At 64.8% G+C, this 56476-nt stretch carries 52 protein-coding genes (2 of these 52 running past the window's edge); 24 read left to right on the top strand and 28 right to left on the bottom strand.

Annotation, left to right across the window (positions count from 1 at the left end):
• The 4 genes from rho to AC25M7_RS17375 all read left to right on the top strand — a co-directional run.
• Positions 1-298, top strand: partial view of a transcription termination factor Rho gene (gene rho, locus AC25M7_RS17390; protein WP_011536308.1) — the final stretch only. 962 nt of this gene lie to the left of the window's left edge; only the last 298 of its 1260 coding nucleotides appear in the window; the start codon falls outside the window, past its left edge; its stop codon occupies positions 296-298.
• 204 nt (positions 299-502) lie between these two features.
• Positions 503-1969 carry a 4-hydroxy-3-polyprenylbenzoate decarboxylase gene (gene ubiD / locus AC25M7_RS17385; protein ID WP_028689232.1) on the top strand — a complete coding sequence of 489 codons (1467 nt, stop codon included), beginning with the start codon at positions 503-505 and terminating at the stop codon, positions 1967-1969.
• Positions 1969-2937, top strand: a complete 969-nt coding sequence (locus AC25M7_RS17380; RefSeq protein ID WP_028689231.1) for a CDP-6-deoxy-delta-3,4-glucoseen reductase — start codon at positions 1969-1971, stop codon at positions 2935-2937. The genes ubiD and AC25M7_RS17380 overlap by 1 nt, the downstream gene beginning before the upstream one ends.
• Before the next feature lie 320 nt (positions 2938-3257).
• Entirely contained in the window at positions 3258-3908 is a 651-nt protein-coding gene (locus AC25M7_RS17375) for a gamma-glutamylcyclotransferase (RefSeq protein ID WP_028689230.1), read from the top strand.
• Between the two features lie 16 nt (positions 3909-3924).
• Here the strand turns inward: AC25M7_RS17375 and tcyN are convergent, their stop codons facing one another.
• The 3 genes from tcyN to tcyJ are packed head-to-tail and all read right to left on the bottom strand — an operon-like array spanning position 3925 to position 6159.
• Complete coding sequence (gene tcyN / locus AC25M7_RS17370; protein WP_028689229.1) at positions 3925-4686, bottom strand: L-cystine ABC transporter ATP-binding protein TcyN; 762 nt, start codon at positions 4684-4686, stop codon at positions 3925-3927.
• A 1-nt stretch (position 4687) separates the two neighbouring features.
• Positions 4688-5356: a cystine ABC transporter permease gene (gene tcyL / locus AC25M7_RS17365; protein ID WP_028689228.1), complete on the bottom strand. Its 669-nt coding sequence runs from the start codon at positions 5354-5356 to the stop codon at positions 4688-4690.
• Positions 5353-6159, bottom strand: coding sequence for a cystine ABC transporter substrate-binding protein (tcyJ, locus tag AC25M7_RS17360; protein WP_028689227.1), 807 nt, complete (start codon positions 6157-6159; stop codon positions 5353-5355). The genes tcyL and tcyJ overlap by 4 nt, the downstream gene beginning before the upstream one ends.
• 283 nt (positions 6160-6442) lie before the next feature.
• Between tcyJ and epsC the strand changes: the two genes are divergently transcribed.
• Together epsC and betT are read left to right on the top strand one after the other, a co-directional pair.
• Positions 6443-7381: a serine O-acetyltransferase EpsC gene (gene epsC / locus AC25M7_RS17355; RefSeq protein ID WP_028689226.1), complete on the top strand. Its 939-nt coding sequence runs from the start codon at positions 6443-6445 to the stop codon at positions 7379-7381.
• Between the two features lie 255 nt (positions 7382-7636).
• The gene (betT, locus tag AC25M7_RS17350) at positions 7637-9598 is read left to right on the top strand and encodes a choline transporter BetT (protein WP_162175250.1); all 1962 of its coding nucleotides are present in this window, start codon (positions 7637-7639) and stop codon (positions 9596-9598) included.
• Positions 9599-9685: 87 nt separating this feature from the next.
• Here the strand turns inward: betT and tauD are convergent, their stop codons facing one another.
• Genes tauD through tauA form a run of 4 tightly spaced genes read right to left on the bottom strand, consistent with a single transcriptional unit; the run spans position 9686 to position 13168 of the window.
• Complete coding sequence (gene tauD / locus AC25M7_RS17345) at positions 9686-10519, bottom strand: taurine dioxygenase (RefSeq protein ID WP_028689224.1); 834 nt, start codon at positions 10517-10519, stop codon at positions 9686-9688.
• 45 nt (positions 10520-10564) lie between these two features.
• On the bottom strand, positions 10565-11407 hold the full coding sequence (tauC, locus tag AC25M7_RS17340) for a taurine ABC transporter permease TauC (RefSeq protein ID WP_069016497.1): 843 nt from the start codon (positions 11405-11407) through the stop codon (positions 10565-10567).
• On the bottom strand, positions 11404-12183 hold the full coding sequence (gene tauB, locus AC25M7_RS17335) for a taurine ABC transporter ATP-binding subunit (RefSeq protein ID WP_486971312.1): 780 nt from the start codon (positions 12181-12183) through the stop codon (positions 11404-11406). The genes tauC and tauB overlap by 4 nt, the downstream gene beginning before the upstream one ends.
• 13 nt (positions 12184-12196) lie before the next feature.
• Positions 12197-13168, bottom strand: a complete 972-nt coding sequence (gene tauA, locus AC25M7_RS17330) for a taurine ABC transporter substrate-binding protein (RefSeq protein WP_182322365.1) — start codon at positions 13166-13168, stop codon at positions 12197-12199.
• Positions 13169-13707: 539 nt separating this feature from the next.
• On the opposite strand from tauA, the gene AC25M7_RS17325 reads away from it, so the two are divergent.
• From AC25M7_RS17325 to AC25M7_RS17290, 8 genes are all read left to right on the top strand, one after another.
• Entirely contained in the window at positions 13708-15069 is a 1362-nt protein-coding gene (locus AC25M7_RS17325; RefSeq protein WP_486971311.1) for an OprD family porin, read from the top strand.
• Between the two features lie 164 nt (positions 15070-15233).
• Positions 15234-15872: a peroxiredoxin gene (locus tag AC25M7_RS17320; protein ID WP_028689219.1), complete on the top strand. Its 639-nt coding sequence runs from the start codon at positions 15234-15236 to the stop codon at positions 15870-15872.
• A 317-nt stretch (positions 15873-16189) separates the two neighbouring features.
• A complete protein-coding gene (gene ssuE / locus AC25M7_RS17315) occupies positions 16190-16783 on the top strand; it encodes an NADPH-dependent FMN reductase (protein ID WP_486971310.1) in 594 nt (197 codons plus the stop codon).
• Between the two features lie 95 nt (positions 16784-16878).
• Positions 16879-17844 (top strand): sulfonate ABC transporter substrate-binding protein, encoded by a 966-nt coding sequence (locus AC25M7_RS17310; RefSeq protein WP_028689217.1) that lies wholly within the window; start codon positions 16879-16881, stop codon positions 17842-17844.
• Positions 17845-17904: 60 nt separating this feature from the next.
• Positions 17905-19053, top strand: a complete 1149-nt coding sequence (ssuD, locus tag AC25M7_RS17305; protein ID WP_028689216.1) for an FMNH2-dependent alkanesulfonate monooxygenase — start codon at positions 17905-17907, stop codon at positions 19051-19053.
• Positions 19054-19064: 11 nt separating this feature from the next.
• Positions 19065-19862 carry an aliphatic sulfonate ABC transporter permease SsuC gene (gene ssuC, locus AC25M7_RS17300; protein ID WP_028689215.1) on the top strand — a complete coding sequence of 266 codons (798 nt, stop codon included), beginning with the start codon at positions 19065-19067 and terminating at the stop codon, positions 19860-19862.
• Positions 19862-20674 (top strand): aliphatic sulfonates ABC transporter ATP-binding protein, encoded by an 813-nt coding sequence (gene ssuB / locus AC25M7_RS17295; RefSeq protein WP_028689214.1) that lies wholly within the window; start codon positions 19862-19864, stop codon positions 20672-20674. Before ssuC ends, ssuB begins: the two co-directional genes overlap by 1 nt.
• A 29-nt stretch (positions 20675-20703) precedes the next feature.
• Entirely contained in the window at positions 20704-20919 is a 216-nt protein-coding gene (locus AC25M7_RS17290; protein ID WP_008095172.1) for a TOBE domain-containing protein, read from the top strand.
• A 51-nt stretch (positions 20920-20970) separates the two neighbouring features.
• Here the strand turns inward: AC25M7_RS17290 and AC25M7_RS17285 are convergent, their stop codons facing one another.
• From AC25M7_RS17285 to AC25M7_RS17265, 5 genes are all read right to left on the bottom strand, one after another.
• The gene (locus AC25M7_RS17285) at positions 20971-26097 is read right to left on the bottom strand and encodes a dermonecrotic toxin domain-containing protein (RefSeq protein WP_486971309.1); all 5127 of its coding nucleotides are present in this window, start codon (positions 26095-26097) and stop codon (positions 20971-20973) included.
• Between the two features lie 71 nt (positions 26098-26168).
• Positions 26169-26810: a TetR/AcrR family transcriptional regulator gene (locus AC25M7_RS17280; RefSeq protein ID WP_279153203.1), complete on the bottom strand. Its 642-nt coding sequence runs from the start codon at positions 26808-26810 to the stop codon at positions 26169-26171.
• Positions 26810-28387, bottom strand: a complete 1578-nt coding sequence (gene gshA, locus AC25M7_RS17275) for a glutamate--cysteine ligase (protein WP_162175249.1) — start codon at positions 28385-28387, stop codon at positions 26810-26812. Before gshA ends, AC25M7_RS17280 begins: the two co-directional genes overlap by 1 nt.
• 241 nt (positions 28388-28628) lie before the next feature.
• Positions 28629-29012, bottom strand: coding sequence for a PaaI family thioesterase (locus AC25M7_RS17270; RefSeq protein ID WP_051555625.1), 384 nt, complete (start codon positions 29010-29012; stop codon positions 28629-28631).
• Positions 29012-31336 (bottom strand): Tex family protein, encoded by a 2325-nt coding sequence (locus AC25M7_RS17265; protein ID WP_062362703.1) that lies wholly within the window; start codon positions 31334-31336, stop codon positions 29012-29014. The genes AC25M7_RS17270 and AC25M7_RS17265 overlap by 1 nt, the downstream gene beginning before the upstream one ends.
• Positions 31337-31565: 229 nt before the next feature.
• Between AC25M7_RS17265 and ompR the strand changes: the two genes are divergently transcribed.
• Positions 31566-32306: an osmolarity response regulator transcription factor OmpR gene (ompR, locus tag AC25M7_RS17260; protein ID WP_028689209.1), complete on the top strand. Its 741-nt coding sequence runs from the start codon at positions 31566-31568 to the stop codon at positions 32304-32306.
• A gap of 94 nt (positions 32307-32400) precedes the next feature.
• Positions 32401-33714: an ATP-binding protein gene (locus AC25M7_RS17255; protein ID WP_028689208.1), complete on the top strand. Its 1314-nt coding sequence runs from the start codon at positions 32401-32403 to the stop codon at positions 33712-33714.
• 44 nt (positions 33715-33758) lie between these two features.
• Here AC25M7_RS17255 and rimK read toward each other — a convergent pair whose 3' ends face one another.
• Both rimK and rimB read right to left on the bottom strand, forming a co-directional pair.
• Positions 33759-34664 (bottom strand): 30S ribosomal protein S6--L-glutamate ligase, encoded by a 906-nt coding sequence (gene rimK / locus AC25M7_RS17250; protein WP_486971308.1) that lies wholly within the window; start codon positions 34662-34664, stop codon positions 33759-33761.
• Positions 34661-35143 (bottom strand): retropepsin-like aspartic endopeptidase RimB, encoded by a 483-nt coding sequence (gene rimB / locus AC25M7_RS17245; protein WP_028689207.1) that lies wholly within the window; start codon positions 35141-35143, stop codon positions 34661-34663. Before rimB ends, rimK begins: the two co-directional genes overlap by 4 nt.
• 109 nt (positions 35144-35252) lie before the next feature.
• Between rimB and AC25M7_RS17240 the strand changes: the two genes are divergently transcribed.
• Positions 35253-35654 carry an RNA-binding S4 domain-containing protein gene (locus AC25M7_RS17240; protein WP_241412179.1) on the top strand — a complete coding sequence of 134 codons (402 nt, stop codon included), beginning with the start codon at positions 35253-35255 and terminating at the stop codon, positions 35652-35654.
• 30 nt (positions 35655-35684) lie between these two features.
• Here the strand turns inward: AC25M7_RS17240 and AC25M7_RS17235 are convergent, their stop codons facing one another.
• Complete coding sequence (locus AC25M7_RS17235; RefSeq protein WP_182322361.1) at positions 35685-36485, bottom strand: phosphatase PAP2 family protein; 801 nt, start codon at positions 36483-36485, stop codon at positions 35685-35687.
• A gap of 108 nt (positions 36486-36593) precedes the next feature.
• Between AC25M7_RS17235 and hslO the strand changes: the two genes are divergently transcribed.
• The 3 genes from hslO (at position 36594) to AC25M7_RS17220 (ending at position 39868) form a co-directional block, all read left to right on the top strand.
• Entirely contained in the window at positions 36594-37496 is a 903-nt protein-coding gene (gene hslO / locus AC25M7_RS17230; protein ID WP_028689204.1) for an Hsp33 family molecular chaperone HslO, read from the top strand.
• 179 nt (positions 37497-37675) lie between these two features.
• The gene (locus AC25M7_RS17225) at positions 37676-39217 is read left to right on the top strand and encodes a phosphoenolpyruvate carboxykinase (protein ID WP_050703331.1); all 1542 of its coding nucleotides are present in this window, start codon (positions 37676-37678) and stop codon (positions 39215-39217) included.
• Between the two features lie 216 nt (positions 39218-39433).
• Positions 39434-39868: an acyl-CoA thioesterase gene (locus AC25M7_RS17220; RefSeq protein ID WP_486971307.1), complete on the top strand. Its 435-nt coding sequence runs from the start codon at positions 39434-39436 to the stop codon at positions 39866-39868.
• Here AC25M7_RS17220 and AC25M7_RS17215 read toward each other — a convergent pair.
• The 5 genes from AC25M7_RS17215 to fdhD all read right to left on the bottom strand — a co-directional run bounded on the left by AC25M7_RS17215 (position 39858) and on the right by fdhD (position 45565).
• Entirely contained in the window at positions 39858-40514 is a 657-nt protein-coding gene (locus tag AC25M7_RS17215; protein WP_028689201.1) for a response regulator, read from the bottom strand. The two genes, AC25M7_RS17220 and AC25M7_RS17215, sit on opposite strands and share 11 nt — an antisense overlap.
• A gap of 118 nt (positions 40515-40632) precedes the next feature.
• Positions 40633-41442 carry a CheR family methyltransferase gene (locus AC25M7_RS17210; protein WP_236180576.1) on the bottom strand — a complete coding sequence of 270 codons (810 nt, stop codon included), beginning with the start codon at positions 41440-41442 and terminating at the stop codon, positions 40633-40635.
• Positions 41443-41651: 209 nt separating this feature from the next.
• Complete coding sequence (locus AC25M7_RS17205) at positions 41652-42131, bottom strand: glycine zipper domain-containing protein (RefSeq protein WP_028689199.1); 480 nt, start codon at positions 42129-42131, stop codon at positions 41652-41654.
• Between the two features lie 252 nt (positions 42132-42383).
• Entirely contained in the window at positions 42384-44729 is a 2346-nt protein-coding gene (locus AC25M7_RS17200) for an FdhF/YdeP family oxidoreductase (RefSeq protein ID WP_280092214.1), read from the bottom strand.
• Between the two features lie 8 nt (positions 44730-44737).
• Positions 44738-45565 (bottom strand): formate dehydrogenase accessory sulfurtransferase FdhD, encoded by an 828-nt coding sequence (gene fdhD, locus AC25M7_RS17195; RefSeq protein ID WP_486971306.1) that lies wholly within the window; start codon positions 45563-45565, stop codon positions 44738-44740.
• A gap of 175 nt (positions 45566-45740) precedes the next feature.
• On the opposite strand from fdhD, the gene lysM reads away from it, so the two are divergent.
• The gene (gene lysM / locus AC25M7_RS17190; RefSeq protein ID WP_028689196.1) at positions 45741-46181 is read left to right on the top strand and encodes a peptidoglycan-binding protein LysM; all 441 of its coding nucleotides are present in this window, start codon (positions 45741-45743) and stop codon (positions 46179-46181) included.
• 44 nt (positions 46182-46225) lie between these two features.
• On the opposite strand, the gene yrfG is transcribed toward lysM, so the two are convergent.
• Positions 46226-46888 carry a GMP/IMP nucleotidase gene (yrfG, locus tag AC25M7_RS17185; protein ID WP_036985805.1) on the bottom strand — a complete coding sequence of 221 codons (663 nt, stop codon included), beginning with the start codon at positions 46886-46888 and terminating at the stop codon, positions 46226-46228.
• A gap of 64 nt (positions 46889-46952) precedes the next feature.
• Between yrfG and nudE the strand changes: the two genes are divergently transcribed.
• The gene (nudE, locus tag AC25M7_RS17180; RefSeq protein WP_028689194.1) at positions 46953-47519 is read left to right on the top strand and encodes an ADP compounds hydrolase NudE; all 567 of its coding nucleotides are present in this window, start codon (positions 46953-46955) and stop codon (positions 47517-47519) included.
• Positions 47516-48349, top strand: a complete 834-nt coding sequence (cysQ, locus tag AC25M7_RS17175) for a 3'(2'),5'-bisphosphate nucleotidase CysQ (RefSeq protein WP_486971305.1) — start codon at positions 47516-47518, stop codon at positions 48347-48349. Before nudE ends, cysQ begins: the two co-directional genes overlap by 4 nt.
• Before the next feature lie 130 nt (positions 48350-48479).
• Here the strand turns inward: cysQ and AC25M7_RS17170 are convergent, their stop codons facing one another.
• From AC25M7_RS17170 to rfbB, 7 genes are read right to left on the bottom strand one after another with little or no spacing between them, the layout of a single operon-like run.
• Positions 48480-48935, bottom strand: a complete 456-nt coding sequence (locus AC25M7_RS17170; RefSeq protein WP_062362717.1) for a thioesterase domain-containing protein — start codon at positions 48933-48935, stop codon at positions 48480-48482.
• Positions 48932-50338: a sigma-54-dependent transcriptional regulator gene (locus tag AC25M7_RS17165; RefSeq protein ID WP_028689191.1), complete on the bottom strand. Its 1407-nt coding sequence runs from the start codon at positions 50336-50338 to the stop codon at positions 48932-48934. Before AC25M7_RS17165 ends, AC25M7_RS17170 begins: the two co-directional genes overlap by 4 nt.
• A complete protein-coding gene (locus AC25M7_RS17160) occupies positions 50335-52149 on the bottom strand; it encodes a sensor histidine kinase (protein WP_062362721.1) in 1815 nt (604 codons plus the stop codon). The genes AC25M7_RS17165 and AC25M7_RS17160 overlap by 4 nt, the downstream gene beginning before the upstream one ends.
• A gap of 39 nt (positions 52150-52188) precedes the next feature.
• Positions 52189-53049 carry a dTDP-4-dehydrorhamnose reductase gene (gene rfbD / locus AC25M7_RS17155; protein WP_486971304.1) on the bottom strand — a complete coding sequence of 287 codons (861 nt, stop codon included), beginning with the start codon at positions 53047-53049 and terminating at the stop codon, positions 52189-52191.
• Positions 53046-53594 carry a dTDP-4-dehydrorhamnose 3,5-epimerase gene (rfbC, locus tag AC25M7_RS17150; protein ID WP_069016504.1) on the bottom strand — a complete coding sequence of 183 codons (549 nt, stop codon included), beginning with the start codon at positions 53592-53594 and terminating at the stop codon, positions 53046-53048. Before rfbC ends, rfbD begins: the two co-directional genes overlap by 4 nt.
• Positions 53591-54466, bottom strand: coding sequence for a glucose-1-phosphate thymidylyltransferase RfbA (rfbA, locus tag AC25M7_RS17145; protein ID WP_247283775.1), 876 nt, complete (start codon positions 54464-54466; stop codon positions 53591-53593). The genes rfbC and rfbA overlap by 4 nt, the downstream gene beginning before the upstream one ends.
• Entirely contained in the window at positions 54463-55545 is a 1083-nt protein-coding gene (gene rfbB, locus AC25M7_RS17140) for a dTDP-glucose 4,6-dehydratase (protein ID WP_247283774.1), read from the bottom strand. Before rfbB ends, rfbA begins: the two co-directional genes overlap by 4 nt.
• A 167-nt stretch (positions 55546-55712) precedes the next feature.
• Here rfbB and AC25M7_RS17135 point away from each other — a divergent pair, with 167 nt between their 5' ends.
• Positions 55713-56476, top strand: partial view of an aminotransferase gene (locus tag AC25M7_RS17135; RefSeq protein WP_486971303.1) — the 5' portion only. The gene runs 2137 nt beyond the window's last position; only the first 764 of its 2901 coding nucleotides appear in the window; the start codon lies at positions 55713-55715; its stop codon lies off the right edge, out of view.

The following is a 56476-nucleotide window of genomic DNA, read 5'->3' as shown; positions in this document are numbered from 1 at the left end:
CGAGACCGGCTCGAAGATGGACGAAGTGATCTACGAAGAGTTCAAGGGTACCGGCAACATGGAGCTGCCCCTGGACCGTCGTATTGCCGAGAAGCGTGTGTTCCCGGCCATCAACATCAACAAGTCCGGTACCCGTCGCGAAGAGCTGCTGACCGCCGACGACGAACTGCAGCGCATGTGGATCCTGCGCAAGTTGCTGCACCCGATGGACGAGATCGCCGCCATCGAGTTCCTGGTCGACAAGCTCAAGCAGACCAAGACCAACGATGAGTTCTTCCTGTCGATGAAGCGCAAGTAAGCGTTTCAGGCTGGAACTGATTGGGGCTGCTCCGCAGCCCATCGCGACACAAGGCCGCTCCTACAGGATTACTCATTCGCCTGTAGGAGCGGCCTTGTGTCGCGATGGGGCGCGAAGCGGCCCCAGTTCATTTTTGCCCCCAAACAAGGCGTGAACGGCGCTACACTCTGCACCCCGACCGACATGCCCATACGAGGCCCTTGCATGCAGTATCGCGATCTGCGCGACTTCATCCGTGGTCTGGAACAGCGCGGTGAACTCAAGCGCATCCAGGTTCCCATCTCCCCTGTACTGGAAATGACCGAAGTCTGCGACCGCACCCTGCGCGCCAAGGGCCCGGCGTTGCTGTTCGAAAAGCCCACCGGCTTCGACATCCCGGTGCTGGGCAACCTGTTCGGCACCCCCGAGCGGGTGGCCATGGGCATGGGCGCCGAATCGACCGAGGAACTGCGCGAGATCGGCAAGCTGCTGGCGTTCCTCAAGGAACCCGAGCCACCAAAGGGCCTGAAGGACGCCTGGTCGAAACTGCCGATCTTCAAGAAGGTCGTGTCCATGGCGCCGAAGGTGGTCAAGGACGCGGTATGCCAGGAAATCGTGGTCGAAGGCGACGACGTCGACCTGGGCCGGTTGCCGATCCAGCACTGCTGGCCGGGCGACGTGGCGCCGTTGATCACCTGGGGCCTGACCGTCACCCGCGGGCCGAACAAGGACCGCCAGAACCTCGGGATCTACCGCCAGCAGGTGATCGGCCGCAACAAGGTGATCATGCGCTGGCTGAGCCACCGCGGCGGCGCGCTGGACTACCGCGAATGGTGCCAGAAGCATCCCGGCCAGCCGTTCCCGGTGGCCGTGGCCCTGGGCGCGGACCCGGCGACCATCCTCGGCGCCGTGACGCCGGTTCCGGATACCCTTTCCGAATACGCCTTCGCCGGCCTGTTACGCGGCAACCGTACCGAGCTGGTCAAGTGTCGTGGCAACGACCTGCAGGTGCCGGCCACCGCCGAGATCATCCTCGAAGGCGTGATCCACCCCGGTGAGATGGCCCCGGAGGGCCCGTACGGCGACCATACCGGCTACTACAACGAAGTGGACAGCTTCCCGGTGTTCACCGTCGAGCGCATCACCCACCGGCAGAAACCGATCTACCACAGCACCTACACAGGCCGGCCGCCGGATGAGCCGGCGATTCTAGGCGTGGCGCTGAATGAAGTGTTCGTGCCGATCCTGCAGAAGCAGTTCCCCGAGATCACCGACTTCTACCTGCCGCCGGAAGGCTGCTCGTACCGCATGGCGGTGGTGACCATGAAGAAGCAGTATCCAGGCCACGCCAAGCGCGTCATGCTGGGTGTGTGGTCGTTCCTGCGACAGTTCATGTACACCAAGTTCGTTATCGTCACCGACGACGATATCAACGCCCGCGACTGGAACGATGTGATCTGGGCCATCACCACGCGCATGGACCCCAAGCGTGATACGGTGATGATCGACAACACCCCGATCGACTACCTCGACTTCGCGTCGCCGGTGTCGGGCCTGGGGTCGAAGATGGGCCTGGACGCCACGCACAAATGGCCGGGCGAGACTACACGCGAATGGGGCCGGGTCATCGTCAAGGACGAGGCCGTCACCCGCCGTATCGATGAGCTGTGGGACCAGTTGGGAATAGATTGATGCAGGTAACCTTGCAGCCTTCCGGGGCGGTGCTGGCGGTCGAACCGGGTGAAAGGATTCTGGATGCCGCGCGGCGCCTGGGCTACGACTGCCCAAGCAGCTGCCGCAACGGCAATTGCCATGTGTGTGCCGCGCTGCTGGTGGAAGGCCGTGTTCGCCAGGAAGGCCAAGTCCGCGATCACGGTGAACTGTTCACTTGCATCGCCGAGCCGCTGGAGGACTGCGTGTTGCTGTGGGATGGTGTGCTGGCCCTGGGCGAGCTGCCAGTGCGCAAGCTGGCCTGTACCGTGAGCGAATGCGTCGAGGTCGGTGGCGACGTCTGGCGCGTGCGCCTGCGCGCGCCTGCCGGCAAGCCGCCGCGCTATCACGCGGGGCAGTACTTGATGATCGAGCGCGAGGGCATGGACAAGGCGGCATTCTCCCTCGCCTCGGCGCCCCACGGTGGCCGTGAGCTGGAGCTGCACGTGCTGGCCCGGGAAAGCAGTGCCGTGCAGTTGATCGAGCAGTTGCAGCGCACTGGCCTGGCGCGGATCGAGCTGCCGTTCGGCGACGCGCACCTGGCGGAGTTGCCCGATGGTCCGCTGGTGCTGATCGCCGCCGGTACCGGCATGGGCCAGATGCACAGCCTGGTCGAGCATTGCCGCGCCCAGGGCTTCAAGCATCCGGTGCACCTGTACTGGGGCGTGCGTCGGCCTGAAGACTTCTACGAGATCGAGCACTGGGACGAGTGGCAGCGCCTGCCCAACCTGTTCCTGCACAAGGTAGTCAGCGACCTGTGCGGCTGGGAAGGGCGCTGTGGCCTGCTGCACGAGGCGGTGTGCGAGGACATCGGCGACCTGAACCAGGTGCATGTCTATGCCAGCGGCTCGCCAAACATGGTCTATGCCACCCTCGATGCGTTGGTCGAGGCCGGCATGGATGCCCACCGCATGCGCGCCGACGTGTTCGCCTACGCGCCGCGTGGGTGAAACCAAACGGCACGCTGCAAGGGCGTGCCGGATTTAATAACCAAGTGTTTTCCATTTGATTATATGGCGGGGATTGTTACCGGCGCGGGTAATAAGTTTCGCTATACTCGGACTATTAGTTTCCGTTCAGCGGATGGTTAAATGAAATCCTGTTTTCGGGGTTGAGTGCAAAGTGCAATTTGCCTTACGTTAGGCGCATGGAAAATTGCAGGGCAAGCCCGCGCCCACGCGATCTTGGGGGCTTGTAGCCCGCGATAGCATTCCTCAGGTACCGCGGCACCCGCACTTTGGTGGTTCACCGGAATTAATGGCGGCATCTTATGTCGACACTTGAAAGTTCATCCTGGCAAGTAGCTTATCCGCCGTCGCTCGACTTCGGACAACAGTTAACCCGCGAACAACTGCAGCGCTCGATGCAGGAAACCATGTCTCAGCACGACGGCGGCCCGGTCTGGCTGTTCGCCTATGGTTCGCTGATCTGGCGCCCTGAATGCAATTCGGTCGAGCGCCAGCGGGCGCGGGTACATGGCTACCATCGTGGCTTGTACCTGTGGTCCCACGAGCACCGAGGCACCCCGGAGTGCCCGGGCCTGGTATTCGGTCTGGACCGTGGCGGTTCCTGCAGCGGTTTCGCCTACCGCCTGGATGAAAGCAACCTCGATGATTCGCTGATGGCCCTGTGGCAACGGGAAATGCCGTTCCCGGCCTATCGCCCGCACTGGCTCAGCTGCCGCCTGGGCGATGGCAGCAAGGTCCAGGCCCTGGGCTTCGTGCTGGAACGACACCTCCCGTGCTACGCGGGCAACCTGCCGGACACCCTGCTCAGCCAGATACTTGCCAGCGCCAAGGGACGTTACGGCACGACGCGCGATTACGTGGAGCAGACCCTCAACGCCCTGCGCAGCCACCAGATGCCCGATCGCAACCTGGAAGCCCGCTTCAGGCGTTGCCACAACCTGCGCGAGGTGTGAGCCCCGCGCATCGGGCTCATTCCTGGCCGGCGGCGGTGCCGAGGAACTTGCGCAGGAACTGGCGGGTGCGCTCTTCCTTGGGATTGGCGAACAGTGCCTTGGCCTCGCCCTGCTCGACGATCACGCCCTTGTCGAAGAAGATTACCCGGTTGGCGACATCGCGGGCAAAGCTCATTTCGTGGGTGACGATGATCATGGTGCGCTTTTCCTCGGCCAGGCCGCGGATGGTCTCCAGCACCTCGCCCACCAGCTCCGGGTCGAGTGCCGAGGTGGGCTCGTCGAACAGGATCACTTCGGGCTCCATGGCCAGGGCGCGGGCGATGGCAACCCGCTGTTGCTGGCCGCCGGACAGGCGGCGCGGGTAGGCGTCTTCCTTGCCCGCCAGGCCAACCTTGGCCAGCAGGCGCCTGGCCAGCTCGATGGCCTTGTCGCGGGGCGTCTTCTTGACGATCACCGGCCCTTCGATGACGTTCTCCAGGGCGGTGCGGTGGGGAAACAGGTTGAAGTTCTGGAACACGAATCCGGCCTGCTGGCGCAGGCGGCGGATCGCACCCTGCTGGCCGCCCAGCGGGCGATTGGCGTCGATGCTGATGTCGCCGATCTGGATACGCCCGGCATCGGGGGTTTCCAGCAGGTTCAGGCAACGCAGGAAAGTGGTCTTGCCCGAGCCGCTGGGACCGATAATGGCGACCACCTCGCCGGGTTGCACGGTCAGGTCGATGCCGTTGAGCACGGTCTGGCCCTTGAACTGCTTGCTCAGGCCTTCTACTACGATCATCTCAGTGCTCCTGGTCGTGCTGGTTGACCCGCGCTTCCATGCGGTTCTGGAAGTGCGCCAGGATGCTGCAGAGGATCCAGTAGACCACCGCGACAGCCAGGTACATGGTGAAGACCTCGAAGGTCCGGGCGGTGATCAGCTGCGCCTGGCGGAACAGCTCGGGCACCTGGATGGTCGCCGCCAGGGCAGTGTCCTTGACCAGCGAGATGAAGCTGTTGCCCAGTGGCGGCAGCGCGGTGCGCAAGGCTTGCGGCAGGATCGCCCGGCGCATGGCCTGGGTGCGGGTCATGCCGATGCTGGCCGCCGCTTCCCACTGGCCACGGTCGATCGAAGAGATCGCCGCCCGGAGGATTTCGCAGACGTACGCCGCCATGTTCAGCGACAGGCCGATCAGCGACGCCGGGATCGGGTCGAGCTCGATGCCGATCTGCGGCAGGCCGAAGTAGATCACGAACAACTGCACCAGCAGCGGCGTGCCGCGGAAGAACGACACATAGATACGGGCGAGCCAGTCCAGCGGCAGGATCTTCGACAGGCGCATCAGTGCCAGGGCGAAGCCCAGCACCAGGCCGAAGAACATGCCGCCGACACTGAGCAGCACGGTATAGCCCGCGCCCTTTAGCAGGAAGGGCGCGGAATCGACAACGAGTTGCAGGCTTTCAGCGATCATTTGGTGACATCGGCACCGAAGTATTTCTCGGACAGCTTGGCCAGCGTGCCGTCGGCCTTGAGCTTGTCGATGGCCTTGTTCAGCGCCTCGAGCAGTTCAGGCTCGCCCTTGCGCAGGGCCACGCCCGATTCCAGCTTGGAGAATTTCTCGCCGGCCAGTGCGGTGGGTTTCTTGTCCTTGGCGGTTTTCTGCACGTACTCCAGCGCGGCCAGGCGGTCGATCAGGATGGCGTCGATGCGGCCATTGCGCAGGTCGGCGAACTTGGTCGGGTCGTCTTCATAGGTACGGACATCGGCTGTCGGCACGTCCTGTTTCACCCACTGCTCGTAGTTGGTGCCCAGGCCGACACCGACCTTCTTGCCAGCGAGGTCGGCGGCGGTCTTGATGTTCTTCTCGTTATCGCTGCCCTTGAGCACCAGGGCCTGGATGCCGGAAACGGTGTAGGGCTCGGAGAAGTCGTACTTTTTCTTGCGCTCTTCGGAGATGGTCACCTGGTTGATCACCACGTCCAGGCGCTTGGACTCCAGGGCGGCGAGGATGCCGTCCCACTTGGTCGGCTGGACCTTGGCCTTGACCCCCAGCTCCTTGGCCAGCAGCTCGGACAGTTCGACTTCGAAGCCGGTTAGCTTGCCGTTCTCGTCCTGGAAACTGAACGGTGGGTAGGTGCCTTCCAGGCCGACGTTGATCACGCCCTTCTCCTGGATGGTCTTCAACTGCTCACCGGCAAAGGCTTGGCCGAGCAGGCCGGCGCCCAGCAGGAGCGCCAGGCTGGCGTTGAGAAGGGGTTTGGCGAATTTGGTCATGGCAGGCCCCGCGCTTGTTGTGGAAGTAGTGAGGTGGCGACTATAGAGGTGGGCTTCATAGGTCGGGAAATAATAAAAAATCAGGTTGTTATTCCCGTTTCTGCATTTTGCAGTCGCTTATGCCCGACTTAGCTCAGGATGGAATAAAGCGTTGTTTTTTCCAAGAGGCAGATTTGACGTATCGTGGCCTACACCCTCCCTGTAGGAGCGGCCTTGTGCCGCGAAAGGGCCGTTCCAGGGGACGTGGGCATATCGACAACGCCGCCTGGCAGGAGAAACACCCGTGAGCGAACAACCATCAACCGGGCACTGGCAACTGCAGACCATCGTCAGTGGCCTGCGCAGCGCCCGTGAGCAGTGGCGCAGCAACAATGGCCGCAGCAGCGGCGAGCAGGGCGGGCGCGAGCTGCCGTCGCGCGAGGCGCTACGCCAGATTCTCGAGCAGCTGTGTGGTGCGCTGTTCCCCATGCGCCTTGGCCCGGTGGACCTGCGTGAAGAAAGCGAAGACTTCTATGTCGGCCACACGCTGGACGCCGCGCTCACCGCGCTGCTGGCCCAGGCCCGCCTGGAGTTGCGCTACGCGGCGCGCCATGGCAAGACCGATGTGGTCGATGTCGATGGTCACGCCCTGCGCCTGATCCAGGACTTCGCCGCGGCCCTGCCGGCCCTGCGCGTGCTGCTGGACACCGACGTGCTCGCCGCCTACCACGGCGACCCGGCGGCGCGCAGCGTCGACGAGGTGCTGCTGTGCTACCCAGGCATCCTGGCGATCATCCACCACCGCTTGGCCCACCACCTGTACCGGGCCGGCCTGCCGCTGCTGGCGCGGATCAGCTCGGAGCTGGCGCACTCGGCCACGGGTATCGACATCCACCCCGGCGCGCAGATCGGCCCGAGCTTCTTCATCGACCACGGCACCGGCGTGGTGATCGGCGAGACCGCGATCATCGGTGAGCGGGTACGGATCTACCAGGCCGTGACCCTGGGCGCCAAGCGTTTCCCCAGCGACGAGTCGGGCACCCTGCACAAGGGCCTGGCACGCCACCCCATCGTCGAGGACGATGTGGTGATCTACGCGGGTGCGACCATTCTCGGAAGGATCACTATCGGCAAGGGCTCGACCATCGGCGGCAACGTGTGGCTGACCCGCAGCGTGCCGGCTGACAGCAACATTACCCAGGCTAACCTGCAGTTGGATTGCGAGGACAAGAAAGCCCTCTAGCTCAAGGGTTAAGTTGCGTGGGAGCGGGCAAGTCCGCTCCTGCTTCGACCGTTCCTGAAGCGGCATCGGGTCGCATTGAAATCCGATCCATGTTTAACTTGAACGCTTGTTCAACGAAAAACGCTGGTCCATTGCCGGTGTTCAAAAGGAGGAATCGCCTTTGCTGAACCCGTTCAATCCGAACCTCACGTCCTTCGACGAGGTGCCCGTTCAATGAGTGCACCGACCCCCGACCTTGCCCACGGCAAGATCCGCATGAACCCCCCCGTGTTCTACTTCGCGGCAAGCTTCATCCTTGTCTTCGGCCTGATCGTCATCGCCCAGCCCAAGGCGGCCGGCGACTGGCTGCTGGCGGCGCAGAACTGGGCGGCCAACACCGTCGGCTGGTACTACATGCTGGCCATGACCTTGTATCTGGTCTTCGTGGTGGTCACCGCCTTGTCCGGCTATGGCAAGATCAAGCTCGGTGCCGACCACGACGAACCCGAGTTCAGCTACCTGTCCTGGGCCGGGATGCTGTTCGCTGCCGGTATCAGCATCACCCTGTTCTTCTTCTGCGTTTCCGAGCCGCTGACCCACATGCTCCAGCCGCCGCAGGGCGAGGCCGGCACGGCCGAGGCCGGGCGTCAGGCGATGCAGATCCTGTTCCTGCACTGGGGCCTGCACGGCTGGGGCGTGTTCGCTTTCGTCGGCATGGCGCTGGCCTACTTCGCCTACCGGCACAACCTGCCGCTGGCCCTGCGTTCGGCGCTGTACCCGCTGATCGGCAAGCGCATCAACGGTCCGATCGGCTATGCGGTGGACGGCTTCGGCATCATCGCCACGGTGTTCGGCCTGGGCGCCGACATGGGCTTCGGCGTGTTGCACCTGAACGCCGGCCTCGACTACCTGTTCGGTATCAGCCACAGCCAGTGGGTGCAGGTGATCCTCATCACCCTGATGATGGGCGCGGCGGTGGCCGTGGCGGTCGCCGGGGTGGAGAAGGGCGTGCGGGTGATGAGTGACATCAATCTGTTCCTGGCCTGCGCGCTGCTGCTGTTCGTGCTGTTCGCAGGGCCCACCCAGCACTTGTTCAACACCTTGATCCAGAACCTGGGCGACTACCTGGGCGCCTTGCCGCGCAAGAGCTTCGATGTTTACGCCTACGGCGAGCAACGCGACTGGCTGGGCGGCTGGACGGTGTTCTACTGGGCCTGGTGGATTGCCTGGGCGCCGTTCGTGGGCCTGTTCATCGCGCGCATTTCGCGCGGACGCACCATCCGCGAGTTTGTCTTCGGCGTGCTGCTGATCCCGCTGGGCTTCACCCTGGCGTGGATGTCGATCTTCGGCAACAGCGCCCTGGACCAGGTGATCAACCACGGCATGACCGCGCTGGGCCAGTCGGCCATCGACAACCCGTCGATGAGCTTGTACCTGCTGCTGGAAACCTACCCGTGGAGCAAGACGGTGATCGCCGTGACGGTGTTCATCAGCTTCGTGTTCTTCGTCACTTCGGCCGACTCCGGCACGGTGGTGCTGTCGACGCTGTCGGCCAAGGGCGGCGGCGCCGATGAGGACGGTCCGAACTGGCTGCGCATCTTCTGGGGCGCGATGACCGCGCTGATCACCAGCGGGCTGCTGTTCGCCGGCAGCATCGATTCGCTGAAGTCGGCGGTGGTGCTGACCTCGCTGCCGTTCTCGCTGATCCTGCTGTGCATGATGTGGGGGCTGCACAAGGCCTTCTACCTGGAAAGCCAGCGGCAGATCGCGCAGATGCACTCGTTGGCGCCCTTCGCCCAGTCCCGGCGCGGGCGTGGCGGCTGGCGCCAGCGTCTTAGCCAGGCCGTGCACTTCCCGTCGCGGGACGAGGTGTATCGCTTCATGGACGACGTGGTGCGTCCGGCGATCGCCGAGGTGCGCGAGGTGTTCGAGCAGAAGGGACTGGTGCTGATCACCCAGGATGACCCGAGCCACGACAACGTCAGCCTGAAGATCGGTCATGGCGAGGAGCAGCCGTTCATCTACCAGGTACAGATGCGCGGGTACTTCACGCCGTCGTTCGCGTTGGGTGGGCTGGGGACGCAGGAGTTGAAGAATCGCCGCTACTACAGGGCCGAGGTGCACTTGAGCGAAGGCAGCCAGAACTACGACCTGGTGGGCTACAGCAAGGAGCAGATCATCAACGACATCCTCGACCAGTACGAGCGGCATATGCAGTACCTGCATCTGGTCAGGTAGATCGCTGGCTTCCACAGGGTTGTTGCAAAACCTGTGGGAGCTGGCTTGCCAGCGAAAAAAGGAGGCCAAAGGCCTCCCCCGGATCTTTCAGAAAGGCGCATCCCCCAGGATGGTCGCCCGATGCATCACCCGCCGGCTGGGGCGGTAGTCATCCACCGCAAAGTGCTGCGTGACGCGGTTGTCCCAGAACGCCACGTCGTTTTCCTGCCAACGCCAGCGAATGCTGAACTCCGGCCGCGTCGCATGGGCGAACAGCAGCTTGAGCAGCGCCTCGCTCTCCTGCTCGTTCAGCTCGTTGATCCGCGTGGTGAACCCTTCATTGACGAACAATGCCTTGCGCCCGCTGACCGGATGGGTGCGCACGACCGGGTGCGACAGCGGCGGGTTGTTGCGCCGGGTCGCCTCCCAGCGTGCCAGGTCCTCGGGCGTGGTGCCGAAGCGCTCCAGCGGGAACGACTTGGTGAAATCGTGGGTGGCGGTCAGGCCGTCGAGCATCGTGCGCAGCGGCGCCGACAGCGCCTCGAACGCGGCGATGCCGCTGGCCCACAGGGTGTCGCCGCCAAAGGCCGGCAGTTGCTTGGCGCTGAGCACCGCGCCCAGCGCCGGGGTCGGCAGGAAGGTCACGTCGGTGTGCCAGACGGCGTTGTCGCGCACATCGGTGACCGCGGTGTCGAGGATCAACACCTGCGGCGTCTGCGGCACATTGGGGTAGATCGGGTGGATGTGCAGGTCGCCGAAGCGGGCGGCGAAACGGGCCTGCTGTTCGGGGGTGAGCGGCTGGTCGCGGAAGAACAGCACCTGGTGTTCGAGCAGCGCCTGCTCGATGGCGTCACGCTGTTCGAGGGTGATGTCGTGGCTGATGTCCACGCCGCTGATCTGCGCGCCAAGGGCTGGGCTCAAGGGGGTAACGGTCAGGCTCATGTCTTTTCTCGTTCCAGGTGCCGGGTTGCCGGCGTGGTCATTTGGTCAATGGCTCTGGCCATGCCAGGGCACCAGCTTGCGCTGCAGGGCGCGCAGGCCCATCTCCAGGGCGAAGGCGATCAGGGCGATCAGCAGGATCCCCAGCACCACCACGTCGGTGACCAGGAACTGCGCCGCTGACTGCACCATGAAGCCCAGGCCGCTGGTGGCGGCTATCAGCTCGGCGGCGACCAGGGTCGACCAGCCCACGCCGAGGCCGATGCGAATGCCGGTGAGGATGTCGGGCAGGGCGCTGGGCAGGATCACATGGCGGATCAGTTGCGCCCGGGTGGCCCCCAGCGACTGCGCGGCGCGCAGCTTGGCCGGGTCGACGGTGCGCACGCCGGTGGCGGTGGCGATGGCGATCGGGGCGAAGATCGCCAGGTAGATCAGCAGCACCTTCGACAGCTCGCCAATGCCGCACCAGATGACGATCAGCGGCAGGTAGGCCAGTGGCGGGATCGGCCGGTAGAACTCGATCAGTGGGTCGAGGATGCCGCGGGCCACGCGGTTGTAGCCGATGGCCAGGCCGACGGGGATGGCGGTCAGGGTCGCCGCCACCAGCGCCAGGCCGATACGGCCCAGGCTTGCGCCCAGGTGCTGCCACAGGCTGGCGTCCATGTAGCCCTGGGTGAGCAGTGTCCAGCCCTTGGCCAGGATGTCGGCGGGCGAGGGCAGGAACAGCGGTTCGATCCAGCCGGCCGCGGTCACCAGCCACCACGCCAGCAACAGGGTGGCCAGGGTGAGGGTGCTGATCCAGCGGGTCGACAAGGGCTTGCGGGGCTTCACCACAGGAGGTGTGCGTTGTGCCTGCTTGGTGGTGGTGGCCGGCAATTCGATGCTGCTCATGCGGACTCCTGACGTTGCGAGAATACCCGCGCCAGCACGTGCTCGCGGGCTTCGATGAAACGGGGATCGGACTTGATCGCCCTGGCCGACTCGCCAGCGGCGTAGCGCTGGCCGAAGTCCAGCTGCAGACGTTCGACCACGCGCCCCGGATTGGGCGCCAGCAGCACCAGTTCGGTGGCGAGGAACACCGCTTCCTCGATGTCGTGGGTGATCAGGAACACCGGCTTGGCGGTGCGCTGCCAGACTTGCAGCAGCAGCTCCTGCATCTGTTCGCGGGTAAAGGCATCGAGGGCACCGAACGGCTCGTCCATCAACAGCACCCGTGGGTCGGCGGCCAGCGCCCGGGCCAGACCCACGCGCTGCTTCTGCCCGCCGGACAACTGCCAGATACGCCGCTCGCCGAAGCCGGCCAGGTCGACCAGCGCCAGCATCTCGCGGGCCTTGGCTTCACGCTGGGCACGGGACACGCCGGCCAGCTCGAGGCCGAAGGCGACGTTGCCGAGCACGTCCTGCCAGGGCAGCAGGGCATCATCCTGGAACACCACCCCACGATCGGCGCCCGGACCTTGCACCGGCGCGCCGTCGAGGCTGATGCGCCCGCCGCTGGGGGCGACGAAGCCGGCGATCAGGTTGAGCAACGAGGTCTTGCCGCTGCCGGACGGCCCGAGGGCCACCAGCAGCTGGCGCGGGCCCAGACTCAGGTTGATGTCGGCCAGCACCGGGGTAGCGGCGCCGGGGTACTGTGCGCTGATGCGCTCCAGTTCGAGCAAGGCCATGACGGGCTCCGGATCAGTTGGGCAGGTATTGGGCACTGACGTAGGGCGAGTAGTCGGGCAGCACGGCGTCGACCTTGCCTTGTTGCTTGAGGAAGGTGGCGGTGTCGGTCAGCGCCTGGGTGGTCGGCGCGCCCAGTGCGCTGGCCTGGTCGGCAGCCAGCGGGTAGACGTTACCCTGCAGCAGTACCGGGATATCGGCCGGCTTGGCGCCGGACAGCTTGACCAGCTTGGCGACGTTGTCCTGGTCGGCCAGCCAGGCTTTCGGGTCCTTGCGGTAGTCGGCGTAGGCGTCAAGGGTGACCTTGGCGAACGACTTGACGATTTCCGGGTGCTTGGCGGCGAAGTCCTTGCGCACGATCCAGGCATCGAAGGTCGGCGCGCCTTTCTCGGCCAGCTCGCCCGAGGTGATCAGCACCTTACCGTTCTCCTTGGCCACGCCCAGAGCCGGGTCCCAGACGTAGGTGGCATCGATGTCGCCGCGTTTCCAGGCGGCGATGATCGCTGGCGGGGCGAGGTTGAGGATCTGTACTTTCGATGGGTCGATGTTCCAGCTCTTCAGTGCGGCCAGCAGGCTGTAGTGGCCGGTGGAAACGAACGGCACGGCGACCTTCTTGCCCACCAGGTCCTGCGGGGTCTTGATGCTGTCGCGGGCGACCAGGGCCTCGCCGGCACCGATCTGGGTGGCGATCAGGAAGGTCTCGACCGGCAGCTTGCGGGTGGCGGCGGCGGCCAGCGGGCTGGAGCCGAGGTAGCCGATCTGCACGTCGCCCGAGGCGACGGCGGTGATCACGTCGGCGCCATTGTCGAACTTGCGCCAGTCGATGCTGGCCTTGCTGTCCTTTTCATAGGTGCCATCGACCTGGGCCACCTTGGCCGGGTCGACGGTGGTCTGGTAGGCGACGGTCAGGTCGGCGGCCTGGGCCAGCCAGCTGGCACTGGCGAGGGTCAGGGCGGCGAACAGGCGCAGCGGAGCGTGCGGGATCATGATTGAACCTCTCGTCAGGCATTCTGGGATGGATGGCGAGAAGACTAGATGATCTAAGAAATAGTAAATAAATAACTTTTTAGAATTAGCTTAAAAGCCAAACGCTCTGAACCTGCGCGGGATGCAGGCTCGTCGTGATCCCTGGCTTGGTTCGTTTCGACAGGACGGTGCGAAGCTGGCGCAATCGCTGAAGACAGCTAGTCTTTATCGATTTCTGCGGGGGGACTGCTGGTCGACAGCTCGGCAAACGTTTGCACATAACCTAAAGGTATGATTGACGGCGTCGATACAACGTTTCGTAGGAATGGTTCCGATGTTATTCCGTAAAAATCTTACAGATTCATAAAACGGTCATTTTGGATTTATAGGATTGTCATTATCCTGTAGCGCAGGTCAGCGGGTTAGACCAAAGTCGCAGATCGACCGTTAGCGATTGACTTGGCGGTCACGCATTGGTGCTAAATCGCCAATCCGGGCGAGTGGGGCAGCAGATCCCGCCGCTTGAGACGCACAAAAATTAGAACGTAGAGGAGCAAAACATGTACAAGTCCAGCCTGGCCCTGGCCGTGGCACTGGGGGTTCTCGCCCAACAAGCAGGCGCTGCCGGTTTCATCGAGGACAGCAAGCTGTCCCTGAGTTCGCGCACCATGTACTTCGACAACAACAACCGTGAAGCGCATGCGACGCCGGCAACCCCGACTCGTGCTGCAGGCAAGCGTCCGGATCAGCGTGAAACCGGCCAAGGTTTCAAGCTCGACTACATCTCCGGCTTCACTGAAGGTACCGTCGGCTTCGGTGTCGATGCACAGGCCGTATGGGGTATCCACCTCGATGGTGGCAAGGGTTACCACAAGGCTGGTTTCCTCCCGGACGATAGTGATGGATCTTCGGTAAGCCAGTGGGCTCGTGTCGGCGGTAACGCCAAGGCTCGCTTCTCCAAGACCGAAGCGCATTTCGGTAGCGCGCTGGCACCGATGCTGCCGATCCTGGTTTCCAACGACGGTCGTCTGCTGCCGCAAACCTTCGAAGGCGGCACTATCACCTCGAAGGAAATCGACAACCTGACCATCAACGCCGGTCAGCTGACCCACGCCATGGGCCGTGCTTCGAGCAACCGTACCGGCCTGTCGGTTTCCGGCGCCTTCGCCGACAGCAACAAGTTCCGCTACGGCGGTCTGGACTACAAACTCACTCCGGACCTGACCCTGCAGTACTACTACTCGAACCTGGAAGACTTCTACAAGCAGCACTTCCTGGGTGCTACCCACGTCTTCAAGATCGCTGACAACCAGTCCTTCAAGACTGACCTGCGCTACTTCGACAGCAGCAGCGACGGCAAGAACGGCGACGTAGGCACTTACGCCTTCGACAACAACGGCGGTTACGCCAAGAACGCTGGCAAGGTCGACAACAAGACCTGGTCCGCCATGTTCACCTATACCCTGGGTGGCCATGCCTTCCTGTTGGGTCATCAGCAGATCGGCGACGACGGTGGCTTTGTCTGGTTGAACCAAGGTGCTGTACGCGACGGCAACAACCGTCCTGAAGGTGCTGGCGGCTCCAGCTTCTACCTGTTCACCGACAGCATGATCAACCAGTTCGCCCGTGCTGGCGAGAACACCACCTTCGGTCAGTACTCCTATGACTTCGCGTCCCTGGGCGTACCGGGCTTGAAGGCTTCGGTTTCCTACCTGCGTGGTGACGACATCCGTAACAAGTCGGGTAACGGCACCTATAACGAGTGGGAGCGCGACGCACGCGTCGACTACACCATTCAGCAGGGTACCTTGAAAGGCCTGGGCTTCAGCCTGCGTCAAGGCGTCTATCGTGGTGCCGGCGAAAGCAGCGCGGACCAGGACCAGACTCGCTTCATCGTCAACTACACTTACGCCTTCATGTAAGTCGTAGCGGCATCAAGAAAGCCTCGTCTAGTGCGAGGCTTTTTTGTGTCTGCGAATCCGTATGCTCAATGGTTATAAATAAATCGATATTTATTCTTTTTATTTTTATTCGGAAGCAGGCACATTGAACCCACAAGGCCAGACACAGCACAGGAGCCGCTTCCATGAGCCTCAAACTCGGCGATATCGCCCCCGATTTCGAACAGGATTCCAGCGCCGGCAAGATCCGCTTCCACGAATGGCTGGGCGACAGCTGGGGCGTGCTGTTCTCCCACCCGGCCGACTTCACCCCGGTGTGCACCACCGAGCTGGGCCTGACCGCCAAGCTCAAGGAAGACTTCGCCAAGCGTGGCGTGAAAGCCATCGCCCTGTCGGTGGATCCGGTCGACTCGCACCACAAGTGGATCGATGACATCAACGAGACCCAGAACACCGTGGTCAACTTCCCGATCATCGCCGACGCCGACCGCAAGGTCTCCGACCTGTACGACCTGATCCACCCCAACGCCAGCGACACCCTGACGGTGCGCTCGCTGTTCGTCATCGACCCGAACAAGAAGGTGCGCCTGACCATCACCTATCCGGCCAGTACCGGGCGCAACTTCAACGAGATCCTGCGGGTGATCGACTCGTTGCAACTGACCGACAACTACAAGGTCGCCACCCCAGGCAACTGGCAGGACGGCGACGAGGTAGTGATCGTGCCTTCGCTCAAGGACGAGGACGAAATCAAACGCCGCTTCCCGAAAGGGTACCGGGCGGTGAAACCCTATCTGCGACTGACCCCGCAACCGAATCGATGAGGTATTCCTCGTTGCATTGCTCTTAGCCAAGCAGGGATCTTCGGGCCGTTTCGACGGCCCTTTTTTATGTCTGGCAGAAAGGCAGGTATTGCCAAATTGAGCCTTGCGCGCTCCCACAGGGGGATAGTTGCCTGCGCGACAGCGTAGCCCGAAGGGCTGGGTGATCTCTTACAGAGATAAGAATTAATATCTATTTATGGAATAAACAAATGCAAAAATATGATTTATAGATATATATGACGAACTGTTAATGTCACTTCCATCCAGCGGGGACAACCCCTCGCGGCCCTGCAATCGAATCGAAGGAAGCGCTTTCAATGCTGGTTGTTTCTGTCGGTGGTAGCCCCAGTCTTCGTTCACGCTCCGGCGTGCTGCTAGAACGCTCGCGCGACTGGCTGCAGGAGCGCGGCGTCGAGGTGGTGACCTTCCAGGTGCGGGAATTCCCCGCCGAGGACCTGCTCCACGCGCGCTTCGACAGCCCGCAGGTGCGTCACTTCAATGAACTGGTGGCACAGGCCGATGGCCTGGTGGTCGCCACGCCGGTGTACAAGGCATCGTTCGCCGGTGCCCTCAAGACCTTGCTCGACCTGCTGCCTGAGCGAGCCCTGGAACACAAGGTGGTCCTGCCGATCGCCACCGGCGGCAGCATCGCCCACATGCTGGCCGTGGACTACGCCCTCAAGCCGGTGCTGTCGGCGCTCAAGGCGCAGGAGACCCTGCACGGGATCTTCGCCGACGACAGCCAGGTCGCCTACGGCGAAGGCACCCGGCCCGCGCAACTGGCCGCTGCCCTGGAACAGCGCCTGCAGGATTCGCTGGAAACGTTCCACAGCGCCCTGGCGCGCCGGCCTCGGCCGGTGGTGCCGGGCGAGCTCAACGAACGCCTGATCAGTGCCCGTTGGAGCATCTGATTCCTCGCTATACCGCTTGACCGTTGTTCCCACCTTACTCGCCCGTCAACGAGGCAAGCAGGTGCTACCCGAACCCACTCGCACAGGAGAGCGCCATGCGCACAATCTTCTTGCGTCGCGGTCTGGTCGCCCTGTTTGCGGCGGCTGTGTCCTTCGGCGCCATCACTCAAGCCCAGGCCGAAAGCCTGCGCATCGGTTACCAGAAGTACGGCACCCTGGTGCTGCTCAAGGCCAAGGGCTCGCTGGAAAAGCGCCTGAAGGAACAGGGCATCGACGTGCAATGGACCGAGTTCCCGGGCGGTCCGCAACTGCTCGAGGGCCTCAACGTCGGTTCCATCGACTTCGGCGTGACCGGCGAAACACCGCCAGTGTTCGCCCAGGCCGCGGGTGCCGACCTGCTGTACGTCGCCTATGAGCCGCCAGCCCCGCACAGCGAGGCGATCCTGGTGCCGAAGGGATCGACGATCCAGTCGGTGAAGGAACTCAAGGGCAAGAAAGTCGCCCTCAACAAGGGCTCCAACGTGCACTACCTGCTGGTGCGCGCCCTGGAAGACGCCGGCCTCAAGTATACCGATATCCAGCCCGTCTACCTGCCACCGGCCGATGCCCGCGCCGCCTTCGAGCGCGGCAGCGTCGACGCCTGGGTGATCTGGGACCCGTACCAGGCCGCCGCCGAGCAGCAACTGCAGGCACGCACCCTGCGTGACGGCAAGGACCTGGTCGACAACCACCAGTTCTACCTGGCCACCCGCAGCTATGCCACCCAGCACCCGGCGGTGATCAACACCCTGGTCGAGGAGGTGCGTGCCGTGGGCGAATGGTCCCAGGCCAACCCGCAGCAGGTCACCGACCAGGTCGCGCCGCTGCTCGGCCTGCCTGCCGACATCACCCTGACCTCGGTGAAACGCCAGGGCTACGGCGCCGCGCCGCTGACCCCGGAAGTGATCGCCGCGCAGCAGAAGATCGCCGACACCTTCCAGGCCCTGAAGCTGATTCCCAAGCCCTTGAGCATCAAGGACGTGATCTGGACACCCCCGGCCAAGGTCGCCAGCGCGCCTTGAACGATTCGCCTGCGCCGGGGCGCCGCCTCGGCATGAGCCACCCTTGAGGAGACAACTCCAATGAGCCTTAACATCTTTTGGTTCCTTCCCACCCACGGTGACGGCAAGTACCTGGGCACCAGCGAGGGCGCCCGCGCCGTCGATCACGGCTACCTGAGCCAGATCGCCCAGGCTGCCGACCGCCTTGGCTTCGGCGGCGTGCTGATCCCCACCGGACGTTCCTGCGAGGACTCCTGGCTGGTGGCGGCGTCGCTGATTCCGCTGACAGAGCGCCTGAAGTTCCTGGTGGCCCTGCGCCCGGGGATCATTTCGCCGACCGTGGCCGCGCGTCAGGCCGCCACCCTGGATCGTCTGTCCAACGGCCGTGCGCTGTTCAATCTGGTGACCGGCGGTGATCCGGACGAACTGGCCGGCGATGGCCTGCACCTGAACCACCAGGAACGCTACGAGGCGTCGGTGGAATTCACCCGCATCTGGCGCAAGGTGCTTGAAGGCGAAACGGTCGACTACGACGGCAAGCACATCCAGGTGAAGGGCGCCAAGCTGCTTTACCCGCCGATCCAGCAACCGCGTCCGCCGCTGTACTTCGGTGGTTCCTCCGAGGCCGCCCAGGACCTGGCCGCCGAGCAGGTCGAGCTGTACCTGACCTGGGGCGAGCCGCCGGCGGCCGTCGCCGAGAAAATCGCCCAGGTGCGCGAGAAGGCGGCGGCCCAAGGCCGTGAAGTGCGCTTCGGCATCCGCTTGCACGTGATCGTGCGGGAAACCAATGAAGAGGCCTGGACCGCCGCCGACAGGCTGATATCGCACCTGGACGACGACACCATCGCCCGCGCCCAGGCATCGCTGGCGCGCTTCGACTCGGTCGGTCAGCAGCGCATGGCCGCGCTGCACGGCGGCAAGCGCGACAAGCTGGAAGTGGCGCCGAACCTGTGGGCCGGTGTCGGCCTGGTGCGTGGCGGTGCCGGCACCGCGCTGGTGGGTGATGGCCCGACCGTTGCGGCGCGGGTCAAGGAATACGCCGATCTTGGCATCGACACGTTCATCTTCTCCGGTTATCCACACCTGGAGGAGTCGTACCGAGTCGCCGAGCTGCTGTTCCCGCACCTTGACGTGCAGCGCCCGGAGCAGCCGAAGACCGGTGGCTACGTGAGCCCGTTCGGTGAAATGGTCGCCAACGACATCCTGCCCAAGTCCGTGTCGCAGAGCTGAGGACCGGGGTCATGAGTCGTGCATCCACCACCACCTGGTCCAAGCGCCTGGCGCCCTGGGCCCTGCCGATCCTGCTGCTGGCGATATGGCAACTGGCGGTCAGCGCGGGCTGGCTGTCGACCCGCATCCTGCCGGCGCCGAGCGCGGTGGTCAGTGCCGGTGTCGAGCTGGTGCGTAGCGGCCAGATCTGGACCCACCTGGCCATCAGCGGCTGGCGTGCCGGCCTGGGCTTCGTGATCGGCGGCAGCATCGGCCTGTTGCTGGGCTTCATCACCGGCCTGTCGAACTGGGGCGAGCGCCTGCTCGACAGCTCGGTGCAGATGATCCGCAACGTGCCGCACCTGGCGCTGATCCCGCTGGTGATCCTGTGGTTCGGCATCGACGAGTCGGCAAAGATCTTCCTGGTGGCGCTGGGGACGTTGTTCCCCATCTACCTGAACACCTACCACGGGATCCGCAACGTCGATCCGGCACTGGTGGAGATGGCGCGCAGCTACGGGCTGTCGGGCTTCGCGCTGTTCCGCCAGGTGATCCTGCCGGGGGCGCTGCCCTCGATCCTGGTCGGCGTGCGCTTCGCCCTGGGCTTCATGTGGCTGACGCTGATCGTCGCCGAGACCATCTCGGCCAACGCCGGCATCGGCTACCTGGCGATGAACGCCCGCGAGTTCCTGCAGACCGATGTGGTGGTGCTGGCCATCGTCCTGTACGCGGTGCTCGGCAAGCTGGCCGACCTGGCTGCCCGGGGCCTGGAGCGGGTATGGCTGCGCTGGCACCCGGCGTACCAGGTGGCGAAGAAGGAGGGCGCATGATGACCGTGCTCAAGGAACAGCCGCCACGCCTGCTGCGTGGCATCCCCCTGGCGGCCCGCGATCTGCGTCGCACCTTTGGCCAGCGTGAAGTGCTGCGCGGCATCGACCTGCACATTCCGGCCGGCCAGTTCGTCGCCATCGTCGGTCGCAGTGGCTGCGGCAAGAGCACCTTGCTGCGCCTGCTGGCCGGGCTCGACCAACCCAGCGCCGGCCAACTGCTGGCGGGGGCCGCACCGCTGGCCGAGGCCCGCGAGGATACCCGCCTGATGTTCCAGGACGCGCGTCTGCTGCCCTGGAAGAAGGTGATCGACAACGTGGGCCTGGGCTTGTCCGGCAACTGGCGGCCCCGTGCCCTGGAGGCACTGGAGGCGGTCGGCCTGGTCGATCGCGCCAACGACTGGCCGGCGGCGTTGTCAGGCGGCCAGAAACAGCGGGTGGCCCTGGCCCGGGCGCTCATCCACCAGCCGCGCCTGCTGCTGCTGGACGAGCCATTGGGTGCGCTGGATGCCCTGACCCGCATTGAAATGCAGCAATTGATCGAGCGCCTGTGGCGCCAGCACGGTTTCACCGTGTTGCTGGTCACCCACGACGTCAGCGAAGCCGTCGCCGTGGCCGACCGTGTGATCCTGATCGAAGACGGCGCCGTCGGCCTGGACCTGGTCGTCGACCTGCCCCGGCCACGGGTGCGGGGTTCGCACCGCCTGGCGGCGCTGGAAAGCGAAGTGCTCAACCGTGTTCTGTCCGTCCCGGGCACCCCGCCCGATCCGGAACCTGTAGCCCCCTTGCCCACGCAGTTGCGTTGGGCCCACTGAATCCTCGAAGCCCCAAAAGGAATGACGCCATGACCATCAAAGCCATCAACGTTCGCAACCAATTCAAAGGCACCGTGAAGGAAATCCTCGAAGGCCCGGTACTGTCGGAAATCGACGTGCAGACCGCCTCCGGTATCGTCACTTCGGTGATCACCACCCGCTCCGTGAAGGAGCTGGAGCTGCAGGTGGGCAGTGAAGTGATCGCGTTCGTGAAATCCACCGAAGTGTCCATCGCCAAGCTGTGATGGCTGCAGGGCGCCGTGCGGCCCATCGCAGGCTTGCCCCGCAGTAGCGGTTCAACCCTCGGTCGGTCTCAACCCGCCGAATAACGCGCTGGCCTGGCTTTCGTTGAGGGGGCCTCGCCACGCGTTGGCCCGCTGGTTGCGCTCGCTGGCCAACTTCAAGTGTCCGGCCTCCAGACGGGCGAAGCCGTTGCCGGGCCGTTTCTTGAAGTGGAAGTGGGCGTACCAGAGCGGCTCGCCGGTGCGTGCGTCATCGATGCGGTATTCCTCCAGGTATTCGATCGCCTGCCCCTGTTTGTTCTTCGTCGGCTCGAGCTGGCGGGACCACTTGATATCCACCTCCTCTTGCGCGTGCAGGTACTCCAAGTGGCCGGCTAGCGGCTGCGGCGTGGCTTTCGTCTGCTCGATACGCAGTTGCTTGCCCAGCGTTTGTAGGCCCGTGGCCGCTTGCTCGAGGTTGCGCGCCACGGCGCGTTGCGCCTCGCTCAGGGTGTCGCCGCCCTTGCGCAGGATGTCCTGGGCCAGGTCCTTGAGCGTGGTGGCATAGCCGTCTGCCAGATCCTGCAGGCTGGCCGGTGCCATGTTCAGGTTTTTGTATCGGCGCAGCTTGGCCTGCTGGTTGGCGACATTGCCCAGGCGTGTCCTGGCCGTCGCCATCAGGGACTGCAGGCTCGCCGTCGGCACCGGTGGTGTGGCTCGGGGCGATTGCCAGCGGTTTTCGGGTGTGCGCGAGAAGGTGGTCTGTGACTCCGGAGCCAGCTGGTTGCCGATCTGCATCCGCGGTTGCCCGTCGATGGTGACCTCGCGGCCAATCAGCAGTTGCTGGTCGACGGTTTCGAACAGGCGGGGCCTGCTCGCGCCTCGGTTGATGCGAGCAGGCGTCCTGACCGGTGCCGATGCAGAGAGGGCGGCGTCGACCTCGGCCATCAACGTGGTCAACTCCGCGCGCATCGCTTGGGTGCTCTGCGCAGTGACGAAGTCGGGGAAGGTGTCCTGCCAACTGGTCATCTGGTTGTCGAAGCGCTGATAGCGTGCTTTCACCTGTTGTAGGAAACGGTGCTCCTGCGCCCGACTCAGCCCGGCGGAGGTCATGTCCTGATGGCTGAACAGCATGTTGCGCAGATGGGTGAGCTCCCGGTTTATCTGGCGCAACGCGAGCAAGAAGTCGTAGCCGGCCGTTGCTGGCAACCTGATCACATTGGCCGCCTGGATCGAAAGGCGCACGACCCGGTAGCCGTTCGGGTCCAGCGGCATGCCCAGCTTGTCGAGTTCCAACTGGTAGGTGGTGAGCTGTGGGCCCTGGACGGTGTTCCTGAGGGTGGCTGCGCGGCGGAACTCTGTTTCCAGCTTTTCCAGCGAGTGCGCCATGCGGCCTTGCTCGGCGCGTAGCGCCTTCAACTGCGCAAGCGGGTCGGTGGGGTCGCTGTCCAGCGCATGCTGCAGTCGCCTGACCTCATCGAAATGTCCTTGCATCTGGAACTGGTATTGGCGAATCAGGCTGGGGTGCTGGTGCACCAGGTTGAACGCCAGGCCGTCGCGGAATTGCCTCGGCATCTGGCCCCACAGGGCCCGGCTGCTGCGCAGGCGCGCCAGGCTTTGCTCGTGGAAGATGACGAAGGTTTGCAACTGCTCCGTATAGGCGTGCTGGGCTTGGAGGACTGCCCTGGATTGGGTGATGGGCGCCGCCGAGCTGGCCGTGTGATCGGCGATGGCGCGTTTCAGCTTGTCCAGGCTGGCGGTTACCTTGGCCTGCTGAGTGAGGCGCCCTTGGTCGATATCCAGCGCCACTTGTTGCGGCGAACGCAGCGCAGGCTGGCGGCCAAGGTAGCCACGCAAATTCTCCCAACCCTGCTGGTAGAGGCGGCCGAGGAAGGCGCCGCCACCGGCCAGGCCGCCGTCCACCAGGCGCCCGCTCAAGCCCCCATGAGGCTGCCAGCCCCCCAGCTCGTCGAGCCGCACGGGCTGTTTGTAGGTCCGCGATGCGCTGCCCTTGAGACGCCAGGTCAGGTAGGTGGTGTCCCATTCCACGGGGTAATGCGCACCTTGGTGCAGGATATAGTCGTACCCGCTCTCGACATGCCGGTACACGCCTCGGCCGTGGGCATCAGGGTGAGTTGTCCAGCGCCCGACAGGGGCTTCGCTGGCGTATCCCTGGAAGGGCTGGGGGCGCCCTTGGCGGGTCACGGTCGTGGCGCGCAGGCCGGCAAGCTGCTGGCGACTGCGCGTGCGTGCCAGGACCTGGGGGTTGCTGGCCAGGACGCTGGGCGTGAGGTCGAAAACGGCATCGATCAGTGACTGGAACACGCTGTTCAGGTGTTCGACACCCTCGCCAGGGTCACCTCGCAGGAACGCCTCCACGCTGGCATTGGCGGCGTGCCAGCCGTCGTACAGGGCCACCAGCGCACCGACCCCAGGCAGGAAGCCCAGGGCCAGCTTGATGTAGTCGTAGACTCGCCCGTGGCTAATGGCTGCGTTTTCCAGGAACAGGTCCGTTTGGCTGCGGGATGAGGCGCGATGCTCCATGATCAGGCGGCCCATCAACAGGCTGGCCTGCACCTCGGCGATGGGTTCGGAGCGCACGGTGCCCGCCGCGATGAACCCGGAGAACGACTTGAGCAGGGCCTGGTTGATGTAGGACAGGTGGGTTTGGCTGTCCCCGTCGAGGGGGCGGCTGGCGAGGAAGTTGCGCATGGCATCGTCGATGGCCTGCTCTTCCAGGGCCAGGCACGCAGCCTCACGGCTGGCGTGCTGGCTGACGACCCTGCCGTTCGGGGCATCCGGCATCAGCAACAGCACGGGCCCACTGGCCGCTTCGAGGAGGAACAGACCGGCCAGCGGCACGTTGCGGGCGCTGCCGTCGGCCGCAACGCCTGGCCGCAGGTCCAAGCCCAGGTGGCTGACCGTTTTGGTCACGGTAGCGTCGAGCTGTTCCCGGCAGAAGCGCTGGAACATGTCTGCGCCTTCTTCATCGAGGGCCGCAGGCTGGCTGAGGGCCAGGATCTGCAATTGGTGCTCGAACGGTGCGCGCAGGGTTTCCTGACGCCACTGCGCTTCCCAGTCAGACTGCTGCTGGTCACCCTTGAAGGCGCGGAGTATCTGCTTTTCGTAGGCGCCGGCCAGGTCCAGGGTCTTCACCAGGTCGGCGATGTCGGTGTGGGTCAGCGCTTGCAGAGTGGGGGCGAGGGCAGGGGGGGCGAACACGATCCTGGCGTTGCCCAGGCGCCGGCGCAGGCCTTCATCCAGTGCCCAGAGTAGGAAGCGCTCCAGCGCGACGTCGCTGCGCTCGGCGCTGAAGGTGACGACTTCCTTGTAGGCGTTGCTGAAGCCGGATTCGGGCAGCGGCACACGCTGTATGTCCGTGCGATCGGCGATGTTCAGGGTGATCTTGGGGACGATGGTGAGTGCGCAGGTCGTGCGCAGGTGGGCGTACAGTCGGTCATGCGCGAACCGCTCGCGCTCGGGCAGGTCCTTGGCCAGCAGCGCACTGGAGGCGCGCATGGCGGTGCGCAGGGCGTCCAACGCTGCCGCCAGCGCGGCGCGTTGGGGGGCATCGAGGTGCTTCAGGGTTTGCAGGCGTGCGTTCAGGTGGGCGGTGCGGTTGCGTTCGGCGAGCCGTTCGAACGCTTGCGTCCTGGCGGTATTGCGGCTGGCACCGAGCTTCCAGCGCAATTGCAATTGCGTGGTGGTATCGGCCTGGGTGAGCAGGACCAGGTGGGTTTGCACCAGGTAGTCGAAGGCATGGTTGGTGATGGGTGGGTTGACCAGCTTCGGCGTCAGGTCGGGGTCGTCCAAACGCTGGACCAACGCGTTGGTGTCTTGCGGCCAGGCGCTTTCCAGCAGCGTTTCAGGCCAGGCGCCTTGGGCGGTGTTCAGCAGTTGGCGGAACAGTTGCGCCTCATCCTCGAAGCGCATCAGGCCGCCCTCGTGGCCCGGCTTGTAGAGCAGCACCGAGGTGTCGGGCTCGCTTGCGTTGTCTTCGGCGCGGGCCCTGAGGGTGAGGTAGCCGGTCAGGTGCCATGTACGGTCGCCCACCACCAGCTTCAAGGCGCCTGGCACGATGGGGCGCTGCAGGCTGGGTTCAGGCCGCTCCAGCAATGCGTGAACCCACGCCAGGTGCGGCGTGCCAAGCTCGCCCAGCGTGTGCTGAAACTCGGCTTCCTGCAATAAGAGGTTGGCGAAGTGCTGGCTGAGGTGCTCGAAGCGGTTGGCCTCGCCCCAGGTTTGTTCCGTCTGTGTCTCTGGGAGCTTGGCCAGCAGTTTTTGCAGGGCGTTGTCCAGTTCGTCCAGCTTGGCCTGGTGCGTGCGCAAGGTCGCCATGCGTGGGGACTTGGGCTCGGTGTCGCCCCCCAGGTAGGAGGCCAGCAACTGTTCCTGACGGTCGATTCGCTGCTTGCGCCAGCCGAGCGGCAAGCGTTCGTCCAGCACGTCGAAATGAACCTCTTCGAGCGCCAGGGCGTCGTCGTCGCTGACCCGTTGCGTCAGGTCCTGGCTCAATGCCACCGGGAGTTCCGCCTTGAACTCAAGCGGGTGTGCCTGAACGGCCAACAGGCTGTCCAGCAGATCGGTAAAGCCGTCTGCGGACCCGGCGATCACCTCGATGCTGCCGCTGTCGTCCATCAGTGCCTCGGGTGGGTTGCGCCACAGGCGCTGGCGGTGCTCGTGCGCCCATTGCTTGAGCGACGCTTCGTCCTGGAAGGCGCGAATGGGGTTGTTGGCATCGGGGCGGTAGAGAACCCAGGGGTTGCCTGGCGCCGTCGGGCGGATCAGCAAGGCCCCTGGGCAGGCGCCGATCGGTGGACCCGGCTGCTGCCAGTGCAGTTGGGCGTACTGGGTGCTGTCACTCAGTTGGCACTGCTCCAGTGCCTTGGCCTGGAGGCGATCGAGGCCGTGGTTGAGCTCGAGCGCGCTCTGGAAATGCACGCGCAGTTGCCGCTGCGCGAACGCCCGGCGCGCGATCGACTGGCCGGGCATGCGGCTGTCCCAATGCTGCTGGAGCGACTGTGCACCTGTCGAAGGGGCTTGCTCGAACAGGCTTTGCAATGCCTTGGCGGCCTGGCGTCGGCGTTGATCCGCCTCGGTCAGGGCGTTACCTCGCCCGGCGGCGATCCAGGTGCTGGGCGGCGTAACGGACTCGGCGAATTCGCCTGGGTTGGTATGAAGGAAAGCAGTGGCTTGCGTCATGGTCGTGGTCCACGTTGGCCTGAGTGCTGATAGAGGCGCTCATTTCAACGTCCGACCTCGGATGGTCTGCGTTACATGTTGCTGCTGTGGCGTTTTGCCAAGAACGGCGGCAAGTACAGCCCCAGGTACGCCTCGAACACCCGCATGCCTTCCTCGGCCATGCGCGCGGTGATTTGCTCGTGCAACTGCATCGAGCGGGCATAGACACGGTCGCTGAGCTCCATGGCCAAGGCGAACACGTCCACCTCGGTGGGCATCGGCGGGAGTTGGAAATGCTGGTCGAACAGCGTGTGCATCAGTTTGCCCAGTTCCAGGTCATGCTGACGGTCGGCCTGGACCACTTCGCTCAACCCGTGCTGGGCGAGGATCAGCTGCCGGGCGGCGGCGTCCTCGTGGTAGATGTCGAGCATGCGCTGCTCGATCAGCCGCGACAGTTGCGGCCAGGTACTGAACGCTGCGCTGTCGATGGGCGCGCTCAGGGCCTCGCGAAAAGCCCGGTGCACGTCGGCGGTCAGCGCCTCCAGCAAGGCCGGCACACTGGCGAAGAAGTGATACACCGACGACGGCGGAATCTGCGCCCGCTCGGCCACGCTGTAGATCGACAGGCCTGTCACCCCGTGCTCGGCCAGCAGCTCGCGGGCCGCGGCCTGGATCGTTTCGATCCTGGCCTGGCTGCTGGCGCGTGGCTTGCGCGGGGAGGCGGGTCGGGTCATCAGTTGCTGATCGCCAGGATGCTGGCCTGGTAGGCCCCGACGAACAGGTCGAAATCACCCACTTCCTGCTGCTCCAGGCGCGACTGCTCGGCCAGGGATTCACGGGCGAGGGTTTCGAAGGCCTGCTGGCGCTCGGCGGGCAGCGGCTGCTCGCGGAAGCTCTCGGCGTGCAGGCGGCTTTGGCGCAGGGAGAACTTGACGAAGCTCTCGTCGTGTTCGGTCATGCGCGCCAGCACCTGGGCCGAAGGCGTCAGCTCGGGGTCGTCGACCTTGGCCTGCTGCGCTTCCAGGGCCTTGGCGTGTGCGTTGCCGCCCTGGGCGCGGTCAAGCAGCCCGGCCAGCTGGCCGATGCGTTCGATCAGTTCGCTCGCCCATGTCTTCAGCGCGACCGGCTGGCCGTCACGGCGTAGCTCAAGGCCAGGGCGCCGGCCCTCCTTGACCACGGTGAGGAAGTTGTCGGTGCACTGGCCGCACTCGCCGTTGTCCAGCTGCGGGCTTTCTTCCAGGGCGCAGAACAGCAGGAAGGCGTCGAGGAAGCGCGCTTCGGTCAGGTCGATACCCACCGGCAGGAATGGGTTGATGTCCAGGCAGCGTACTTCCACGTACTGCACGCCACGGGAGGTCAGGGCCTGGATTGGCCGCTCGCCGGTATAGGTGACGCGCTTGGGGCGGATGTTCGAGTAGTACTCGTTCTCGATCTGCAGGATGTTGGTGTTCAGCTGTACCCACTCGCCATCCTTGTGGGTGCCGACCTCGACGTAGGGCGGGTAGGGCGTGCCGACGGCCTTGCGCAGGCTGTCGGTGTAGCTGGCCAGGTTGTTGTAGCAGGGCGTCAGGCCCGCCTGGGCGTTGCTCTGGTAGCCCAGGTCGCTCATGCGCAGGCTGGTGGCGTAGGGCAGGTAGAGGGTCTCGGCATCCAGCTCTTCGAGCTGGTGCGGGCGGCCACGCAGGAATCCTTTGTCCAGGGCCGGGGAGGCGCCGAACAGATACATCAATAGCCAGCTGTAGCGGCGGAAGTTGCGGATCAGTGCGATATAGGCCGAGGACTGGTAGTCGCGGTCGTCCTGCTCGCCGCCTTCGGCATCGCGCAGCAACGGCCACAGCGCCTCGGGCAGGGAGAAGTTGTAGTGGATGCCGGCGATGCACTGCATGGTGCGGCCGTAACGCAGGGCCAGGCCCTTGCGATAGACGTGCTTGAGCTTGCCGATGTTCGAGCTGCCGTATTCGGCGATCGGGATGTCTTCCTCGGCCGGCAGCGTGCAGGGCATTGACGGGCTCCACAGGTATTCGTCGCCCAGCTTGGTGTAGACGAAGCGGTGGATCTGGTCGAGGCTCTCGAGCACCTTGGCAGGGTCCGCCAGGGCCGGGGTGATGAATTCCAGCAGCGACTCGGAATAGTCGGTAGTGATCTGCTCGTTGGTCAGCGCCGAACCCAGGGCCTCGGGGTGCGGGGTCTGGGCCAGGCGACCGTCGTTGGTCACGCGCAGGCATTCGCGCTCAATGCCGTGCAGGCACTGCTTGAGCAGGTCGATATTGTCGCCGAGCAGGCTCAGGCGGCGGTTGAGGAGGTCGCTCAAGATGGATTCCTTCACGCGTCAGTCGCCCCAATATGGGGGTAGGGATGACGGTCTACAAGGGTAGTTGGGAAAGGAACTGGCGTTGTCGCCTGGTTTACGCGGTTCCGGCGCTGGCCTGTATGCGCCTGATCGCGGGGCAAGCCCGCTCCCCCGGAGCCTGTGAGCGTGCGTGGAAGCGGGCTTGCCCTGCGATCAGGTGTACAGCATTACGCCGAAAATACCGCAGATGGGGGCCTGTCAGCTAGAGAACCGCGAAGGTTCCCTGGGCCTTGGCCACCAGCTTGTCGTCCTGAAGCACGTCGGCGTCGACCACCAGCGTGCGCCGACCGGCGTGCAGCACCCGGGCGGTGCACAGCACCTCGCCTTCGCTGACGGCGCGCATGTAGTTGATTTTGCACTCGATGGTCACGCTCTGCTGATCGAAGCCATGGCTGGCCGAGCAGGCCAGGCCCATGGCGATGTCCACCAGGCTGAAGATCGCCCCGCCGTGCAGCTTCTGGCCACGGTTGCGCAGGTGCGGCTCAAGCGCCAGGGCCACCTCTGCAACACCCGTTTCCAGGCGTTGCAGGCGGCAGCCCAGGAGCTGGCTGAAGGCGCTCTCGACGTACGCTTTCGGTACGTCCATCACTTCTTCTTCAGCTGCTTGGCGTTGGCGAACAGCGACGCCATGGCGTTGTTGGCCGGCGCGGCGGTGCTGGTCTCGCGCTGGCGCGGCGCCTGATGCTGGCGGCTGCCGCCATTGCCACGGTTGCCTCCGCGGTTACCCTCGACCTTCTCGCCTGGGGTGTCGCTCATGCGCATGGACAGGCCGATGCGTTTGCGCGGGATGTCCACTTCCATGACCTTGACCTTGACCACGTCACCGGCCTTGACTGCTTCACGCGGGTCCTTGACGAACTTCTCCGACAGCGCCGAGATGTGTACCAGGCCGTCCTGGTGCACGCCGATATCGACGAAGGCACCAAAGTTGGTGACGTTGGTCACCACGCCTTCGAGGATCATGCCCGGCTCCAGGTCCTTGAGGTCCTCGACGCCATCCTGGAAGGTGGCGGTCTTGAACTCCGGACGCGGGTCGCGGCCAGGCTTGTCGAGCTCCTGAAGGATGTCGGTGACGGTCGGCAGGCCGAAGGTCTCGTCGGTGAACTTCTTCGGGTCCAGGCGTTTGAGGAAACCGCTGTCGCCGATCAGCGAGCGAATGTCGCGGTCGGTGTCGGCGGCGATGCGCTGCACCAGCGGGTAGGCTTCCGGGTGCACTGCCGAGGCGTCCAGCGGGTTGTCGCCGTTCATCACGCGCAGGAAGCCGGCCGCCTGTTCGAAAGTCTTCTCGCCCAGGCGGCTGACTTTTTTCAGCGCGGCGCGGGTGGCGAACGGGCCGTTGGCGTCGCGGTGGGCGACGATGTTCTGTGCCAGGGTCGCGTTGAGGCCGGAGATGCGCGTCAGCAGCGCCACGGAAGCGGTGTTGACATCCACACCCACGGCGTTCACGCAGTCCTCGACCACGGCGTCCAGGCCGCGAGCGAGCTTCACCTGCGACACGTCGTGCTGGTACTGGCCGACGCCGATGGATTTCGGGTCGATCTTCACGAGCTCGGCCAGCGGGTCCTGCAGGCGGCGGGCGATGGACACCGCGCCACGGATCGACACGTCCAGGTCCGGGAACTCGCGAGCGGCCAGTTCGGAAGCCGAGTACACCGAGGCACCGGCCTCGGAGACCATGATCTTGGTGATCTTCAACGCTGGGTATTTCTTGACCAGCTCGGCCACCAGCTTGTCGCTCTCGCGGCTGGCGGTACCGTTGCCGATGGCGATCAGCTCGACCGAGTGCTTGGCGCACAGCGCGGCCATGATGGAAATGGTGCGATCCCAGTCGTTCTTCGGCGCATGCGGGTAGACCGTGGTGTGGTCCAGCAGCTTGCCGGTGGCATCGACCACGGCGATCTTGCAGCCGGTGCGCAGGCCCGGGTCGAAGCCCAGCGTTGCGCGCGGACCGGCCGGGGCAGCCAGCAGCAGGTCGTGCAGGTTGTGGGCGAAGACGTTGATCGCCTCGCCTTCGGCGTTGTCGCGCAGTTCGCCGAACAGGTCGGTTTCCAGGTGGGTGTACAGCTTGACCTTCCAGGTCCAGCGCACCACCTCACCCAGCCATTTGTCGGCCGGGCGGTTGCGGTTTTCGATGCCGACATGGTTGCCAATCATCAGCTCGCACGGGTGCAGGGTGCCCGGCAGCTCTTCGCCGACTTTCAGCGAGGCGCTCAACACGCCTTCGTTGCGCCCGCGGAAGATCGCCAGGGCACGGTGCGATGGCGCGGTGCGCAGCAGTTCGTCGTGGGCGAAGTAGTCGCGGAACTTGGCGCCTTCCTCTTCCTTGCCAGCGACCACGCGGGCGGTCAGCACCGCTTCCTGCTTGAGGAAACCGCGCAGCTTGTCGAGCAGGGCGGCGTCCTCGGCGAAGCGCTCCATGAGGATGTACTTGGCCCCTTCCAGGGCGGCCTTGACGTCGGCCACGCCTTTTTCGGCGTCGACGAAACGTGCCGCTTCGCTTTCCGGGTCCAGCTGAGGGTCGTTGAACAGGCCGTCGGCTAACTCGCCCAGGCCCGCTTCCAGGGCGATCTGGCCCTTGGTGCGGCGCTTCTGCTTGTACGGCAGGTACAGGTCTTCGAGGCGGGTCTTGGTGTCGGCCAGCTTGATCTCGCGGGCCAGCTCCGGGGTCAGCTTGCCCTGCTCCTCGATGCTGGCCAGGATGCTGGCGCGGCGCTCGTCGAGCTCGCGCAGGTAGCGCAGGCGCTCTTCCAGGTGGCGCAGTTGGGTGTCATCCAGGCTGCCGGTCACTTCCTTGCGGTAACGGGCGATGAAGGGCACGGTCGATCCTTCGTCCAACAGGCCCACGGCCGCTTCGACCTGTTGTGGGCGCACGCCCAGTTCCTCGGCGATACGGCTGTTGATGCTGTCCATGAAAACCACCTGACAAATAGTGAATGCAAGGCCGCGGGTGGGCGATCTGGCCCGGCGGCGCTGGGTGAAAGCCGCGCATTATACCCATCGCGCCGGGCTTGCGGTGATGGCGCGGCGCCAGCCGACGACGGGGCGACAGTGGCATGCCGGGAAAAATCTGCTAACAATGCACACGGCACGCACTGCAGTGGCTACGCCATAATGCGCGGCGATATCAGAGGAGTTATTCATGACCAGCACCGCAAACGCCGCCGAAGGCGACAAGATTCTCATCGTCGACGACGACCCGGGCCTGAGCAGCCTGCTGGACCGTTTCTTCACCAGCAAGGGCTTCCGTGTCCGCACCGTGCCCAACGTCGAACAGATGGACCGCCTGCTGGCCCGTGAAGTGTTCAACCTGGTGGTCCTCGACCTGATGTTGCCGGGCGAGGACGGTCTGTCCGCGTGCAAGCGCCTGCGCGCGTCGAACAACCAGATCCCGATTATCATGCTCACCGCCAAGGGCGATGAGCTCAGCCGCATCAAGGGCCTGGAACTGGGCGCCGACGACTACCTGGCCAAGCCGTTCAACCCCGACGAACTGGTGGCCCGGGTTAAGGCCGTGCTGCGCCGCCAGTCCCCGAGCGTGCCAGGCGCGCCGGGCAGCGAGGAAGAAACCGTCACCTTTGGCGACTACGAGCTGTCGCTGGCCACCCGCGAACTCAAGCGCGGCGAGGAAACGCACATGCTCACCACCGGTGAGTTTGCCGTGCTCAAGGCCCTGGTCATGCATGCCCGCGAGCCGCTGACCCGCGACAAGCTGATGAACCTGGCCCGCGGCCGCGAGTGGGACGCCCTGGAGCGCTCCATCGATGTGCAGATTTCGCGCCTGCGCCGGATGATCGAGCCCGACCCGTCCAAGCCACGCTACATTCAGACCGTATGGGGTGTGGGCTACGTCTTCGTGCCGGACGGAAACGCCGGCAAATGAGCCTGTCGGCTCGTCAGGGTGCAGCAGGGCGACCCACGCGGGTCGCCCTGTTTTCGTCTGTGACGGCCGGCCTTTTCAGCACAGTAGTTGATCGATGAAAACGCCTCTCTGGTTCCCACAAAGCTTCTTCGCCCGCACCCTCTGGCTGGTGCTGATCGTCGTGTTGTTCTCCAAGGCATTGACGCTCGTGTACCTGCTGATGAACGAAGACGTGCTGGTCGACCGCCAGTACAGCCACGGCGTGGCCCTGACGCTGCGCGCCTACTGGGCCGCGGATGAAGAGAACCGTGACCAGATCGCCGAGGCGGCCGGCCTCATCCGCGTGACCGGCGCCGGCGTGCCGGAGGGCGAGCAGCACTGGCCTTACAGCGAGATCTACCAGCGCCAGATGCAGGCCGAACTGGGCGATGACACCGAGGTGCGCCTGCGCATCCACGCGCCGCCCGCGCTGTGGGTCAACGCCCCCAGCCTGGGCCCGGGCTGGCTCAAGGTGCCGCTGTATCCGCACCCGCTGCGTGGGCAGAAGATCTGGAACGTGCTCGGTTGGTTCCTGGCTATCGGCCTGTTGTCCACGGCATCGGCCTGGATCTTCGTGCGTCAGCTCAACCAGCCGCTCAAGCGCCTGGTGTTCGCCGCCCGCCAGCTGGGCCAGGGGCGCAGCGTGCGCCTGCCGATCAGCGACACCCCGAGCGAAATGACCGAGGTGTACCGCGCGTTCAACCAGATGGCCGAGGATGTCGAGCAGGCCGGGCGTGAGCGCGAGCTGATGCTGGCCGGGGTGTCCCATGACCTGCGCACACCGCTGACCCGGCTGCGCCTTTCGCTGTCGCTGATAGGCAACGACAGCGACCTCAGCGAGGACATGGTCCGCGACATCGAGGACATGGACGCGATTCTCGACCAGTTCCTGGCGTTCATTCGGGACGGGCGCGACGAACCGGTGGAGGAGGTCGACCTCAACGACCTGATCTACGAGGTGGTGGCGCCCTACAACCAGCACAAGGAGCAGGTGCGGCTGTGCCTGGAGCCGATTCCGCCGTTCCCGCTGCGTCGGGTATCGCTCAAGCGCATGCTGGGCAACCTGATTGGCAACGCCCTGCATCACGCTGGCAAGGGCGTCGAGGTGGCGGCCTATGTGTCGGGCGACCAGAGCGCGCCGTATGTGGTGCTCAGCGTGCTGGACCGTGGCGCGGGTATCGATGAGTCGGAACTGGAGACCATCTTCAACCCGTTCATCCGTGGCGACCGGGCGCGGGGCGGCAAGGGCACCGGCCTTGGGCTGGCGATCGTCAAGCGTATCGCCGCGCAGCATGGCGGCAATGTGGAATTGCGCAACCGCTCTGGCGGTGGCATTGAAGCACGGGTGAGGTTGCCGTTGGGGTTGCTGCTGCCGCGTAACGCCGTGTGATTTCCGGGGCCGCTGTGCGGCCCTTTCGCGACATCATGTCGCTCTCAGCCCTTGCCTTTGGTCCGCGTCTGATTCGGCCCGCTGTTCTTCTCAAGGTGCTCGATGATCATCCCGGCCACGTCCTTGCCGGTGGTCATCTCGATACCCTCCAGCCCAGGCGATGAGTTCACCTCCATCACCAGCGGCCCGTGATTGGAACGCAGGATATCCACGCCCGCCACGCTCAGGCCCATGACCTTCGCCGCGCGAATCGCGGTCATGCGCTCTTCGGGTGTGATCTTGATCAGGCTGGCCACGCCACCGCGGTGCAGGTTTGAGCGAAATTCGCCCGGCTTGGCCTGGCGCTTCATCGAGGCGATCACCTTGTCGCCCACCACGAAGCAACGGATATCGGCGCCCCCGGCCTCCTTGATGTATTCCTGGACCATGATGTTCTGCTTCAGGCCCATGAACGCCTCGATCACCGACTCGGCGGCCTTGGTGGTCTCGCACAGCACCACGCCGATGCCCTGGGTGCCTTCGAGCACCTTGATCACCAGCGGCGCGCCGTTGACCATCTGGATCAGGTCGGGGATGTCGTCCGGCGAGTGGGCGAAACCGGTGATCGGCAGGCCGATACCGCGCCGAGACAGCAGCTGCAGGGAGCGCAGCTTGTCGCGGGAGCGGGCGATGGCCACCGACTCGTTGAGCGGGTACACGCCCATCATCTCGAACTGGCGCAGCACCGCGCAGCCATAGAAGGTGACCGATGCGCCAATGCGCGGGATCACCGCATCGAACCCCTCCAGCGGCTTGCCGCGGTAATGGATCTGCGGCTTGTGGCTGGCGATGTTCATATAGGCCCGGAGCGTGTCGATCACCACCACTTCGTGGCCCCGCTGGGTACCGGCCTCGACCAGGCGGCGGGTGGAATACAGACGCGGATTGCGCGACAGCACAGCGATCTTCATGCAGCACCTGTGACAGGGGAAAGGGTGGCCGGGAAGGCCGGTTTGTCCTGGACATACTTAAGGCCTGGGTTGACCACCAACTGGCCATGGATGAGCGCCTTCGAGCCGAGCAGCAGCCGATAGCGCATGCTCTTGCGGCAGGCCAGGGTGAACTCGACCTCCCAGACCCGGTCGCCCAGCGCCAGGGCCGTACGGATCACGTAGCGGATCTGGGCCTGGCCGTTGGAGCTCTTGATGGTCTTCATGGTCACCAGTGGCGCCTCGCAACGCCGGTGGCGCAACTGCACCACCGAGCCCAGGTGCGCGGTGAAGCGCACCCATGGCTGGCCATCGCGCTCGAACGGTTCGACCTCGGTGGCGTGCAGGCTAGAGGTGCTGGCGCCGGTGTCGATCTTGGCGCGCAGGCCGGCGACACCCAGCTCGGGCAGGGCGACCCACTCGCGCAGGCCGATCACAGTCAGGTGGTCAAATGTCTTCACGAAGCGTGCCCTGGGGATATGGAGATGAACTGTAATGACGGCACGGATTTTTTGCATCCGTCAGTCACGGTAGTACAGTTCCGTGAAAGACAGAATTCGAGGAAAAACCATGGCACAAAAGCCTGACGACGATGACAAGGTACGCCTGGACAAATGGCTGTGGGCGGCGCGCTTCTACAAGACCCGCGCCCTGGCCAAGGCGGCGATCGAAAGCGGCAAGGTGCACTGCCGGGGTGAGCGCTGCAAGCCGGGCAAGGAGCCACGGGTGGGCGACGAGTTCGTGCTGCGCACCGGTTTCGACGAGCGCACCGTGGTGGTCAAGGCGCTGTCGTTGGTGCGGCGCGGGGCGCCGGAGGCGCAGCTGCTCTACGAGGAGACGGCTGAAAGCGTGAAGCGCCGCGAGCAGGCGGCCGAGATGCGCAAGGCCGGCGCCCTGGGCATGACCACCGACGGGCGACCGAACAAGAAGCAGCGGCGGCAGATTCATCAACTGCATGGCAGCTTCGAATGAAAGGGACCGCAAAGCGGCCCCTGTGATCAATCAGGCAGCGCGAACCACGCTCATCCGTCCGACCAGCGGCAGCTTGCCGAGCCAACCGAACAGTGGCGACGTCCACCGCACCAGCGCCGCGCTGGCCATGGCCGCCAGGGGCGTGTGGCAGCTCCAGCCCAGCGCCAGGACCGCCATCAACAAACCGCCGATGTAGTCGTCCTGCCCCCAATGGGCGCCGGCCACCAGGCGCGGCAGCATGAACAGCAAGGCCAGCGCCCAGATCACCAGGTGCTGCGCCAGGCGGCGGCTGAACAGGCTCATGAACAGCGCCCAGATCAGCAGCACCGAGGCGTGGTCACCCGGGAAGCTCTGGCTGGAGCGGTCCTTCAATTCCCACTTCGCTTCCAGGTGCGGGTAGAAGTCGCTCAGGTGCACGGCGTTGTCGAACACCATCGATGGGCTGTTGTGTTGCCAGCCCATTGCGCTGACCCACTTGGAAAACAGCGCGCGAATCACCACTAAGAGGAGTAGGGTGACCAGGAAGCCGAAAAACGCCTGGCGCACCTGGGTGGCCTTGAATACCCAATCACCGCGAATCAGCAGCGACAACATGATCAGCCCGACCAGGATGTCGAACGGGCGTAGGCTGCCGACTGCCCAGATCGACCGCCAGATCAGGTTGTCGGCCAGTGGCGCATTGAGGCTGTGGAACAGCCACTCGTCGAAAGTCAGGCACAGGATCTGGCCAACGGGCCACAACCAGAAACACAGTAGTGCGACGGGCAACAGGGTGCAGGCTGCCAACGGTCCCCAAGACCACCTTGCTTGGAACAGTGGTCGATTATCCATAAAATACCTCGATATCCAGCGGGTTATGAGTGCTTTCTGAGCGCTCTGCGGCGGACCTTTCAGTCTCCTGTAATTATTTTGTAATCATTTTTAGAAAGCCAGACAACCATGAGCGACTTGCCAGATACCGATTTCACCCAACGCTTCCTGTTCGACGACCGCGATGTGCGCGGCGAGATGGTCGCGCTGGAACGCAGCTACGCCGAGGTGTTGGCCAAGCACGACTACCCGCAGCCGGTAAAGCATCTGCTCGGTGAACTGATGGCCGCCGCCGCGCTGTTGGTCGGCACCCTGAAGTTCGACGGGTTGCTGGTACTCCAGGCGCAGTCCCAGGGCCCGGTGCCGCTGCTGGCCATCGAGTACACCAGCGAGCACGACATCCGTGGCCTGGCGCGCTACGAGGCCGATCAGATCAAGGCGGATGCCGGCCTTGCCGACCTGATGCCGGGTGGTCACCTGGTGTTGACCATCATTCCGGTCAACGGCCAGCGTTACCAGGGCACTGTCGAGCTGGACGGCAAGGACCTGTCGGAGTGCTTCACCAATTACTTCGTCATGTCGCAGCAAGTGAACACCTGCATCTCCCTGGCCGCCGATGGCGCCCGCGCCCGTGGTCTGCTGGTGCAGCAGCTGCCGGCCGAGATCCACAAGGACAGCGAGGAGCGCGAGGAAAGCTGGGCCCATGTCAAGGCCCTGGCCAACACCGTGAAGGTCGATGAACTGCTCGGCCTGGACAACGAAACCGTGCTGCACCGCCTGTACCACGAGGACGCGGTTCGCCTGTTCGATATCCAGCCGCTACGCTTCCGTTGCAGTTGCTCGCGCGAGCGTTCCGGCAACGCCCTGGTCAGCCTCGGCGAGCAGGATGCCAAGGCGCTGGTGGCCGAATGCGGCGGCCGGGTCGAGATCGATTGCCAGTTCTGCAACGAACGCTATCTCTTCGATGCAAGCGATGTGGCGCAATTGTTTGCCGGTGGCGGCACCGAGGCCCCATCAGAAACTCAGCACTGAAACGGTTCACTACAGGATAATCTCCTGTCGAATTGCGCAAAAACGCAGTTCTGACAGGAGGGGCCTACTTTTTTTGGGCGTTTCTGGCATAATCCGGCCACTTTTTTCGCTGTAGTAGTTTTTTCGAGACGACTACAAAACGTTTGGAGCACTCGGCCTCGGGCCGGATGGGGTATCTCATGACGCAAGCCAACAACACCGTGTACACCGACCTGAGCGTCGATGAGCTGGTAAAAGAAGCGCTGTCCCGCGGTGAAGGCGTGCTGGCCGATACTGGCGCGCTGGTGGTGGAAACCGGTCACCGCACCGGCCGTTCGCCGGCTGACCGTTTCATCGTCGAAGAACCTTCCACCCAGGACCAGATTGGCTGGGGCCCGATCAACCGCAAGTTCCCGGCCGACAAGTTCGATGCCCTGTGGGACCGCGTCGAGGCGTTCAACAACGCCCAGGATCACTTCGTTTCCTACGTTCACGTAGGCGCTGCGGCCGAACACTACCTGCCGGTCAAGATGACTACCCAGACCGCCTGGCAGAACCTGTTCGGCCGTTGCCTGTTCATCAACCCCGAGCAGTACAACCCGGCTGGCCGTGGCGAATGGCAGATCCTCAACGTCGCCAACTTCGAGTGCGTGCCTGAGCGTGACGGCACCAACTCCGATGGCTGCGTGATCATCAACTTCGCCCAGAAGAAGGTGCTGATCGCCGGCATGCGTTACGCCGGCGAAATGAAGAAGGCCATGTTCTCGGTGCAGAACTTCCTGCTGCCGGCCGCCGACGTGCTGCCGATGCACTGCGCCGCCAACATCGGCGAAGCGGGTGACGTCACCCTGTTCTTCGGTCTGTCCGGCACCGGCAAGACCACCCTGTCGGCCGACGAAAGCCGTTACCTGATCGGTGACGACGAGCACGGCTGGGGCGAGGGCGTGGTCTTCAACATCGAAGGTGGTTGCTATGCCAAGTGCATCGACCTCTCCGAGAAGAACGAGCCGGTCATCTGGAAAGCCATCAAGCACGGCGCGGTACTGGAAAACGTCGTGATCGACGCCAACAAGCACGCCGACTACGCCGACGTGAGCCTGACCCAGAACAGCCGTGCCGCCTACCCGCTGGCGCACGTCGAGAAGGTCTCGGCAGAGAACCTGGGCGGCGAGCCGAACGCGGTCATCTTCCTGACCTGCGACCTGACCGGCGTACTGCCTCCGGTGTCGATCCTGAACAACGAGCAGGCGGCCTACCACTTCCTGTCCGGCTACACCGCGCTGGTCGGTTCCACCGAAATGGGTTCGGGCGGCGGCATCAAGTCGACCTTCTCTACCTGCTTCGGCGCACCGTTCTTCCCGCGCCCAGCCGGTGTCTACGCCGAGCTGCTGATCAAGCGCATCAAGGCGTTCGGTTCGAAGGTCTACCTGGTCAATACCGGCTGGACCGGTGGTGGCTACGGCGTCGGCAAGCGCTTCAGCATCCCGACCACCCGTGGCGTGATCGCTGCCATCCAGAGCGGCGCCCTGGTCGGTGCCGAGACCGAGCACCTGGACATCATCAACCTGGACGTGCCGAAGGCTGTTCCGGGCGTCGAGACCGAGCTGCTCAACCCGCGCAACACCTGGGCTGACAAGGCTGCCTACGACGAAGCCGCCAAGGGCCTGGCCACGCTGTTCACCGAGAACTTCAAGAAGTTCGACGTTTCCGACGCCATCAAGGCCGCTGGTCCGCAGCTGTAAGCTGCAGCCGGTTCGGATGAAAAGCCGCCCTTCGGGGCGGCTTTTTCGTATTTGAAAGCCTGCTTTGGGTGCTGTGTCTACTGAGGCTATCGCAGGGAAAGCCAGCTTCTATAGGATTTACATGCTGTTCCTGAAGGTCTGCTGGATTGCTGCATCAATACAGCAAGGCCAGAATCTGTTTCACTTGCAGGGCACCCACCAGAAAGCAGATGCCTTATGACAGAATCCCCCCAACGCTCCGCCTTCTCCCATTTCCACCCCATCCTCACCCGTCCGCAGGACAACGACCACAACGGTCACCTCGCCGGCGCCACCGTGCATGCCTTCTTCGAAACCGCCATCCAGGCCTTCCTGGTCGAACAGGCCGAACTGGACCTGCGCGACGGTGAGCTGGCCGGCTTCGTCGTGAGTTCGGCGGCGGACTTCTTCGCCTTGCCGGGATTTCCCGACGTGCTCGAGGTGGGCCTGGGCGTGACGCGCCTGGCAGGCAGCACCGTGGAGTTCCGCCTGGCGCTGTTCCGCCCGGGCGAGGCCGAAGCCTGCGCGGCGGGGAGCGTGGTGCAGGTATTCGTCGAGCGGGCCTCGGGACGTCCGGTGGCGCTGTCGGAGACGCTGCAGATGATCCTCGCCGGGCTGTCGCTCAATCGTTGAGGCGAATGATCCCCTCGCGCACGGCGAACAGCACCAGGCCGGGCACGTCGTGGATCTGCAGGCGGTGCATGATCTGCGAGCGATGGGCCTCGACGGTCTTGATGCTAAGGCCCAGGCCGTCGGCGATGGAGCGGGTGGTCTCGCCTCGGGCGATCAGGCGCAGGATCTCCAGCTGGCGGTTGGTCAGCGGCGGTGTCTGTACCTGGCTGACGACGCGCTTGCGGCTGTGTTTCAGGGCTTGGCCGATGACCATCGGCAGTACCGCCGACGACAGGTACTGGCCGCCTCCGCGCAGGGTCTGCAGGGCTTGTTCCAGCTCGCTCACCGTGGCGCTCTTGAGCAGGAAGCCATGGGCGCCCAGCTGCAGGCAGCTCATCACATGCTCGAGCTCCGAGCGTGGCGAAAACATCAGTACCCGGCAGGCTGGCGCGCGGATGAACAGCTCCTGCAGGGCCTGCTGGCTGTCCAGCTCGCCGCTCATGTCGAGCACCACGATGTCCGGCTTGAGTTTTTCCGCGAGGCTCACGGCTGTCATGGCATCGCCGGTGTCGCCCACCACGACGAAATCTTTCTTCTGTTCAAGCAGGGCACGCAGGCCGGCGCGGAAGAGCGGCGAGTGATCGGCAAGCAGGATTCGGCAAGGCATGAATAAGGGCCTGTTTCGCAAGGGAAGGGGGGCGGCAGGCCTGCTCGATCCGGAAGCGCACTGCCGCGCGGTTGCGCGATCAGTCCTTGTCTGCCGATGGGCACGGCAGTGCCTCTTATCATAGGCGTTCGAACACCGACGGCAGTAGTGGACGCAGGGGCAGGCCCAGGGCATGGACGCTCTCGCTGTGACCGATGATCATCAGGCCACCGGGGCGCAGGTGTGCCAGCAGGCGCTGGAGTACCTCGTTCTTGTACCGTGGCGCCAGGTTCGACAACAGGTTGCGCAACAGGATGACGTCGAAGCTGCCGAGCTGTTCGGGCAGGGGCCGGATCAGGTTGAGCGCTTCGAAGCGCACCTGCTTGCGCAGGGCCGCCGAGACCCGCAGTCGACCGGCCATCTCGCCTACCCCGCACAGGCCGTGGCGGGCCAGCCAGCCTTCGGGAAAGTAGCGTGCCTGGGCGATGTCGTAGATGCCGGCAGCGGCGGTTTCCAGCAGTTGCGCGTTGAAGTCGCTCGCCAGCACCTGCCAGTCGGGATGGCGGGCGTTTTCGGCGGCGACCATGGCCAGGCTCCAGGCTTCTTCCCCGGTGGCGCAGGCGGCGCTCCACAGGCGTGCGGGGTGGTCGAGCTCGGCCAGCCAGCGGGCCAGGCATTCGAAATGACGATGCTCGCGAAAGAAGTAGCTGTCATGGGCGACCAGCAGGCGCAGCAGGTGCTCGCGTTCGCCCGCGCCGTGGGGGCCGTCGAGCAGGGCGAGATAGTGTTCGAAGTCGGGAAGGCCCAAGGCCTTGAGGCGCTTGTGCAGGCGTGCCGCGACCACGGCACGTCGGTCGTCGGCCAGTTGCACGCCGGTGGCCTGCACGACCCGTTGGCGAATCGACGCAAAGCTGGCTTCGCCGAGCAGTGGCGGGCGGCGGCCTGGCATCCTTCAGCCTCTCCTGGCCCGTGGCAGACAGATGGGGGCGGTAATGATCGTGCGCATTCCCTGCGTCCTGTGCTTGATCGAAACGACGATGATAACTAGTGGCAAGTGGCCTCCATATCGGGGCAGCCCCTAATCCTCTGGCGGGTATACAAACGAAAAGGCCCTGCCGATGAGGGCAGGGCCTTAGGTTTCAGGCGTAAGCCTGGCGATCAGTCGTGGCGCCAGTGGCGCTTGTGCTTGCGATGGCCATAGTGGTGGCCACGGTCGTAGTAGCGGCGATCGTCGTAGTCGCGACGGTAGCGACGCTCGTGGCGTTCGTCTTCGTCGGCCTTGTTGCCCATGTAGTTGCCCAGTGCGCCACCGGCGCCACCACCGGCGGCCGCGCCGATGTAGCTGCCGGTGGTGCCGCCCATGGAGCGACCCACCACGTTGCCGCCTGCTGCACCCAGCGCGCCACCGATGGCGGCCTCGCCGCGCTGGCGCTTGTCGGCGCCCAACGCACCGCCGGCCGCGCCGCCCAGGCCGGCACCGATGGCGCCGCCGGTGCTACCGCCGATGGAGTTGCCCACCACGGAGCCCAGTACCCCACCCAATGCGCCGCCAATGCCGGCTTCGGTGGTGCCGCCTGCCATGGCAACGCCGCTGAGCAGACCAAAAGACAACAACAGAATCGAGGAGTACTTCTTCATCAAGAGAGCCTCAGAGGGATGACGAAGCGGAATTTGAGGCTCGCCGAGGCGGCTGGCAATCGGAATCCGACGAGTAGCACGAGTTGTACACAATTCTCTAAGTTATTGAATTATGTATGAAACTTTTGCGAATTTCGGCTGTCTGAGCTATTTGTGACGAAGCCCTGAACCATTGCGGAACAGGGCTTTTTTGTGGGCAGGTGCTCGGGATCTGCGCTTGCCCCTGTAGGAGCGCGCCTAGCCCAATCTTGCTCAGATGATGCGCCCGTCGTCCCGCGCTCGTTCCAGCTTGATGGCGATGAACTTCGACGTCGGCGTATGGCTGCCGTCGCCGATGCTTTCCAGCGGCACCAGCGGGTTTACCTCGGGGTAGTAGGCCGCCGCCTGGCCGGCGGGAATATCGAACGCCAGCAGGGTGAAGCCCTGCACCCGGCGTACATGGTCATCGCCCCACAGCGACACGATGTCGACTTTCTGCCCCGGTTGGAAGCCCAGGCGGATGATGTCGGCTTCGTTGACGAACAGCACGTCGCGCTGGCCGCGCACGCCGCGGTAGCGGTCGTCCATGCCATAGATGGTGGTGTTGTACTGATCGTGCGAACGCATCGACTGCATGATCAGGTCCGGCACCTGGCCGCTGGCGCGCACGCGTTCGTCGAGCAGGCTGTCGGGCAGCAGGTTGGCCTTGAAGTTGGCACGGCCGCTGGCGGTCTTCCACTGGCGGCTGCCGGCGCTGTTGCCCAGGTAGAAGCCGCCGGGCAGGCGCAGGCGTTCATTGAAGTCGGCAAAGCCGGGAATGGTGTCGGCGATCAGGTCGCGGATGCGGTCGTAGTCGGCCACCAACCAGTGCCAGTCCACCGGTTGCTTGCCCAGGGTGGCGGCGGCGATACCGGCGACCACGGCCGGCTCCGAGCGCATCTGCCGCGACAGCGGCTTGAGCTGGCCGTTGGAGGCGTGGACCATGCTGAACGAGTCCTCCACCGTTACCGCCTGCGGGCCTTCGCCCTGCAGGTCGATATCGGTACGGCCCAGGCACGGCAGGATCAGCGCCTGCTTGCCGTGGATCAGGTGGCTGCGGTTGAGCTTGGTGCTGATGTGCACGGTCAATTCGCAATTGCGCAGCGCCTGCGCGGTGCGTTCGGTGTCCGGCGTGGCCTGGGCGAAGTTGCCGCCCAGACCGATGAACACCTTGGCTCGGCCGTCGAGCATGGCGTGGATCGCCTCGACGGTGTTGTGGCCGTTGTGGCGCGGCACCGGGAAGCCGAAGCGCTTTTCGAGGGCGTCGAGCAGGAACACCGGCGGGCGTTCGTTGATGCCCATGGTGCGGTCGCCCTGCACGTTGCTGTGGCCGCGCACCGGGCACAGGCCGGCGCCCGGCACGCCGAGGTTGCCGCGCAGCAGCATCAGGTTGACGATTTCCTGGATGGTCGGCACCGAATGGCGGTGCTGGGTGATGCCCATGGCCCAGCACATGATCACCCGTTTGCCCTTGCAGTACATGCGCGCCGACAGTTCTATGTCGGCGAGGGTCAGGCCCGATTGCGCCTGAATCTGCTCCCACGAAGTGGCATCGACCACCGCCAGGTACTCGTCCACGCCATGGCCGTGCTCGGCGATGAAGGCGTGGTCGAAGATCGCCGGCTCGCCCTTGGCCTGGGCTTCACGCTCCCACTGCAGCAGGAACTTGGCCATGCCGCGCAGCAGCGCCATGTCGCCGCCCAGGGCCGGTCGGAAGAATGCCGTGTTGGTCGGGCGGTCAGTGTTGGTCAGCATTTCCAGCGGGTTCTGCGGATGCTGGAAGCGCTCCAGGCCACGCTCCTTGAGCGGGTTGACACAGACCACCTGGGCGCCGCGTTTGACCGCGTCACGCAGCGGGTCGAGCATGCGCGGGTGGTTGGTGCCAGGGTTCTGGCCCCAGACGAAGATCGCGTCGGCGTGCTCGAAGTCGTCGTAGGTGACCGTGCCCTTGCCCACGCCGACGCTCTGGCCCAGGGCCACGCCGCTGGCTTCGTGGCACATGTTCGAGCAGTCGGGGAAGTTGTTGGTGCCGTAGGCGCGCACGAACAGCTGGTACAGGTACGCCGCCTCGTTGCTGGCCCGGCCGGAGGTATAGAACTCCGCCTGGTCAGGGCTGGACAGGTTGTTCAGGTGCCGGGCGATCAGGGCGAATGCCGCGTCCCAGTCGATCGGGCGGTAACGGTCGGTGACCGGGTCGTAGACCATCGGCTCGGTCAGGCGGCCCTGGTATTCGAGCCAGTAGTCGCTCTGTTCGAGCAGCGCGCTGACGCTGTAGCGGGCGAAGAACGCCGCATCGACGCGGCGCTTGGTGGCCTCCCAGTTGACCGCCTTGGCGCCGTTCTCGCAGAACTTGACCATGCCGCTCTCGGGCGAGTCACCCCAGGCGCACCCAGGGCAGTCGAAACCGCCGTTCTGGTTGGTCTTGAGCAGGGCGCGGATGTTCTTCAGGGCGTTGTCGCTGCCCACCCAGGCCTTGGCCACGCTGCGCAGCGCCCCCCAACCGCCGGCGGGGCCGGGGTAGGGCTTGTAGCGAGGGGTGGAGGCGGGGGCGTTGTCTGGCAGTTTTTCGTAGGAGGTCACGGCTGTTGCTACTCCGCCGCTGGGCTGAACACCCGCGGTGCGCTGTGTTTGGGCAGATGTATGAGGTTGAGGTTGTGCTTGCGCGCCCATTGCAGGGCCAGGCCCGTGGGTGCCGAGAGGCTGACCAGGGTCTGGATGCCGGCGCGAAGGACTTTCTGGATCAGCTCCAGGCTGCAGCGGCTGGTGACGATGGCCAGGCCGCCTGCGGTGTCGATGCGCTGGCGCAGCAGGGCGCCGATCAGCTTGTCCAGGGCGTTGTGCCGGCCGATGTCTTCGCGGCCCAGCAGCAACTGGCCTTCGCGATCCATGAACAGCGCAGCGTGTACCGCGCCACAATGCTGGCCAAGGGGCTGGAGGGCATTGATGCGCTGGCGCAAGTCTTTCAGCCAGTGCGCGGGCGGCAGCGGCGCCCCGGGCAGCACGTCCAGCTCGGGCAAAGCCTGCTCCAGGGCCTCGACGCCGCACAGGCCGCAGCCGCTGGTGCCGGCCAGTTGACGGCGCTGGTTCTTCAGGTTCCAGAAGGCACGGCTGGAGATCTCCAGGTCGGCATACAGCGCTGAACCGCTGCCGGAGAGCTTCACATCGTAGATTTCCTCGGTACCGGCGACGATGCCGCTGCCCACGCTGAAACCGACGGCGAAGTCTTCCAGGTCGGTCGGGCTGACCAGCATCACCGCCTGGTTCAGGCCGTTGTAGACGATGGCCAGCGCTACTTCCTCGGCCAGCGGGGTGCTGTCGTGGGCCGTGTCGGTTAGCTGGACGTAGTCATAGGTGTTGCTGGCGGCGGGCAGGGCAAGAGGCGTGGACGCCGCGCAGACCGGTGGCTTGCTGTTCATCGGGGCGAATACCGGCTGGCAGTTTGACCCCACAAGCCTAGGCCCCTGTGCCGATGGCGTCTAATCGCTAGCGTCTATGTCGTGATAGAGCGCGTCGATTGGTCGCAGCGGGGCGGGATGGATGATCCTGGCCTAGACTCCTGCTTCCATGGATTCACCATCAAAGGAGCGCCACATGAGCCTGTTCAGTTTCGTGAAGGAAGCCGGCGAGAAGTTGATCGACCTGCTGACGCCGGGCAATGCCAATGCCGAGGAACAGTTGAAGAAGCATGTCCAGGACGTGGGTCTGGGCAACCCGAACATCTCGGCCACTGTAGAGGGTGACAAGGTCATTCTCAAGGGTGAGGTTGCCAGCCAGGAGGAGAAGGAGAAGATCATCCTGGCTGCCGGCAATATCGCAGGGGTGGCCTCGGTGGATGACCAGATCACCGTCACCGGCCCGGTGGCCCAGGCTGCCCGGTTCGTTGAGGTCGAGAAAGGTGACACCCTCAGTGCCATTTCCAAGCGGGTCTATGGTGATGCCAACAAGTACCAGAAGATCTTCGAGGCGAACAAACCGATGCTGAAGGACCCCAACAAGATCTATCCAGGGCAGGTGCTGCGTATTCCTGATTGATCACATCTTGGGGCAAGCCCGCTCCCACGCTGGTGGGCGCGGGCCTATAGCCCCGCCAGCAACGCCCGATAGTCCTCAACAGCGGCAAACTCCTGTGTGTCCCTCGGCCCGGCCTGACTGTCAGGCTGGCGTACAGCCAGCAGGTGCCCAACACCAAATCGCCGGGCACTGCGCAGAATCGCCAAAGTGTCATCGATGAACAGGCTGCGCGCCGGTTCAAAACCGATGTCCGCCTGCAAGGCATCCCAGAACTGCGGACTCTCCTTCGGATAGCCGTAGTCATGTGAGCTGATCAGCCGTTCGAAATACGGCGCCAGTTCCACCCGCTCCAGTTTCAGCGACAGCGAGTCGCGGTGCGCATTGGTGATCATCACCACCCGCTTGCCCGCCTTGCGCACGGCTGCCAGGAAAGTGTCGGCATCCGGCTTGAGGGCGATGAGGTCGGCGATCTCCTGTTTCAGCTCGCGGATCGGCAGGCGCAGTTCACGGCTCCAGAAATCCAGGCAGTACCAGTTGAGCGTGCCGGCATGCCGCTCGAACAGCGGGTGCAGCTCGAGCTCGGCCATGGCCCGGCTCACGCCATGCAGCTCGGCGTAGCGCTGGGGCAGGTGGTCCAGCCAAAAGCGGTTGTCGTAGTGCAGGTCGAGCAGAGTACCGTCCATGTCCAGCAGGACGGTATCGATGGCGGACCAGGGAAGAACGGGCATGGGAAATTCTCGATCAGTCGGCTAGCCACGGTATAGTAACCCGTTCACGCCAAGGAGCCGCCCCATGCGCCAGAAACCCACCGTTCTCAGCCGCGAGATCGTCGCCAGCAGCCGCCTGTTCCGGGTCGAAGCCGTGCAGTTGCGCTTTTCCAACGGCACCGAGCGCACCTACGAGCGATTGGTCGGCCGTGGCAACGGTTATGGCGCGGTGATGATCGTGGCCATGCTCGATACCGAGCACGCGGTGCTGGTCGAGGAATATTGCGGCGGCACCGATGAGTACGAGCTGTCCCTGCCCAAGGGTCTGATCGAGCCGGGCGAGGACGTGCTGGCTGCCGCCGACCGGGAGCTCAAGGAAGAGGCTGGGTTCGGCGCGCGCCAGCTGGAGCACCTCACCGAGCTGTCGCTGTCGCCCGGCTACATGAGCCAGAAGATCCAGGTGGTGCTGGCCTCGGACCTGTACGAAGAGCGCCTGGAGGGCGACGAGCCCGAGCCGATGCGGGTCGACAAGGTCAACCTGCGTGAGCTTTCGGCGTTGGCCATGCACCCGCAGTTCACCGAAGGTCGGGCGCTGGCGGCGTTGTACCTGGCCCGCGACCTGCTGATCCAGCGTGGGGTATTGAGCGTATGAACGATCGGCAGTTGATGCAGGACGTGGTGGCGCTCGCCCGCGTGGCCGGCGAGGCGATCCTGCCGTTCTGGCGCGCCGATGTGGCGGTGACCAGCAAGGCCGACGATTCGCCGGTGACTGCTGCCGACCTGGCGGCTCATCGGGTGATCGCGGATGGTTTGCAAGCGCTGGCACCGCAGATACCGGTGCTGTCCGAGGAAGACTGCGAGATCCCGCTGGCCACCCGCCAAGGCTGGCAGCGCTGGTGGCTGGTCGACCCGCTGGATGGCACCAAGGAGTTCATCGCCGGGAGCGAGGAGTTCACCGTCAATATCGCGTTGATCGAGAACGGTGAGGTGGTATTCGGGGCGGTGGCAATGCCGACCAATGGCCGCTGCTATTTCGGTGGCCGCGACCTGGGGGCCTGGCGTATAGAGCCTGAGGGTGTCGCGCAGCCGATCCAGGTGCGCAACGCGCCGGCGCAGGGGGCGAAGTTCACCGTCGTCGCCAGCCGCCGGCATTCCAGCCCGCAACAGGAGGCCCTGCTGGCCGGGCTGAGTGGCGCAGTGGGTGAGCTGGAACTGGCCAATATCGGCAGTTCACTGAAGTTCTGCCTGCTGGCCGAAGGCAGCGCCGACTGTTATCCGCGCTTGGCGCCGACTTCTCAGTGGGATACCGCAGCTGCGCAGGGCGTGCTGGAAGGGGCCGGGGGCGAGGTGATCGGGCTGGATGGGTTGCCGTTCCGGTATCCGGCGCGGGAGTCGTTGCTCAATCCGTTTTTCCTGGCGTTGCCCAAGGCTGCCGGCTGGCGGCAGGCGCTGGTCGAGCTGGCAGGCGCGATCCGAGTTTGAGATAGCCGCGGGCTGCTTTGCAGCCCATCGCGACACAAGGCCGCTCCACAGGAGATCACGTTTCCCTGTACGAGCGGCCTTGCCGAGGCGTCGGACCGGTCGGAAAGGGGTGTGAAGCGCTCCCAAGCCTTCAGCGATGCAAAACGTACTGGCCACTGAATTTCACGGCAGGCTCGTCGTTCCCCTCGTTGCTCACCACCGTCTCCAGTGTCAGCCGCGCCCGCCCGCGACGCTGGTACATCGTCAGGAACCGCGCCCAGGTTCTCTCGTCCGGCGCCGGGCACTGTGCCACCGCTGTGCCGGTCACCGGCAGCGGATAACTGATCTGCCCTTCCTGGATGACGATATGCCCGTCATCGATCCCCATCTCGCGCAGGCGCAGGTGCAGCCAGCCCCAGCCGACCAGCACCGCGCCGCAGTACAAGCTGCCGCCGAACATGGTGCTCTTGTGGTTGACGTTGGGCGCCAGCGGCAGCTTCAGGCGCAGGCAATGCTGTTGCCAATCGAGGACTTCCATCCCCATGTCGCGGGTCAACGGAATATCACTGTGCAATACCGTTTGCAGGTACTGGCTGTCGGTGCTCATGGACGGTTTTCCTCCTGGTCGTCGTGCCCGCCACCGCCGTCGAAGCTCAGGCCGTGCTTGCGTAGTTTGTCATGCAGGGTCTTGCGCGGGATGCCGAGGGCCTCGGCGAGGCTGCGCATCGAGTTGTGCGGTTGGCCCAGTTCGGCGGCGATCAGCGAGCGTTCGAACTGCTCGACCTGTTCGCTGAGATTGCCGGTCGGCACGGCCACCTGGATGTCAGGGGGCGCCATGGGCACCTGGCCATCGAGGGCCAGCTCCAGGCCCAGGGCGAAGCGTTCGGCGGCGTTCTGCAGCTCGCGCACATTGCCCGGCCAGTCGTGGCGCAGGAGCATGGCGCGCTGCGCCGGTTGCAGGCTGTGGGGCGGCAGGCCGTGGCGCTCGCTGGCGGCGTCGGCGAAGTGCTGGAACAGCACGAGGATGTCGTCGCCGCGCTCGCGCAACGCGGGGATGCGCAGCGGCGCGACATTGAGGCGGTAGTACAGGTCGGCGCGGAAGCGGCCCTGGTCGGCGGCCTGGCGCAGGTCTTCCTTGGTCGCGGCGATGATGCGGATATCCAGCGGGATCAGTTGGTTGCCGCCCAGGCGTTCGACCACCCGTTCCTGCAGCAGGCGCAGCAGCTTGACCTGCACGTCCAGGCTCATGCTCTCTATCTCGTCGAGGAACAGCGTGCCGCCGTTGGCGAACTCGAACTTGCCGATCCGGCGTTTCTGCGCGCCGGTGAACGCCCCGGGCTCGTGGCCGAACAGCTCGCTCTCGACCACAGACTCGGCCAGGGCGCCGGCGTTGATCGCCACGAACGGGCCGTCGCGGCGGCTCGACAGGTCGTGCAGGGCACGGGCCACCACCTCCTTGCCGGCGCCGGTCTCACCGAGGATCAACACGTCGGCGCGGGTGCCGGCGAGGGCGCCGATCTGCTCGCGCAGGCGCTGCATGCCCGGCGACTGGCCGACCAGGCGCGTGGCCAATTGCTGGCGGTCGCTCAGGGCCAGGCGCAGGCTGCGGTTGTCCAGCACCAGGCGGCGCAGGGCCAGGGCGCGGCGCACGCTGTCGAGCAGGGCGTCGCTGGCGAAGGGTTTTTCGAGGAAGTCGTAGGCCCCGGCGCGCATGGCCTGCACCGCCAGCGGCACATCGCCGTGGCCGGTGATCAGCAGCACCGGCAGTTCACTGTCGCGGGCATGCAGTTGTTCCAGCAGTTGCAGGCCGTCGATGCCGGGCATGCGGATATCGCTGACCACCACTCCCGGCCAGTCTTCCTCGATGCGCCCGGCCAGGCCCTGGGCGTCGGCCAGGGCCACCACCTTGAGCCCGGCCAGGTCCAGGGTCTGGCTCAGGGCCTGGCGCAGGTGCGGGTCGTCGTCGACCAGGAGCACCTGGGCGCGGCTGTCGATCAGTGTCTCGGTCATGCCGAGGTGTCCTCCGAAGATTGCAGGTTGGCGCCAGGCTTGGCCACGCGCAGTTTCAGCGTCAGCAGGGCACCGCCTTCCGGGTGGTTGCCCAGCAGCAGCTCACCGCCCAGTGCATGCATCAGGCTTTCGCAGATGGCCAGCCCCAGCCCAAGGCCCTGGGTGCGGGTCTTGGTGGTGAAGAACGGCTCCTTGGCATGCTCCAGGGCCTGGCGGCTGAAACCGGGGCCATTGTCGCGGATGTACAGGTAGACGCAGTCATCCTGGCGTTCGGCACTCAGCCACAGCCGGCGTGGGTTGGCCTTCTCGGTGAGGGCATCGAGGGCGTTGGCCAGCAGGTTGCCCAGCACCTGGCGCAGGCGAGTCTCGCCGGCCTGCACCCACAGGGTGGCCTCGGGCAGGTCGCGCACCAGCTCGACGGCCATGGCCCGGCGGCGCTTGGCCAGCAGCGCGAGGGCGTCGTCCAGGGCCGGTTGCAGGGCCACGCTTTCCGGTGCGTGCTGGTCGCGGCGGGCGAAGGCGCGCAGGTGGGCGATGATCGAGGCCATGCGCCCGGTCAGCTCGCCGATCAGCTTGAGGTTGCCGCGTACGTCCTCGGTGCGCTGATGATCGAGGAGGATCTCGGCATTCTCGGCGTAGCTGCGGATGGCCGCCAGCGGCTGGTTGAGCTCGTGGCTGATGCTCGCCGACATGGTGCCGAGCACCGACAGCTTGCCGGCCTGGACCAGCTCGTCCTGGGCGCGTACCAGCTCCTGCTGGGCGTTTTCGCGTTCGAGCACCGCGCTCTTGAGCCGGGTGTTGAGGCCTTCGAGGTCGGCGGTACGTTCGATCACGCGGTGCTCCAGTTCCTGGCGGGCACGGGCCTCGAAGTCGATGCGGTCGATGTAGTGGCGGCGGCGCTGCATCACCAGGCCGGCCAGGAGCATGGTCACCAGCAGCGCGCCGCCGCCGATGGCCATGACCGTCTGCACCGAGCGATCGACCAGCAGGCGCGGGGCAAGGATGCTCACCTGCCAGCCGGTTTCCTTGATGTCGCGGGTCTGGATCAGCCAGGCAGCCTGGTCGAGGGTCAGCGGCTGCGGCGCCTGGGTCGGGTAGGGCTGGATGGCGACGATGGCCTGGCGCTCGGCCGCGGTCAGCTCGCGGGTGGCGCGGAACCGCCAGTCCGGGCGCGAGGTGAGCACCACCACGCCGTTCTGGTCGGTCAGCAGCAATTGTTCCGGGGTGCGGCCCCAGAGGGTCTCGGTGTGGTCGAGGTCGACCTTGACCACCAGCACGCCGATCACCTTGTCGCGGTCGTGCACGGCGGCAGCGAAGAAGTAGCCGCGCTTGGCCGAGGTGGTGCCCTGGCCGAAGAAGCGCCCCAGGTGGCCTTCCATTGCTTCGATGAAGTAGGGGCGGAACGAGAAATTGCGGCCGACGAAACTGTCCTGCTTGTCCCAGTTGGAGGCGGCCAGGGTGTTGCCGCTGACATCCATCAGGTACATCACCTCGGCGCCGGTCTGCTGGGTGATGTGTTTGAGCAGGCGGTTGGCGTTGGTCACCGCCTCGAGACGAAACGGGTCGGCCAGCACGCCACGCAGCGCTGGCAGGTCACCGAGGATTTGCGGCAGGGTCTCGTAGCGGTGCAGGGTGCCCAGCAGGTTGGCGACGTAGAGGTCGAGGGTCTGGCGGTTCTGCGACGCCAGCTCGTCCTGGTAGTAGCGCTCGGCCAGGTGGTGCAATGGCCACAGCAGCGGGGCCAGGCACAGCGCCAGCAGGGCCAGGCTGCGCCAGCGGGGGCGGCGGGGAGGCGTGGGTCTTGGGATCATTACGATAAGGGCGCCAGTAGGGTCTGGCGCAATTATGCGCTACTTGAGGCAGTCGATGAGTGCATCGTGCCAGTGCGGTTGGCTGACCTGCCATTCGCGGGCCAGACGCGAACAGTCCAGGCGTGAGTTGAGCGGTCGCTTTGCCGGTGTAGGGTAGTCGCGGGAAGGGATCGGCAGCAGTTCGGCGCAGGGCAGGCCGCGGGCCTTGAGCTGTTCGCCGATGGCCTGGGCGAAGCCGAACCAGGAGGTTTCACCCTGGGCGGTCAGGTGGTAAGTGCCCCAGGCGCCGGCCTGGCCGCTCTGCCAGCGCTCGATCAATGCACGCGTACTGGCGGCAATGGTGGTTGCCCAGGTCGGTGCGCCGACCTGGTCGTCCACCACTTTCAGTTGAGCGCGTTGCTGAAGCAGGCGCTGCATGGTCAGCAGGAAGTTGCGTCCATGATGCGAATAGACCCAGCTGGTGCGCAGGATCAGGTGCTCCCCGGCGACAGCGGTGATGGCCAGTTCACCTGCCAGCTTGCTGCGGCCATAGACACTCAGCGGGCTGGGGGTGTCGTCTTCGTCGTAGGGGGCTGACTTGCTGCCGTCGAAGACATAGTCGGTGGAGTAGTGGATTAGCGGTGCGCCGAGCCGTGCGGCTTCTTCGGCCAGCACCCGGGGGGCTTCGGCGTTGATGGTGTAGGCTTGCCGCGTCTCGCTTTCAGCCTGGTCGACCGCGGTGTAGGCGGCGGCGTTGATGATCAGCGCCGGGGCAATCTGGCGCAGCGTGGCGCGCAGTTGTTCCGGGTGAGCCAGGTCGAGCCCGTCGCGACCGACCCGCCGCACATCGCCCAGGCCGCTTAGTGCGTCCTGAAGTGCCAGTGCGACCTGGCCATGGCGGCCACAGATGAGGATCCTCATGGGAACAGTGGCGCTTCGGCAAACGATGTGGCGGCCTGGTCCTTGGCCGACAGCAATGGTTGCAGGCCGTCCAACTGCCAGTCGATGGCCAGTTGAGGGTCGTCCCAGCGAATGCTCTGCTCGGCGTCGGGGTTGTAGTAGTCGGTGGTCTTGTAGAGCACCTCGGCCGACTCGCCCAGAACCCGGAAGCCATGGGCGAAACCGGGTGGCAGCCACAGCTGGCGGTGGTTGTCGGCGGACAGCCTCACCGCTACCCACTGCCCTAGGGTCGGCGAGCGGCCGCGGATGTCCACCGCAACGTCCAGGATCTCGCCCTGCAGCACGCGGACCAGCTTGCCCTGGGCATTTTGCAACTGGTAGTGCAGGCCGCGCAGCACACCTTGACCTGAGCGGGAGTGGTTGTCCTGGACGAACGGCGTGTCGATGCCGGTTTGCAGGGCGAAGTCGCGGGCGTTGTAGCTTTCGTAGAAGAACCCTCGGCTGTCACCGAACACCTTGGGTTCGATGATCAGGACCTCCGGGAGCGCGGTGGCAATGATGTTCATGGGTACTCTTCGGCCAGCTGGCTCAGGTATTGGCCGTAGCCGGTTTTTTGTAGTTCGCAGGCCTTGGCCAGCACCTGCTCGCGGCTGATCCAGCCCTTCTGGAAAGCGATTTCTTCTAGGCAGGCCACCTTCAGCCCTTGGCGATGTTCGAGGGTCTGCACATACTGCGAGGCCTCAAGCAGGCTGTCGTGGGTGCCGGTGTCGAGCCAGGCGAAGCCACGACCAAAGCGTTCGACGCGCAGGTCGCCGCGTGCCAGGTAGGCATTGTTGATGTCGGTGATCTCCAGTTCGCCGCGGGCTGATGGACGAATGCCCTTGGCGATGTTCACCACGTCGTTGTCATAGAAGTACAGGCCGGTCACGACGTAGCTGGACTTGGGGTGTAGGGGTTTCTCCTCGATCGACAGCGCTCGGCCATCGGCGTCGAACTCAATTACGCCGAAGCGCTCCGGGTCCTTGACCCAATAGCCGAACACCGTGGCGCCCGAGGGCTGTTGCACCGCGCGCTGCAATTGTTCGCTGAAGCCCTGGCCGTGGAAGATGTTGTCACCGAGGATCAGGCACACGGCATCGTCGCCGATGAACGATTCACCGATCAGGAACGCCTGTGCCAGCCCGTCGGGTGAGGGTTGTTCGGCATAGCTGATGCGGATCCCGAGCGGGTTGCCGTCGCCGAACAACTGGCGGTACTGCGGCAGGTCCTGAGGCGTGGAGATCAGCAGGATGTCGCGGATGCCGGCGAGCATCAGCACAGAGATCGGGTAGTAGATCATCGGCTTGTCGTAGATTGGCAGCAGCTGCTTGGAGACGCCGAGGGTGATGGGGTGCAGGCGGGTGCCGGTGCCGCCGGCCAGGACGATACCCTTGGTCATGCGATCAGGCCCTTGAAGTCGGCGTTGCCCAGGCGCTGGCCCCGATAGCTGCCGTCCTGGACCTGGCGGCACCACTCGAGGTTGGCCAGGTACCACTGCACGGTCTTGCGCAGACCCGAAGCGAAAGTCTCTTGGGGCATCCAGCCGAGATCGCGCTCGATCCTGCCGGCATCGATGGCGTAGCGCAGGTCATGGCCCGGGCGATCGCGGACGTGGGTGATCAGGTCGGCGTAGCGGGTCACGCCGGCCGGATGGTCGGGCGCCAACTCTTCCAGGAGGGTGCACAGGGCATGCACCACGTCGATGTTGCGCTGCTCGTTGTGGCCGCCGACGGTGTAGGTCTGGCCGACTTCACCCAGGGTCACGACCTGAAGCAGGGCGCGCACGTGATCCTCGACATACAGCCAGTCGCGGACCTGCCGGCCATCGCCGTACACCGCAAGCGGTTTTCCGGCCAGGGCATTGAGGATGGTCAACGGGATCAGCTTTTCGGGGAAGTGATACGGGCCGTAGTTGTTGGAACAGTTGCTGATCACTGTCGGCAGGCCATAGGTGCGGTGCCAGGCGCGCACCAGATGATCGGCTGCCGCCTTGCTCGCTGAGTAGGGGGAGCTGGGCGCGTACGGGGTGTTTTCATCGAACAGGTCGTGGGTGCCTTGCAGGTCGCCGAAGACCTCGTCGGTGGAGACATGATGGAAGCGGAACGCTCCGCGGGTCTGTTCGTTCAGTGTGCTCCAGTAGACGCGGGTGGCCTCCAGCAGGCTGTAGGTGCCGACGATGTTGGTCTGGATGAAGTCCGCAGAGTCGTCGATGGAGCGGTCGACATGCGACTCCGCGGCCAGGTGCATGATTGCGTCTGGCTGGAACCTGGCAAGCACGGCGCTGACACTCGCCTGGTCGGCGATATCGGCCTGGACGAATTCATAGCGGCTGTTGCCGGCGACTCGCAGCAGCGATTGCAAGTTGCCCGCGTAGGTCAACTTGTCGAGGTTGAGCACCTCATGATCGGTGTGATCGATCAGGTGACGAACCAGGGCCGAGCCGATGAAACCGGCGCCGCCGGTGACGAGAATGCGCATGTGCGGGTGCCTGTTTGGAAAGCGTATTGCCAGGAGCGTAGCTTGTTGGCTGGCATCGCTTGTGGCAAGTCGTGAATGCAGGACGGCCTGTCGTCTGTGCAGGGATGCCACTTGCTTATCGGCAGCCGCGATGGCGATATAGGCGACAAAAAACGAGGTTCCCGTCCATGCCCCTGAGTACCCTGATCCAGCGTTCCAGCCAGCCCGGCCCCTCCCTCGGCGAGGCCCATGCTCATGCCTTGTTGCGCTCGCATTACGATCTGCAAGGCAGCCTGCAGGCGCTAGGCAGCCAGCAGGACCTCAATTTTCGCGTGGACAGCGTTCAGGGGCGGTTTGTGCTCAAGGTCTGTCATGGCAGCTATGCGGCGATCGAACTGCAGGCGCAGCATGCGGCCCTGGCTTTTCTGCGCGGGCAAGGCGTGCCGGTGCCGGTGGTGCGCCCGGCGAACACGGGCGAGCTGCTGCTGGAACTCGAGATCGATGGCCAGCCATTGCGCGCCCGTCTGCTCGATTATATCGATGGTCAGCCTCTGACCCGCCTGGGACACCTGCCGGCGCGGGTGATGGCCGAGCTCGGCACGCTCTGCGCCGAGGTCGACAAGGCGCTGGCCGGCTTCGACCACCCGGGGCTCGAGCGTACCCTGCAGTGGGATCCACGGCACGCCTCGGTGCTGATCGAGCACCTGTTGCCGGTGTTGCAGGATGCCCAGCGTCGCGAGCAGGTGGCAAAGGTCGCACGGTTGGCGGCCGCTCGCCTGCAACCGCTGGTCGGGCAATTGCCGGTCCAGGCCGTGCACTTGGACATCACCGACGACAACGTGGTCTGGGCCCGCGACGACCAGCGCCAATGGCAGGTGCAGGGTGTCATCGACTTCGGCGACCTGCTGCGGACCTGGCGTATCGCCGATCTGTCGGTGACCTGCGCGGCCCT

It is taken from the genome of Pseudomonas sp. P106(2024) (assembly GCF_057480815.1).
This window is presented reverse-complemented; position numbering and strand designations above follow the sequence as displayed.

Coding starts and splice junctions, on each gene's coding strand:
- ubiD (WP_028689232.1), top strand. CDS start 503: ATGCAGTATCGCGATCTGCGCGACTTCATCCGTGGTCTGGAACAGCGC.
- AC25M7_RS17380 (WP_028689231.1), top strand. CDS start 1,969: ATGCAGGTAACCTTGCAGCCTTCCGGGGCGGTGCTGGCGGTCGAACCG.
- AC25M7_RS17375 (WP_028689230.1), top strand. CDS start 3,258: ATGTCGACACTTGAAAGTTCATCCTGGCAAGTAGCTTATCCGCCGTCG.
- tcyN (WP_028689229.1), bottom strand. CDS start 4,686: ATGATCGTAGTAGAAGGCCTGAGCAAGCAGTTCAAGGGCCAGACCGTG.
- tcyL (WP_028689228.1), bottom strand. CDS start 5,356: ATGATCGCTGAAAGCCTGCAACTCGTTGTCGATTCCGCGCCCTTCCTG.
- tcyJ (WP_028689227.1), bottom strand. CDS start 6,159: ATGACCAAATTCGCCAAACCCCTTCTCAACGCCAGCCTGGCGCTCCTG.
- betT (WP_162175250.1), top strand. CDS start 7,637: ATGAACCCCCCCGTGTTCTACTTCGCGGCAAGCTTCATCCTTGTCTTC.
- tauD (WP_028689224.1), bottom strand. CDS start 10,519: ATGAGCCTGACCGTTACCCCCTTGAGCCCAGCCCTTGGCGCGCAGATC.
- tauC (WP_069016497.1), bottom strand. CDS start 11,407: ATGAGCAGCATCGAATTGCCGGCCACCACCACCAAGCAGGCACAACGC.
- tauB (WP_486971312.1), bottom strand. CDS start 12,183: ATGGCCTTGCTCGAACTGGAGCGCATCAGCGCACAGTACCCCGGCGCC.
- tauA (WP_182322365.1), bottom strand. CDS start 13,168: ATGATCCCGCACGCTCCGCTGCGCCTGTTCGCCGCCCTGACCCTCGCC.
- AC25M7_RS17325 (WP_486971311.1), top strand. CDS start 13,708: ATGTACAAGTCCAGCCTGGCCCTGGCCGTGGCACTGGGGGTTCTCGCC.
- AC25M7_RS17320 (WP_028689219.1), top strand. CDS start 15,234: ATGAGCCTCAAACTCGGCGATATCGCCCCCGATTTCGAACAGGATTCC.
- ssuE (WP_486971310.1), top strand. CDS start 16,190: ATGCTGGTTGTTTCTGTCGGTGGTAGCCCCAGTCTTCGTTCACGCTCC.
- AC25M7_RS17310 (WP_028689217.1), top strand. CDS start 16,879: ATGCGCACAATCTTCTTGCGTCGCGGTCTGGTCGCCCTGTTTGCGGCG.
- ssuD (WP_028689216.1), top strand. CDS start 17,905: ATGAGCCTTAACATCTTTTGGTTCCTTCCCACCCACGGTGACGGCAAG.
- ssuC (WP_028689215.1), top strand. CDS start 19,065: ATGAGTCGTGCATCCACCACCACCTGGTCCAAGCGCCTGGCGCCCTGG.
- ssuB (WP_028689214.1), top strand. CDS start 19,862: ATGACCGTGCTCAAGGAACAGCCGCCACGCCTGCTGCGTGGCATCCCC.
- AC25M7_RS17290 (WP_008095172.1), top strand. CDS start 20,704: ATGACCATCAAAGCCATCAACGTTCGCAACCAATTCAAAGGCACCGTG.
- AC25M7_RS17285 (WP_486971309.1), bottom strand. CDS start 26,097: ATGACGCAAGCCACTGCTTTCCTTCATACCAACCCAGGCGAATTCGCC.
- AC25M7_RS17280 (WP_279153203.1), bottom strand. CDS start 26,810: ATGACCCGACCCGCCTCCCCGCGCAAGCCACGCGCCAGCAGCCAGGCC.
- AC25M7_RS17270 (WP_051555625.1), bottom strand. CDS start 29,012: ATGGACGTACCGAAAGCGTACGTCGAGAGCGCCTTCAGCCAGCTCCTG.
- AC25M7_RS17265 (WP_062362703.1), bottom strand. CDS start 31,336: ATGGACAGCATCAACAGCCGTATCGCCGAGGAACTGGGCGTGCGCCCA.
- ompR (WP_028689209.1), top strand. CDS start 31,566: ATGACCAGCACCGCAAACGCCGCCGAAGGCGACAAGATTCTCATCGTC.
- AC25M7_RS17255 (WP_028689208.1), top strand. CDS start 32,401: ATGAAAACGCCTCTCTGGTTCCCACAAAGCTTCTTCGCCCGCACCCTC.
- rimK (WP_486971308.1), bottom strand. CDS start 34,664: ATGAAGATCGCTGTGCTGTCGCGCAATCCGCGTCTGTATTCCACCCGC.
- AC25M7_RS17240 (WP_241412179.1), top strand. CDS start 35,253: ATGGCACAAAAGCCTGACGACGATGACAAGGTACGCCTGGACAAATGG.
- AC25M7_RS17235 (WP_182322361.1), bottom strand. CDS start 36,485: ATGGATAATCGACCACTGTTCCAAGCAAGGTGGTCTTGGGGACCGTTG.
- hslO (WP_028689204.1), top strand. CDS start 36,594: ATGAGCGACTTGCCAGATACCGATTTCACCCAACGCTTCCTGTTCGAC.
- AC25M7_RS17225 (WP_050703331.1), top strand. CDS start 37,676: ATGACGCAAGCCAACAACACCGTGTACACCGACCTGAGCGTCGATGAG.
- AC25M7_RS17220 (WP_486971307.1), top strand. CDS start 39,434: ATGACAGAATCCCCCCAACGCTCCGCCTTCTCCCATTTCCACCCCATC.
- AC25M7_RS17215 (WP_028689201.1), bottom strand. CDS start 40,514: ATGCCTTGCCGAATCCTGCTTGCCGATCACTCGCCGCTCTTCCGCGCC.
- AC25M7_RS17210 (WP_236180576.1), bottom strand. CDS start 41,442: ATGCCAGGCCGCCGCCCGCCACTGCTCGGCGAAGCCAGCTTTGCGTCG.
- AC25M7_RS17205 (WP_028689199.1), bottom strand. CDS start 42,131: ATGAAGAAGTACTCCTCGATTCTGTTGTTGTCTTTTGGTCTGCTCAGC.
- fdhD (WP_486971306.1), bottom strand. CDS start 45,565: ATGAACAGCAAGCCACCGGTCTGCGCGGCGTCCACGCCTCTTGCCCTG.
- lysM (WP_028689196.1), top strand. CDS start 45,741: ATGAGCCTGTTCAGTTTCGTGAAGGAAGCCGGCGAGAAGTTGATCGAC.
- yrfG (WP_036985805.1), bottom strand. CDS start 46,888: ATGCCCGTTCTTCCCTGGTCCGCCATCGATACCGTCCTGCTGGACATG.
- nudE (WP_028689194.1), top strand. CDS start 46,953: ATGCGCCAGAAACCCACCGTTCTCAGCCGCGAGATCGTCGCCAGCAGC.
- cysQ (WP_486971305.1), top strand. CDS start 47,516: ATGAACGATCGGCAGTTGATGCAGGACGTGGTGGCGCTCGCCCGCGTG.
- AC25M7_RS17170 (WP_062362717.1), bottom strand. CDS start 48,935: ATGAGCACCGACAGCCAGTACCTGCAAACGGTATTGCACAGTGATATT.
- AC25M7_RS17165 (WP_028689191.1), bottom strand. CDS start 50,338: ATGACCGAGACACTGATCGACAGCCGCGCCCAGGTGCTCCTGGTCGAC.
- AC25M7_RS17160 (WP_062362721.1), bottom strand. CDS start 52,149: ATGATCCCAAGACCCACGCCTCCCCGCCGCCCCCGCTGGCGCAGCCTG.
- rfbD (WP_486971304.1), bottom strand. CDS start 53,049: ATGAGGATCCTCATCTGTGGCCGCCATGGCCAGGTCGCACTGGCACTT.
- rfbC (WP_069016504.1), bottom strand. CDS start 53,594: ATGAACATCATTGCCACCGCGCTCCCGGAGGTCCTGATCATCGAACCC.
- rfbA (WP_247283775.1), bottom strand. CDS start 54,466: ATGACCAAGGGTATCGTCCTGGCCGGCGGCACCGGCACCCGCCTGCAC.
- rfbB (WP_247283774.1), bottom strand. CDS start 55,545: ATGCGCATTCTCGTCACCGGCGGCGCCGGTTTCATCGGCTCGGCCCTG.